The organism is Paenibacillus sp. FSL R7-0273 (assembly GCF_000758625.1).
Taxonomy (GTDB): domain Bacteria; phylum Bacillota; class Bacilli; order Paenibacillales; family Paenibacillaceae; genus Paenibacillus_AQ.
This window is the reverse complement of the sequence record NZ_CP009283.1, coordinates 875,172-932,842: the sequence shown is the minus strand read 5'-3', so window position 1 is coordinate 932,842 and position 57,671 is coordinate 875,172. Positions and strand designations below refer to the sequence as shown.

49 protein-coding genes (2 of these 49 cut by a window edge) are annotated in these 57,671 nt (G+C 53.9%); 16 read left to right on the top strand and 33 right to left on the bottom strand.

What is annotated here, in order from left to right:
- From R70723_RS31865 to R70723_RS04045, 5 genes are all read right to left on the bottom strand, one after another.
- Window positions 1-882: the 5' portion of a sensor histidine kinase gene (locus tag R70723_RS31865; RefSeq protein WP_052421176.1), read on the bottom strand. Its footprint begins 582 nt before the window's first position; only the first 882 of its 1,464 coding nucleotides appear in the window; its start codon is at window positions 880-882; its stop codon lies beyond the left edge, outside the window.
- 18 nt (window positions 883-900) lie between these two features.
- Complete coding sequence (locus tag R70723_RS04060) at window positions 901-1,578, bottom strand: response regulator transcription factor (protein WP_039870012.1); 678 nt, start codon at window positions 1,576-1,578, stop codon at window positions 901-903.
- A gap of 35 nt (window positions 1,579-1,613) precedes the next feature.
- On the bottom strand, window positions 1,614-2,639 hold the full coding sequence (locus R70723_RS04055) for a DUF4097 family beta strand repeat-containing protein (RefSeq protein WP_039870011.1): 1,026 nt from the start codon (window positions 2,637-2,639) through the stop codon (window positions 1,614-1,616).
- Window positions 2,640-2,737: 98 nt separating this feature from the next.
- Entirely contained in the window at window positions 2,738-3,016 is a 279-nt protein-coding gene (locus tag R70723_RS04050) for a hypothetical protein (RefSeq protein WP_039870010.1), read from the bottom strand.
- Window positions 3,017-3,155: 139 nt separating this feature from the next.
- Window positions 3,156-5,885: a galactose-binding domain-containing protein gene (locus tag R70723_RS04045; protein ID WP_039870009.1), complete on the bottom strand. Its 2,730-nt coding sequence runs from the start codon at window positions 5,883-5,885 to the stop codon at window positions 3,156-3,158.
- Window positions 5,886-6,484: 599 nt separating this feature from the next.
- Here R70723_RS04045 and R70723_RS04035 point away from each other — a divergent pair.
- Window positions 6,485-7,420 carry a sensor histidine kinase gene (locus R70723_RS04035; protein WP_047171016.1) on the top strand — a complete coding sequence of 312 codons (936 nt, stop codon included), beginning with the start codon at window positions 6,485-6,487 and terminating at the stop codon, window positions 7,418-7,420.
- A gap of 9 nt (window positions 7,421-7,429) precedes the next feature.
- On the opposite strand, the gene R70723_RS04030 is transcribed toward R70723_RS04035, so the two are convergent.
- The 6 genes from R70723_RS04030 to R70723_RS04005 all read right to left on the bottom strand — a co-directional run bounded on the left by R70723_RS04030 (window position 7,430) and on the right by R70723_RS04005 (window position 10,945).
- Window positions 7,430-7,714 carry an alpha/beta-type small acid-soluble spore protein gene (locus R70723_RS04030; protein ID WP_039870006.1) on the bottom strand — a complete coding sequence of 95 codons (285 nt, stop codon included), beginning with the start codon at window positions 7,712-7,714 and terminating at the stop codon, window positions 7,430-7,432.
- Window positions 7,715-7,745: 31 nt separating this feature from the next.
- Window positions 7,746-8,681 carry an ADP-ribosylglycohydrolase family protein gene (locus tag R70723_RS04025; protein WP_039870005.1) on the bottom strand — a complete coding sequence of 312 codons (936 nt, stop codon included), beginning with the start codon at window positions 8,679-8,681 and terminating at the stop codon, window positions 7,746-7,748.
- Between the two features lie 96 nt (window positions 8,682-8,777).
- A complete protein-coding gene (locus R70723_RS04020; RefSeq protein ID WP_039870004.1) occupies window positions 8,778-9,779 on the bottom strand; it encodes a Gfo/Idh/MocA family protein in 1,002 nt (333 codons plus the stop codon).
- Between the two features lie 83 nt (window positions 9,780-9,862).
- Window positions 9,863-10,213, bottom strand: coding sequence for a hypothetical protein (locus tag R70723_RS04015; protein ID WP_039870003.1), 351 nt, complete (start codon window positions 10,211-10,213; stop codon window positions 9,863-9,865).
- A gap of 4 nt (window positions 10,214-10,217) precedes the next feature.
- A complete protein-coding gene (locus tag R70723_RS04010) occupies window positions 10,218-10,541 on the bottom strand; it encodes a nucleoside triphosphate pyrophosphohydrolase (protein WP_039870000.1) in 324 nt (107 codons plus the stop codon).
- 20 nt (window positions 10,542-10,561) lie between these two features.
- Window positions 10,562-10,945, bottom strand: a complete 384-nt coding sequence (locus R70723_RS04005; RefSeq protein WP_039869998.1) for a (deoxy)nucleoside triphosphate pyrophosphohydrolase — start codon at window positions 10,943-10,945, stop codon at window positions 10,562-10,564.
- A 139-nt stretch (window positions 10,946-11,084) separates the two neighbouring features.
- On the opposite strand from R70723_RS04005, the gene R70723_RS04000 reads away from it, so the two are divergent.
- On the top strand, window positions 11,085-13,241 hold the full coding sequence (locus R70723_RS04000) for a peptidoglycan D,D-transpeptidase FtsI family protein (RefSeq protein WP_305954269.1): 2,157 nt from the start codon (window positions 11,085-11,087) through the stop codon (window positions 13,239-13,241).
- A 149-nt stretch (window positions 13,242-13,390) separates the two neighbouring features.
- Here R70723_RS04000 and R70723_RS03995 read toward each other — a convergent pair whose 3' ends face one another.
- Entirely contained in the window at window positions 13,391-14,107 is a 717-nt protein-coding gene (locus R70723_RS03995; RefSeq protein WP_039869996.1) for a YceI family protein, read from the bottom strand.
- 170 nt (window positions 14,108-14,277) lie between these two features.
- Between R70723_RS03995 and R70723_RS03990 the strand changes: the two genes are divergently transcribed.
- The 3 genes from R70723_RS03990 to R70723_RS03980 all read left to right on the top strand — a co-directional run bounded on the left by R70723_RS03990 (window position 14,278) and on the right by R70723_RS03980 (window position 17,020).
- A complete protein-coding gene (locus R70723_RS03990) occupies window positions 14,278-14,958 on the top strand; it encodes a response regulator transcription factor (protein ID WP_039869993.1) in 681 nt (226 codons plus the stop codon).
- Window positions 14,946-16,355: a HAMP domain-containing sensor histidine kinase gene (locus R70723_RS03985; protein ID WP_039869990.1), complete on the top strand. Its 1,410-nt coding sequence runs from the start codon at window positions 14,946-14,948 to the stop codon at window positions 16,353-16,355. The genes R70723_RS03990 and R70723_RS03985 overlap by 13 nt, the downstream gene beginning before the upstream one ends.
- A 164-nt stretch (window positions 16,356-16,519) precedes the next feature.
- The gene (locus R70723_RS03980; protein WP_039869988.1) at window positions 16,520-17,020 is read left to right on the top strand and encodes a hypothetical protein; all 501 of its coding nucleotides are present in this window, start codon (window positions 16,520-16,522) and stop codon (window positions 17,018-17,020) included.
- 200 nt (window positions 17,021-17,220) lie between these two features.
- On the opposite strand, the gene R70723_RS03975 is transcribed toward R70723_RS03980, so the two are convergent.
- Window positions 17,221-18,033 carry a DUF6612 family protein gene (locus tag R70723_RS03975; protein WP_039869986.1) on the bottom strand — a complete coding sequence of 271 codons (813 nt, stop codon included), beginning with the start codon at window positions 18,031-18,033 and terminating at the stop codon, window positions 17,221-17,223.
- A 178-nt stretch (window positions 18,034-18,211) separates the two neighbouring features.
- Here R70723_RS03975 and R70723_RS03970 point away from each other — a divergent pair, with 178 nt between their 5' ends.
- On the top strand, window positions 18,212-19,669 hold the full coding sequence (locus tag R70723_RS03970; RefSeq protein WP_039869985.1) for an amidase family protein: 1,458 nt from the start codon (window positions 18,212-18,214) through the stop codon (window positions 19,667-19,669).
- Window positions 19,670-19,686: 17 nt separating this feature from the next.
- Here R70723_RS03970 and R70723_RS03965 read toward each other — a convergent pair whose 3' ends face one another.
- Both R70723_RS03965 and R70723_RS03960 read right to left on the bottom strand, forming a co-directional pair.
- The gene (locus R70723_RS03965; protein ID WP_052421175.1) at window positions 19,687-20,007 is read right to left on the bottom strand and encodes a YciI family protein; all 321 of its coding nucleotides are present in this window, start codon (window positions 20,005-20,007) and stop codon (window positions 19,687-19,689) included.
- Between the two features lie 36 nt (window positions 20,008-20,043).
- Window positions 20,044-20,601, bottom strand: coding sequence for an SLOG family protein (locus R70723_RS03960; RefSeq protein ID WP_039869982.1), 558 nt, complete (start codon window positions 20,599-20,601; stop codon window positions 20,044-20,046).
- A 182-nt stretch (window positions 20,602-20,783) separates the two neighbouring features.
- On the opposite strand from R70723_RS03960, the gene R70723_RS03955 reads away from it, so the two are divergent.
- From R70723_RS03955 to R70723_RS03945, 3 genes are read left to right on the top strand one after another with little or no spacing between them, the layout of a single operon-like run.
- Window positions 20,784-22,448, top strand: coding sequence for a spore germination protein (locus R70723_RS03955; protein WP_039869979.1), 1,665 nt, complete (start codon window positions 20,784-20,786; stop codon window positions 22,446-22,448).
- A gap of 28 nt (window positions 22,449-22,476) precedes the next feature.
- Window positions 22,477-23,580: a GerAB/ArcD/ProY family transporter gene (locus R70723_RS03950; protein ID WP_039869977.1), complete on the top strand. Its 1,104-nt coding sequence runs from the start codon at window positions 22,477-22,479 to the stop codon at window positions 23,578-23,580.
- On the top strand, window positions 23,573-24,760 hold the full coding sequence (locus tag R70723_RS03945; protein WP_039869976.1) for a Ger(x)C family spore germination protein: 1,188 nt from the start codon (window positions 23,573-23,575) through the stop codon (window positions 24,758-24,760). Before R70723_RS03950 ends, R70723_RS03945 begins: the two co-directional genes overlap by 8 nt.
- Before the next feature lie 105 nt (window positions 24,761-24,865).
- On the opposite strand, the gene R70723_RS03940 is transcribed toward R70723_RS03945, so the two are convergent.
- The gene (locus tag R70723_RS03940; RefSeq protein ID WP_039869975.1) at window positions 24,866-26,896 is read right to left on the bottom strand and encodes a beta-galactosidase; all 2,031 of its coding nucleotides are present in this window, start codon (window positions 26,894-26,896) and stop codon (window positions 24,866-24,868) included.
- Between the two features lie 120 nt (window positions 26,897-27,016).
- Between R70723_RS03940 and R70723_RS03935 the strand changes: the two genes are divergently transcribed.
- On the top strand, window positions 27,017-27,853 hold the full coding sequence (locus tag R70723_RS03935) for an AraC family transcriptional regulator (protein WP_039869973.1): 837 nt from the start codon (window positions 27,017-27,019) through the stop codon (window positions 27,851-27,853).
- 1,513 nt (window positions 27,854-29,366) lie between these two features.
- Here the strand turns inward: R70723_RS03935 and R70723_RS03930 are convergent.
- Window positions 29,367-30,290, bottom strand: coding sequence for a LysR family transcriptional regulator (locus R70723_RS03930; RefSeq protein WP_047171322.1), 924 nt, complete (start codon window positions 30,288-30,290; stop codon window positions 29,367-29,369).
- Window positions 30,291-30,507: 217 nt separating this feature from the next.
- Here R70723_RS03930 and R70723_RS03925 point away from each other — a divergent pair, with 217 nt between their 5' ends.
- Window positions 30,508-30,729, top strand: a complete 222-nt coding sequence (locus tag R70723_RS03925) for a hypothetical protein (protein WP_039869971.1) — start codon at window positions 30,508-30,510, stop codon at window positions 30,727-30,729.
- A 76-nt stretch (window positions 30,730-30,805) separates the two neighbouring features.
- Here the strand turns inward: R70723_RS03925 and R70723_RS03920 are convergent, their stop codons facing one another.
- The 4 genes from R70723_RS03920 to R70723_RS03905 all read right to left on the bottom strand — a co-directional run bounded on the left by R70723_RS03920 (window position 30,806) and on the right by R70723_RS03905 (window position 36,077).
- Window positions 30,806-32,824: a beta-galactosidase gene (locus R70723_RS03920; protein ID WP_047171015.1), complete on the bottom strand. Its 2,019-nt coding sequence runs from the start codon at window positions 32,822-32,824 to the stop codon at window positions 30,806-30,808.
- 163 nt (window positions 32,825-32,987) lie between these two features.
- Window positions 32,988-34,295, bottom strand: coding sequence for an ABC transporter substrate-binding protein (locus tag R70723_RS03915; protein ID WP_039869969.1), 1,308 nt, complete (start codon window positions 34,293-34,295; stop codon window positions 32,988-32,990).
- A gap of 67 nt (window positions 34,296-34,362) precedes the next feature.
- Window positions 34,363-35,196 (bottom strand): carbohydrate ABC transporter permease, encoded by an 834-nt coding sequence (locus R70723_RS03910; RefSeq protein ID WP_039869967.1) that lies wholly within the window; start codon window positions 35,194-35,196, stop codon window positions 34,363-34,365.
- Window positions 35,196-36,077, bottom strand: a complete 882-nt coding sequence (locus tag R70723_RS03905; RefSeq protein ID WP_039869964.1) for a carbohydrate ABC transporter permease — start codon at window positions 36,075-36,077, stop codon at window positions 35,196-35,198. Before R70723_RS03905 ends, R70723_RS03910 begins: the two co-directional genes overlap by 1 nt.
- 134 nt (window positions 36,078-36,211) lie before the next feature.
- Here R70723_RS03905 and R70723_RS03900 point away from each other — a divergent pair, with 134 nt between their 5' ends.
- The 3 genes from R70723_RS03900 to R70723_RS33890 all read left to right on the top strand — a co-directional run bounded on the left by R70723_RS03900 (window position 36,212) and on the right by R70723_RS33890 (window position 39,905).
- Entirely contained in the window at window positions 36,212-38,035 is a 1,824-nt protein-coding gene (locus R70723_RS03900; protein WP_039869963.1) for a sensor histidine kinase, read from the top strand.
- Window positions 38,032-39,672: a response regulator transcription factor gene (locus R70723_RS03895; protein ID WP_039869960.1), complete on the top strand. Its 1,641-nt coding sequence runs from the start codon at window positions 38,032-38,034 to the stop codon at window positions 39,670-39,672. The genes R70723_RS03900 and R70723_RS03895 overlap by 4 nt, the downstream gene beginning before the upstream one ends.
- 137 nt (window positions 39,673-39,809) lie before the next feature.
- On the top strand, window positions 39,810-39,905 hold the full coding sequence (locus R70723_RS33890) for a YjcZ family sporulation protein (protein ID WP_209443621.1): 96 nt from the start codon (window positions 39,810-39,812) through the stop codon (window positions 39,903-39,905).
- A gap of 76 nt (window positions 39,906-39,981) precedes the next feature.
- Here R70723_RS33890 and R70723_RS03890 read toward each other — a convergent pair whose 3' ends face one another.
- The 3 genes from R70723_RS03890 to yicI all read right to left on the bottom strand — a co-directional run bounded on the left by R70723_RS03890 (window position 39,982) and on the right by yicI (window position 44,130).
- Window positions 39,982-40,287 carry a hypothetical protein gene (locus R70723_RS03890; RefSeq protein ID WP_039869958.1) on the bottom strand — a complete coding sequence of 102 codons (306 nt, stop codon included), beginning with the start codon at window positions 40,285-40,287 and terminating at the stop codon, window positions 39,982-39,984.
- A 65-nt stretch (window positions 40,288-40,352) separates the two neighbouring features.
- Window positions 40,353-41,528, bottom strand: coding sequence for an SGNH/GDSL hydrolase family protein (locus tag R70723_RS03885; RefSeq protein WP_231574820.1), 1,176 nt, complete (start codon window positions 41,526-41,528; stop codon window positions 40,353-40,355).
- 280 nt (window positions 41,529-41,808) lie between these two features.
- Window positions 41,809-44,130 (bottom strand): alpha-xylosidase, encoded by a 2,322-nt coding sequence (yicI, locus tag R70723_RS03880; protein ID WP_039869957.1) that lies wholly within the window; start codon window positions 44,128-44,130, stop codon window positions 41,809-41,811.
- 128 nt (window positions 44,131-44,258) lie between these two features.
- Here yicI and R70723_RS03875 point away from each other — a divergent pair, with 128 nt between their 5' ends.
- Window positions 44,259-45,176 carry an AraC family transcriptional regulator gene (locus R70723_RS03875; RefSeq protein ID WP_039869956.1) on the top strand — a complete coding sequence of 306 codons (918 nt, stop codon included), beginning with the start codon at window positions 44,259-44,261 and terminating at the stop codon, window positions 45,174-45,176.
- Between the two features lie 90 nt (window positions 45,177-45,266).
- Entirely contained in the window at window positions 45,267-45,617 is a 351-nt protein-coding gene (locus R70723_RS03870; RefSeq protein ID WP_039869955.1) for a nuclear transport factor 2 family protein, read from the top strand.
- Window positions 45,618-45,673: 56 nt separating this feature from the next.
- Here R70723_RS03870 and R70723_RS03865 read toward each other — a convergent pair whose 3' ends face one another.
- The 9 genes from R70723_RS03865 to R70723_RS03825 form a co-directional block, all read right to left on the bottom strand.
- Window positions 45,674-46,576, bottom strand: coding sequence for a sensor histidine kinase (locus R70723_RS03865; protein WP_039869953.1), 903 nt, complete (start codon window positions 46,574-46,576; stop codon window positions 45,674-45,676).
- 45 nt (window positions 46,577-46,621) lie between these two features.
- Window positions 46,622-47,359, bottom strand: coding sequence for an ABC-2 transporter permease (locus R70723_RS03860; RefSeq protein WP_039869951.1), 738 nt, complete (start codon window positions 47,357-47,359; stop codon window positions 46,622-46,624).
- Window positions 47,352-48,275: an ABC transporter ATP-binding protein gene (locus tag R70723_RS03855; RefSeq protein ID WP_039869949.1), complete on the bottom strand. Its 924-nt coding sequence runs from the start codon at window positions 48,273-48,275 to the stop codon at window positions 47,352-47,354. Before R70723_RS03855 ends, R70723_RS03860 begins: the two co-directional genes overlap by 8 nt.
- 95 nt (window positions 48,276-48,370) lie before the next feature.
- Window positions 48,371-49,063, bottom strand: a complete 693-nt coding sequence (locus R70723_RS03850; RefSeq protein WP_039869946.1) for a response regulator transcription factor — start codon at window positions 49,061-49,063, stop codon at window positions 48,371-48,373.
- Window positions 49,064-49,268: 205 nt separating this feature from the next.
- The gene (locus tag R70723_RS03845; protein ID WP_039869943.1) at window positions 49,269-51,431 is read right to left on the bottom strand and encodes a class I SAM-dependent methyltransferase; all 2,163 of its coding nucleotides are present in this window, start codon (window positions 51,429-51,431) and stop codon (window positions 49,269-49,271) included.
- Window positions 51,432-51,550: 119 nt separating this feature from the next.
- The gene (locus R70723_RS03840; RefSeq protein WP_063837752.1) at window positions 51,551-53,458 is read right to left on the bottom strand and encodes a cellulase family glycosylhydrolase; all 1,908 of its coding nucleotides are present in this window, start codon (window positions 53,456-53,458) and stop codon (window positions 51,551-51,553) included.
- Window positions 53,459-53,491: 33 nt separating this feature from the next.
- Window positions 53,492-54,496 carry a carbohydrate ABC transporter permease gene (locus tag R70723_RS03835; RefSeq protein WP_039869940.1) on the bottom strand — a complete coding sequence of 335 codons (1,005 nt, stop codon included), beginning with the start codon at window positions 54,494-54,496 and terminating at the stop codon, window positions 53,492-53,494.
- 22 nt (window positions 54,497-54,518) lie between these two features.
- On the bottom strand, window positions 54,519-55,418 hold the full coding sequence (locus R70723_RS03830; protein ID WP_039869937.1) for a carbohydrate ABC transporter permease: 900 nt from the start codon (window positions 55,416-55,418) through the stop codon (window positions 54,519-54,521).
- Window positions 55,415-57,671, bottom strand: the 3' portion of a protein-coding gene (locus R70723_RS03825) for a DUF5696 domain-containing protein (RefSeq protein WP_039869935.1). The gene runs 323 nt beyond the window's last position; only the last 2,257 of its 2,580 coding nucleotides appear in the window; its start codon lies beyond the right edge, outside the window — the gene reads right to left on this strand; it ends in the stop codon at window positions 55,415-55,417. The genes R70723_RS03830 and R70723_RS03825 overlap by 4 nt, the downstream gene beginning before the upstream one ends.

The window sequence follows — 57,671 nt, the reverse complement described above, 5'->3', positions numbered from 1 at the left end:
CCGGCCCGCCTCATCCATCATGAAGCCCAGGGATTCCTCCAGCACCTCCGGCGACTGCTTGCCCCAGCGCTGGATCATATGGGTATGCCCCTCAATGATAGCCAGCGGTGTCTTCAGCTCATGGGAAGCATCTGCCACAAAACGCCGCTGCTGGTCAAAGGACACACTGAGCTTTTGCAGCAGCGCATTAAAGGTCGCCCCTAGCTGGTGCAGCTCATCCTGCGCTGCAGGCAGCGCAAGCCGGTGCGACAGATTGTCTGCCCCGATGCTCTGCACCTCGCCGATCATGCTGCGGATCGGCTTCAAGGCGGAGCGGGCGACCAGCCATCCGGCCAGCGCTGCTGCCCCGGCAGCCAGCAGCAGGCCTAGCAGCAGCAGCCGGCCTACCTCGCGCGAGGCTGCGGCCGCTGCAGAATACCCGCTGTCAGCCAGCCGCAGGGTTACCGTGCCAAATGCCGGCAGCGTCAGGCTGCTTACTGCTTCAAACTGCGCGGCTTCTGCACCATCCGGCATCGCCGTGTCCTTCCCCGCCTCTGCTCCCAATGACGCGCCCTCCTCCGCAAGCACCCGCCCCTTGGCATCCAGCAGCTGCAGCGTCTGGCCTTCATCCAGATCAGCGGCAAAGGAAGACAGGTCCGGCTTCAGCACCGCCGCCGCCCCGCTCCCTCTGCCGAAGCCGGGTCTTAGCAGCGAGGGCAGGAAGGTAACCTCCTTAATCTGCAGCTCGAACTGCTTCAGCTTTTCGGTAAGCAGCTCCTTCTCCTGCTTCTGCGTCCATTGGCTGAAGGTAATATACACAAAGCCGCCAAGCACTGCCGCCACAACCAGGGAAGCCAGGGCGATCGAGGCGCTGACCTTGCGGGAGAATGTCCACCCCTTCATTTGCCGTTCCCCTCCCCGTCACTCCCTTAGAATGTAGCCGCTGCCGCGGACCGTATGGATCAGCTTCTCCCCGTAGCCCTCATCCACCTTCATGCGCAGATAGCGGATATAGACATCCACAACATTGGTTTCTCCCTCATAGGAATAGCCCCAGACCAGATTCAGCAGCGCCTCCCGGTTCATCAGCCGGTTCTTGTTCTGCAGCAGGCAGCGGAGCAGCTCAAATTCACGCTGCGACAGCTCGATATCCTGCCCGGCGCGGGTTACCCTGTGCGAAGCCGCACTGAGCGACAGGTCCTTGGCCTCCAGCAGATCCTCCGGCTCCCGGCTCTGCTGCAGCCGCCGCTGCAGGGAACGCATGCGGGCGAGCAGCTCCTCAATGGCGAACGGCTTGGGCACGTAATCGTCTGCACCGGTATCCAGCCCCCGCACCCGTTCGCTGATGGTATCGCGCGCGGTGATCATAATGATCGGTGTCTGCTTGACGGCGCGGATTCTTTTGCAGACCTCAATTCCGTTAATCCCCGGCAGGTTCAGATCAAGCAGAATAAGATCATAGCTGCCCTGTATGGCCTGCTCTGCACCGGCGAGCCCGTCTCTGGCAACGGTAATGTCATAGCCCTCATAAGCCAGCTCCAGCTCCAGCAGCCGGACCATGGCAGCTTCATCCTCAATAATCAGGACATGCTCCTTCATACTCAAACGGTACTCCACCTTCTCACGCTATAAAATTAATTGCTGATCTTAAGAGACAAGCCTGCCAGCGAGGAAGCCTCAATGCGATACGTTCCGGCGCCGAGGGTTCCGCTGACTCTCCCGCCCTTTACTGTTAACGGGAACTCCGTTTCCGGCTTTCCGAACGTTGCACTGGCCTCTACCTGCACATCCGCCTGCTCAGGCCAGGCCAGACTGACATTACCTGCGGTATTGGACACATCCCAGTGGCCGCCGACTTTTGAAGACTCAATATGAATATTGCCTGCTACACTTTCTGCCTTAATAGACGAGTAAGCATTCTTAACAGTCAGATTGCCGTTTACAGTCCGGATATCCAGCGGTCCCGTAACCTTGTTAGCATCAATGTTTCCGTTCACCACAGAGGCTGCTGCACTTTTTTGGACGCCTGCTATAGTAACAACCCCGTTGTCGGTATGGAGGACCAGATCGCTCCCGCTCTCTTTTACCGTAATGTTTCCGTTATCCGCAGCTAATGTAATGGGCCCGCCCGCCGTCACTTTTGACAAAAGCACGTTTCCATTAGTAAGCTCTGCCTGCAAACCGGCTTTAACAACCTTAGGCAGCGTAACCGTCAGATGAATGCTGATATTATAGCGGCTGCTGGCTGCTTCCCCGTAGGTTTTGATGCTGAGCTCCTTGCCTTTTTGTACCTTAATTCCGCTTCTGGCTGCGATAGCTTCCGCTTCTGTGCGGGATGCATGATCGACCACCACCCTTGTATGTACCTCTATCTGTGTACCGCTGCCCTGCTTCAGTTCAATCGACCCATTCACGCCGGTAATGGCAATCCTCTCTGTGTCAGCGCCCAATTTAATGCCGGTAGTCCCTTTGTCAAAAGAAAATCCGGACCCCGTCGCCTCAGCCTTCACCTGTGCCTTCACCTGCTCCGCCTGCTTTGCTTCAAAATCAGTCTCATTCAGATGCCGGGCAAGCGCCTCTCTGCCAAACCCCGAGCCTGCGTACAGCAGCAGCGCCGCCGCCAAGAATCCTGATGCTGCCACTTTTATAGAGCTTTTCATAAACCTGATTCCTCCCATCCCTTGTGTATGTTCGGCTTAATGGTAAACCACAAAGGATGAGAAAGGCTTTGCAGCCGGATTAGAGTTTGATTAGAAGCTTACGGCCCGAGAATTAAGGTTCCAAAGAACATATAGGCAAAATAGCTAACAAAAGCGGCAGCATTTAGCAGGATAAGAATGATGTCTTTGCGCGAACGCGTCATTTTATAAGCTGATAAGCCAAAGAGTATCCCGGCAGGCGGCAAAATGAATGTACTGAGAATGCCTACTCCGTCAAGCGGGTGGTCATAAAAAATAAAAAACAGATCCGTAATCAACAGAACAGCAGTTACCACCAAGGCCGTTGTAGCAGATTTTCTCTGTAAACGGGCACTCAAGCATGCTCACTCCCTCTCCACTAGCAGTGCAGGCTCTTTTCCCTAATATGTAATAACATACCATCCTCTGGACGAATCCGTCTATTTCAGCCCAAAAAGACCACCCGGAGCCGGATGGCCTTTTCTATAAAATTAGCTCTTACCAGTTGTTCCCCGAACCTGTGGCGGTGAAGCTGGCAGAAGCATTCACAAATTCACCTGCTGGCGCACCAGTAACCGTATTGCTGCTGAACACCGAGCTGCCGGTTGCCGAGCCGTTGATGTATACACCGTAGGTTCCGGAATTCAGGATTGTGTTATTGGCATACGTGACTGCAATATTCGGAGCCGGTTCCTCCACAAAAATCCCCGAGTACGTGCTGTCCTGGATCGTATTTCCGGATACGTTAACCGTGAGGTTCTGTGCCTTACCGCTGTTGTTCAGCCAGTAAGCCCAGATTGCCCCGATCTGATAGCCGTAGTCACGGTGGGCTGAGCCGGTACGCAGCAGCTTGTTCCCCTGAATGGTCAGCGTGCCGGTCATGGACGGAGGATTGAAATTGGTGCCAAAAGAGATCCCGCCGCCTGTCCGCACAGTGTCCGTAAGCAGGTTGCCGATCACCTTGTTGTCCTTGCCGCCGTAAATGGCGATGTTGTTGGCCAATGTCGGAAGCTGCACCGTATTGTAGCTGAACGTGTTATTGGTATTGAGGAACGTGTCGGACCACATAGCCATGCCGTCGTCGCCGCTGTTGCGCACCGAGTTGTTCGTAACGGTAGAGTTTGAAGTGCCCCGGTGCAGGTTGACGCCGTCCGCCCAGACATTGCGGATTCTGGAATTGGATGCGGTAACGTTATCCGTCTGATTCGTGAACCAGAAGCCTACTTTTACATGCTCGATCCACAGATTGCTGATAACCGAGTTCGTACCGTTGCCCTCAACCGCAGTAAGCCCGTTGTAATCGTCGCGGATGATGTCGCTGCCGCTGATTTTGAAATCGGACAGGGTTACATTTCCGCCCCTCAGATAAAAGCCCGCATAATTGCCGGACAGGGTAGAATGCCAGATGCCTGCCCCTTTTACGGACACGCCGCTGTCGAGGTACAGTCTTGTTCCGCTGCCGTCATAGCCGGCGCCCTTGCTGCCGTTGTTCAGATGAAAGGTTCCCGCAGAAATCCATACGCCCTTGTAGGTACCGCCGGAGTTTTTGACAGCAGCAATTGCGTTGTTAAAAGCTGCCGTATCATCTACACCGTCGTTTGCTACAGCACCATATGAGGTAACAGCAACGTAGTTAGATGGCATAGTAAGCGCCGCAGGAACGGCTTCTGTTTCTAGCAAATCTACTGTGACATAAGCGGTTGAGCCAAAATTCAAATTGGACGCATTCCGCTCCAGCTTGATGACCGTTCCGGCCGGATAGGTTTTATCGAGCAGAACAGACACTTCATCGTACATATGTGCAGGTGTGGTCGAAGCCGCATTCGGGTTGTTGGACCAGCGGACCTCTCCCCCCTCTGTCCCCCATTCCCCGTAGTTCCAGCTATATTTGGAGGTGAGATTGATGTCTTTGAAAAGCGTTCCGCCCACGTACATGCTGACCGCCGACTCTAAGCCCGTTCCGGACGCATTATCCGGGATGGCATAGCGGATTGTTATACCCTGCGCAGGCTTGGCGAGCGTGATCTGCACGTACTGCCCTGCTGCGGTCAGCTTGACCGCTTTTCGGCCTGAGGCTTCGGATGCAAGCTCTCCGGCTGTAGTTGACGGGCCGATGAGTGCTCCGGTGTAGGCAGCATTTTCAGCTTCGTAGGTGTCATACGGCATATTTGCTCCAAAAGCTCCCGCCGAAGGCGCTGGTGTAGGAACCGGCGTGGCGGTTGGTACTGGTGTTGCGGTCGGCACTGGTGTCGCTGTCGGTACGGCCGTTGGGGCAGGTGTGGCTGTCGCCGTCGGTGCCGGGGTCGGAGTGACTGTGCCTGAGCCGTATACCTCAAGCTCGGCAGCCTGGCCGCCTGTTGCCCCGCTGTTTGCTGTGAAATTCACTCTGATATATCTGGCTGAAGCTGCTGTAAAGGTAATAGATACCGTATTGTTTGCAGCGGGGTTAAAGGTGTAAGTCTGGGAACCGGCAAGCGTGCTGTAGGAGGTATTATTCGTGCTGCCCTGTACAGACAGGGTCTGCGTTCTGGTCCCCCAGCCGGATGGAAGCTTGAGCTGAACGGTATGAACCGTCTGCGTGCTGCCCAGATCAACGGTCAGCGTGTTAGGGTAGCTGTTAGCTGCCCCCTCGTAATAGCTGGATGCATTTCCGTCCACCGCATTAGCTGCGGGAAAACCGGAGACGGTGTTGTTTGCGGTAACGCTTTTGTTAAGAGCCAGATTGGCTCCCTGGGACAGATCCAGCGACAGATTGTCCAGATTAACGTTGCCGCTGTCCGCTGTATCAAATTTGTAGGTGATTGTGCCGCTGCCTGCACTCAGGGCAACCGTCTCTGAGGCAATGGCCCAGCTGCTCCAGCCGGCTGTGGCCGGAAGCGAAATTTGCTTCAGCTTGGTGCCGTTCACGTACAGGCTTAAGGTTTTGGCTGAGCCCGTGCCGTTGGCATATCTCAAGGCAGCTGTGTAATTACCGGCAGGTGAAACGCTTACATTAAACTTCGCAGAAGCATTTCCTTTGTTGCTGTCCGTGAACCCGCCGGCGAATCCCGTCCCGGTGTACCCGGTATGGTCAAACGCTGACGCCGCTCCCCCGGACAGTACAGCCGACTCCGCTTCATACACTTGTGCCGCCGCCAGTGCTTTTGGAGTGACCGGAAACTGCAGCGCCACAAGCGCCAGTACCAGAAGATAAATCAGAAACTTGCCGGTGCTTAACCTTTTTAACATTATACTTCCCTCCTGTGTGTAACAATCTGAGTGCTGCCTGCGGATCATAGAATATGAACGCGTATTGCGGAAGCACTTTAATATTAAAATGTTTTGGCGGCATTATCCGGACCTTTGGCGGTGGAATCCGGACGTTTGGGGCATTCTTGCCTCTTATTTCGCCCGTTTAGCTAAACGGGCCGGATTCAAGGGCACTTTTGCCTCTTATTTCGCCCGTTTAGCTAAACGTGCCGGATTCAAGGGCACTTTTGCCTCTCATTCTGCCCATTTAGCTAAATGTGCCGGATTCAGAGGCACTTATGCCTCTCCTTTCGCCCATTTAGCCAAATGCGCCGGATTCAAGGGCACTTTTGCCTCTCATTTCGCCCGTTTAGTCAAATGCGCAAGAATCAAAGGCATTTTTGCCTCTCCTTTCGCAACCCTGGAGCAGCTGGATGAAAACTGCAGGCAGTACCTCAGTATCGGCAGTGACCAGCCGGAGAAGGTTGCAGGCATTCTGGAGCTGCACAAAACAATCCATGATGCGGTTGTGAGCGGGTACAGCCGGTTTACCGTGCTTGGCAGAAAAGCGGCAATGATAAGGAAGGGTTGTGGGCTAATTGCTTCTTGCCGCCGGAATAACTGCCGTTATCTTAATAACCGGGCTTGCCTGGTATAATCTGCTGATCCGGCGGCAGCTGCAGAGCATCAACCGGCAGCTGGATAAACGCCTGAGGGAGAATACCCGCCAACCACTCCGGCTTGAGCTGATGAACAAGGAGCTGACACTGCTCGCGAGTCACATGAATAAATGCCTGAAGGCGGAGGAAACGCTCCGTCTTCAAGGCATTCAGGAGGAGCAGGAGCTCCGGGAGCTGATCGCGAACCTCTCTCACGATTTGCGTACTCCGCTGACAGCGATCAGGGGATATCAGCAGCTGATGATGGACGAGGGTCTGACCCCCGGACAGCAGAAAAAGCTGCAGACAGCGCAAAAGCATGCTCAGGCGCTGGGGCAGCTGATTGATCATTTTTTTGAATACTCCTATCTGCTGCAGACTGAGCCTGAGCTGAAGATACAGGAGATAAACCTGAGCAATTACACGGCTGATTTCCTTGCCGCTTCCGTCGCTGTACTGGAGGAGCACCGGCTTGGAGTTGAGCTTGTGGAAGCAGCGCCAGTATTCGTGTATGCAGATAAAGAACCCCTGTCCAGAATTATACATAACCTGATCCGTAACGGTATTCAGCATGCTGACGGAGGCTTGACTGTAAAGGTTACACTGTCTGAGGATGGCAGCAGGGGCGTTTTATCGTTCAGCAATCCGGTTAGCAGCTCCTCTTCTGTTGACGCAGGGCGGCTGTTTGAGCGATTTTACACCGGCGATCAGGCCAGACGCAGCGGCTCAGGACTAGGCTTGTCCATTGTCCGCCTGCTCTCGGAGCAGATGGGCGGCACGGCCGGAGCCGCCTTACAGGACGGGATTCTTGAGATCCGGGTCGAGCTGCCGCTATCCGGCAGAGCAGGTACAGCTGCGCTTGATTCATGCTGTTAAGCCTGCTATTCAGGACTGCCCTTTCTCGGCAAGCTGCTCCTGGGCCAGACGGATCATTTCCCGGACCATGGAGCCGCCGATTCTGCCGCCGATATGTCCGGCCTCTTCGGTTGTCAGGTTACCGTTATTGCCCGGCTGCAGAGGAATCCCAAGCTCCTTGGCTACCTCATATTTAACGTCATCCGGATGATTCGGGTCCACCGGGTAGCCTTCCCGTCTCATAACCTCAGCCTTGAAGCTCTGCATTCCCTGTGCCGCCCCCGGTACTGCATACTTCCGGTTTCTTCTTGCCATCCTGCTTCACTCTCCCTTAGGGTTATTGGTTCTAATTTTCCCTAAGGTTCTTCTTTGTATCCAACAGTCTTAACGAGTAATCGTCGATCAGGCTGCGCATGGCAAGTTTGGACACCCAGCCTTCCGGGATGCCGCTGAGCCCGTAATAGGCCCCGGCAATCTGGCCGTACACGGCCCCTGTCGTATCAGCATCATTGCCCAGATTGACAGCGAGCAGCGCCCCCTCAGCAAAGCTCTCTGAGTGGTGGAACGCCCACAGCGCCGCCTCCAGAGATTCCACAACATAGCCGCTGCCCTGAATTTCCGGCGGCTCCTTATGCTTGTAGGAGCCGCGCTTGATATCCAGGATGTGCGGGGTCAGCTCCTCCTCTTTAAGCCAGCCGCCGAAGGCTCCCGGAGCCAGCATTTCCTGCTTGCTCCAGCCGTGCAGGCCAGCCAGAATATATGCGGCCATCAGGCGGCAGGCGCTAAGACATTCCGCTGCCCCGTGGGTTGTCCTGGAGCTGAGCGCCGCATAGCGGATAGCCTCTGCCGGATTAGCCGCATAATACAGCACAACAGGAGCCAGCCGCATAATCGAGCCGTTCCCGGCAGCCAGCGGATCGGCCGACCCGCTGTAGGCAGCTCCACCGGCTTCATACTTCAGCAGTGCCTCGCGCGTAGCATTGCCGATGTCGAAGCATTCCCCGGTGCTGCTCAGGTGGCCCTCGCGGAACCAACTCAGGTACCGCTGCATCTGGTCAGCGGGATCAAAGCCCTGCTGCTCCAGCAGGCTTTCTGCCAGACAGAGCGCCATAGACGTATCGTCCGTCCATTGCCCCGGCTGCAGTCCGAACACCCCTCCCCCGATCATATCCTCCATAAGCGCAAAGGTTCCGGGAGCCTTGAATTCCACCGTGGTTCCAAGCGCATCTCCGGCGGCCAGCCCGTGCAGGCAGCCTTGATAGCGGTCTTTAATTAATGCCATTAAATCCTCCTCCTTAGGGCTGATGTAATAAAGCGGCCCTCAGAGCTATTAAACACATTCTCTGAGAGCCGCCGCAGATATTATAAGAGCATGAGATTATTGTTCCCCGGGATATTTAAGTCCCCACTCGGCCCGGACCTGATCCAGCAGCTTCATAATGGCAACGGACTCATCCAGCGTCATAACCGGACTTTCCGTCAGTCCGGCCTGCAGGCAGCGGCCCACTTCCTCTGCTTCAAAGCAGTACCCGTCAGAAGTACGGTCATCTTCAAAGACCTCTACCAGCTCGCCGCCGACGTACAGCTCAGCCGACCGCGGATTTACCAGTGTGCCTTTGACGACGATATGCCCGTCCGTACCGAACACATGAGCCTCCTCGGTCAATTTGAGGCGGATTCCGCCGTTCAGCGAGGCGCTTTTGCCGCCCTCGTAGGACAGCAGCAGCGAGAAGTGCTCATCCACACCGGTTTCTCCGATATGGACGGTACTCGACACCGACTCCGGATGCGGGCCCAGAATCATCGAAGCAAAGGATACCGGATAAATACCGACATCCAGCAGTGCGCCGCCGCCCAGCTCGGGGTTCAGCAGCCGCCCTTGCGGATTCCAGTCCGCACGGAAGCCGAGGTCTGCCTTGACCAGCCGCACATCCCCGATCCGTCCTGCTGCAACCCATTCTCTGACCTTGGCATTGGCCGGAATATAGCGGCTCCACATCGCCTCCATCAGGAACAGCTTGTGCTCCCGGGCATAAGCCACAATCTCCTCCAGCTCTGCACTGTTCACCGTGAACGGCTTCTCACACAAGACCGCCTTACCGGCGCGCAGGGCCAGCAGCGCATTCTCTTTATGGAACGGATGCGGAGTTCCGATGTAGATGGCATCCACCTCAGGATCGCTAACCAGCTCTTCATAGGTGGCGTAGGCTACCGGAATGCCGTGGTTCCGGGCAAATTCGTCCGCACTTTCCTGTGTACGCGAGCCGACAGCATAAGCGATACCGTTAGCGGCATGGGCCAGATCGGTTGCGAATTTGTGGGCAATCCAGCCGGTGCTCAGAATACCCCATTTTATCTTGAAAGCGTTATCGTTAGTCATTGTTATTCCCTCCTGCCCAAGAATAGTTTTACTCCTATTGATTCTATCAAACTGCGCTTCATGTGTAAAAGAAAGCTGCCGGCTTACACCATAGCCAGCAGCGTATATATGGCCAGTACAGAAAAGCCTGCTGTTACCAGCAGTGTAGCCGCGTTCCAGACCCGGTGGACCACAGCCAGATTCTCAATATAGCTGCGCAGAAACAGCCTGCGCAGCAGCAGCTGAAGCAGCTTGATCAGACCGAAGCCGAGCCAGCCGAGCAGACTGATCAGAATAATCTCATAGCTCCCTTTTAATGCAAACCGGTCTGCCACTGCACCATCGTAGTGCACAGGCACAAAATCAGGCATCGAACGGTATAGATACATATAGAAGAAGACCGGAACGGTAGCAGCAACAATGCTAAGCGAAAATGTCATCTTGTTCTTGAACATCTGGCTACTCCTCCGCCTGCAGCAGAAAAATACGTTCAGTGAATGCACCGCGGCGCTCCGCTTTCTCTGTGCGTATCTGCTCCAGCTGCTCACGGTCACCGCCATGTACCGCAGCCAGCGCATGGATTACCTCCAGCAGATCAGCAAGCTCCTCCAGCGACTGCTTGTCCTGCTCCGTCTTGAAATATTCTTCAGCCTCTTCGCGCAGCTTCGCCCGCAATGCTTCTATGTATTCTCCATTATCCATAACCCTTGTGGTGCAGGCCTTTCCCTGCGAAGCTATCAGTGCCGGAATCCCGTCCCTGACCAGCTTGTTATATTTAATCACATTAATCAGCCGCCTCTCCTCTATTCTTCCATCAGCCTCTTTACAAAGGGCACATCCGCCGGCGCAAAATCATACTCTGCCAGTTCACTTCGCTCCGCCCAGCTCCAGGCATCATGATCGGTGAGCTCAAAAGTACCGCCCACAAATTCCGCTTTCCAGGCAATCAGCCTGATCTGGACCGTACCGTAGTCATGCTCATGACAGTCAAAGTACTCGTATGGCCTAATCTCTATATTCATCTCTTCCATCAGCTCTCTGACCAGGCACTGCACGGTATCCTCACCCGGCTCCAGCTTGCCGCCCGGGAACTCCCATAGCCCCGCCTGTGCTTTACCCGGCTTTCTCCGGGCAATCAGCAGCTTCCCCTCTTCATTGTGTATAATGGCTGCGGCCACGTCAATCATCGATTTTTGCTCCTTTTTTAAAAAATTCCGGCATCCGCTCCAGATTCCAGATAGTGGCTTAATATGGTAAAATATAATTTGAATATCATTAAAAGGTTCATAGATTTATAGAGCAGATATTTCTGCAGGGAGGCTAGCAGTGAAAGATATTTTCAGGCCAAATGCCATGGAAGACGATCCGAAGCCTAACCAGTCACTCAGTCTGCGCATCAATATCTTTTTCTTCAGCACGTTTATTATATTCTGCATTATTATTGTCCGTCTTGCCATCATTCAATTTGTGGAGGGCTCCACACTCACTGAGGCCGAAGCCAGCCGGGATACCAAAAATGTCCCCCTTGCCTCCATCCGCGGAACCATTTTCGCAAAAGGCGGGGAGAAGCTGGCCTATTCAACCTCGGTGCAGACGCTTTATTTTTCCCTGACAAGTGAATTTACCCAGACTGTAACGGACAAAGAGACCCGGATTACCAGCCGGGCGCCTGAGGCTGCCGCCAAAGCGGATCAGCTCGCTGCTGATCTGGCGGCCAGCTTCGTTAAATACGGGGCTAAGCTGCCCGAAGGGGAAGCCCTGACCAAGGAAGCCATACTCAAGGCAATGGATCTGGATTCCAAGGTGTATTCCGGCTTCATGCCGCGTCCGGTCAAACGGGGTCTGAGCAATGAGGAAATTGCCTACTTCATGGAAAACAAGGACAAGTATCCGAATCTGACGGTTAGCGAAGAGGACGAGCGCCATTATGATCCGGACACCGTTGCTGTACAGACGGTCGGATACATTAAGCCCTTCAAAAAATCAAAGGAAAGCTTTGATATGTATCTGAACATTCAAGCTGCCATGAGAAATGAAGCAGACCCGAGCCTGGCCTACCGGGACGATGAATTTGTAGGGGTCGACGGGCTTGAGCTGCAGTACCAGCGCGAGCTGCGGGGACGCAACGGCTACCTGAGCGTAGCTGTTAATGCCAAGAATATGGCCGAGGGCATCGTGGAGACGGTGCCTCCTGTCAAAGGCAACAACCTGTGGACCACCATCGACAAAACCATTCAGATGAAGACCGAGCAGGCCATCCTGGATCAGATCAAATGGGTCCACAGCAATCCGGTGCAGGGGAAGGTTCATCGGGATGCCTTAACCGGCTATGCGGTGGCTATGGAAGTGGACACAGGAAATGTTGTAGCGATGGCCAGTATGGAGGATTATGATACTAATCTGTGGACCACAGGGACACTTCCTACCGAGGTGTATAACGCAATACAGCTTAATTACCAGAATGGTGCGATAACCCCTATCTCCTCCGGACGATCCGGGCATAATTTCAGCTCCACGGTATTTCTGGGGTCTGTCATCAAGCCGCTGACGGTTTTAATCGGATTAAATGAAGGCTTCATCACCACACACACATCATACACCGACAAAGGCAGCACAACCTTCGGCCGGGCCGGACACGAGACCACTGTCCGCAATTCAGGCGGTCATGCGTACGGTTATTTTAAAACTCCGGCAATGGCTATCGAGAAATCCTCTAACGTCTTTATGATTGATGAGATTGGCAAAAAGCTCTTCGTGAAGTACGGTTCCGAAGGGGTCAAGGTCTGGGATAAATATATGAGAGAGTTCGGGCTGGGTGAAAAGCCGGGCAGCGGGCTTCCAGGGGAGCATAAGGGGCTGATCAATTATTTTAATGAGGCCGATACGGACAGCGGCGGGGGCGGTGCCCAATCTGCACTGGTTTATGCATCATTTGGACAGCAGGGCCAGTATACGGTGCTTCAGCTCGCCCAGTATGCCTCCACTCTGGCCAACCAGGGTGTGCGTATCAAACCGCAGCTTGTCAGCAAAATAACGGATCAGGCCGGAAATACAGTCAAAACCTTCGGCAGGGAGGTCCTGAATGAGGTGAAATTTGATAAGGCCTACTGGCGTGAGGTGATCAAGGGGATGAACACAAGCGTTACTGCATTTAACGATTTCCCCTATGATTTCGCCCGCAAAACGGGTACTTCCCAGCAGCAGTATGGCATAACGGTGAACGGGAAGCGCAGCAGCCATCTGGCCGACAACGGCGTATTCATCGCCTTCGCCCCGCGTGACAAGCCCAAACTGGCGGTTGCTGTAGTCATTCCAGAGGGCGGCTTCGGCTCCAACAGTGCTGCTCCGGTAGCGCGCAAAATTTTTGATGCCTATGACTGGGAGTATGGCCTGGACAGCATTCCGAAGAAAAGCCTTCCGCAGCCGGAGAGCACGGCGGACGTGGAAGCAGGAGACGGGGCCGATCAAGAGCAGACAGATTAGCCGGACCCGCCAATATGGTTATCTGTTAGCCAGCAGATGCACAACTGTTCGCAGGATTCACAGAATTAAACAGAGACAAGCCCATTCCGAAGCGGAACGGGCTTGTCTGTCTTACACTATTTTATTAAAGGGTTCATTTATATTAAACCTTACTTGTTCAGCACAAGCTCCAGACGCACCTCAAGGTCATTCTCCGTTTCCATTACAATGTTATGCGGACTGGTCAGGCCGAAGTCGGCAAAGGTGACCGTTGTCGTTCCTGACAGCATAAGCTGTCCTCCGCTGTATACCACCTGCGAGTCAAAAATAACGTCCTTGTCGATTCCCTTGACGGTAAGCGTTCCCTGCATCTGGACAGGCACTGCTGTACCTTCCGTCCATTCGGCCGGCAGCTCGGAGAAGGAGCTTACCACAAAGGTCGATTGCGGGAACTGGGCTGCATCCAGGAAGTCAGCTGCTTTTACATGCTCGTCCCGTTGTCCGTTGCCGGAATCCAGCGCACTCATCTCAATGGAGCCTTCACCTGTCATTGCGGCTGCATCCTCCAGATTAACATTCCATGTACCTGTAACCGACGGATTCACGAAATTCACTGTTTCCTGGGAGGTTGTAACCGACCAGTATACCTTCGAGGTGTCCGCTACGCTCCATGCCCCGTTCAATTGCTCTGCGGTAACCGCAGCGCCTGCCGCCTCCGGCGCATTCGCAGCAGCTGCACCCGAGTTAGCTGACGTCTGCTCCTGTGCAGGAATAACCGACTCGATCTCCACGTTATTGCCCAAGCTGTTGTTGAAAAGTACAAAGGCTGTGATTGCTCCTGCGGCAACGACACCAGCGGCTGCCCATATCCATGTTTTTTTCTTCATTATTATTGCCTCCATCCCTATATTTTCTCTATGCCTTGTCCGGCTTGAACCCATTCTAGCAAAGCAATATGTCGGGAATAAGTCGAAGCACCCTGCGGTGGAATGTGGTAAAATGATCGTGATTTTAAGTAATTCCGGATTTTCAGTCCGCAAAAAGGAGGGCTATGACTTTGAAATCGATTCTGATTGTTGAAGATGAGGAGGCCATTGCCCGCGTGCTCAGCGCCTATCTGAAAAAAGCGGGCTACCACGTCACCCGTGCCGCCGACGGGCGGACTGCACTGGAAGTGTTCGGGGTTTCGCCCCCTTCCCTTATATTGCTCGACATCATGCTGCCGGAGATGGACGGCTTTGAGCTGCTGGACCAGATCCGCAAAATCAGCAGCTGTCCAGTCATCATGCTGACCGCCAGAGACGGCATCAAGGACCGGCTGGCCGGGCTCGACGGCGGTGCTGACGACTATATGTCCAAGCCGTTCATTCCCGAGGAGGTTGTCGCCCGTGTAAATGCAGTGCTGCGCCGCCCCTCCCAGTGGTCTGACGGAAGCGGCAAACGCCATTTTGGCAGCCTGTTTGTTGACTTCAGCGCGCGCAGCATCTTTCTCAACGGCGCAGAGGTCAATCTGAGTCCGCGTGATATGTCCGTTCTGCTGTTCCTAGCGGAACGGCCGAATCAGATTTGCACAAGAGACCAGCTGATCGAGCAGGTATGGGAGATGGACTATGACGGCAGCGACCGCGCTGTTGACCTGTCGATCAAGCGGCTGAGGCAGGCCCTTTCGCACTGGCCTGCCTCAGAAGGGGAAATCCGCACACTGCGCGGGACGGGGTATCAGCTATGGACCGAATGAAAAAACCGCGGAAACGCACCTCCATCCTTACCTACTGGACGCTCCGCTACATTATTATTATCAGCACCGGGCTGCTGCTGACTGCGCTGCTCACCTTCTGGTGGATCCAGCAGGAGGCGATGAACAACCGGATGCAAACGACCGGCCTGCTGGCCCAGGAAATTGCTGACCGCAGCTTAGCCAGTGACGGAACGATGCAGATCAGCCCGACGCTGGCCAAGCTGGTGGAGGACCGGAAGCGGTTCTTCAAGGTATCACTGGAGATGTGCGTTATTGTTACGGACCCCGCGGGCAAGCTGCTGTTCTCTGATCCACCGCTGACCCAGGAAGAGATGCACTATAAGCTTAACGACACCTTGACCGATGCCCGCAGTCCGGAATTTAAGGCCGCCGTTGCCCAGATTCAGGAAGGCAGCGAGACATTAGGACAGGTTATCGTGCTTCAGTCTAAACGTTCACTGCGGCATATTCCGCAGGAGGAGATTCTTTTCTTCTCCATTATTATCCTGTTCCTCATTATTCTCAGCTGGCTGACCATCTATCTGTTATCCGGCAAGCTGGCCAAGCCCATTCAGCGGGTAGCCGCCGCCGCTTCGCAGATCAGCAACGGGGAATATAACATCATACTGGATACGGGGGCTAAAGAGCGGGAGATCCATGAGCTGCTTGTCTCCTTCCAGGAGATGTCCGGCAAGCTGCAGCAGTTCGAGCAGTCCCGGGCCGTTATGCTGGCCGGGGTATCCCATGAGCTGAAAACACCGGTCACTTCTATTAAAGGACTGGTCCACGCCGTCCGGGAGGGTGTTGTTGAGGGTGACGAGGCAGATGAGTTCCTCGATATCGCCCTGCAGGAAGCGGGCCGGCTGCAGCGCATGGTCGCCGATCTGCTTGATTACAATGCCTTGACCGCTGGCATTGTTGCAGTCCGTCATGACCGGATAGATGCAGTTCCGCTACTGTCAGAAATCGTCTACCAATGGGGGCTGACACAGGCTGAAGAGGTTAAGGAGCCTCTGCTTGAGCTGCCGGACAAGCCGCTCTTTGTGCGGGGCGACCCGCTGCGCATTCAGCAGATTATCGTTAATCTGCTGAACAACAGCGTGCAGGCTGCGCCGGCGGGACAGCCGCTGCAGCTGACAGTCCGGCTTACTGCAATCTCGCAGGAGTACGCGGAGCTTTGCATCGCTGATGACGGACCGGGCATCTCCCCTGATATCAGGGACAGGGTCTTCGAGGCCTTCTTCCGCAGCAGCAGCAAGCAGAGCCAGCTGCGCGGCCTCGGACTCGGCCTGACCTTCAGCCGCCTGCTGGCAGAGGCTATGGGCGGAAGCCTGGTGCTCGGTGAGCCTCCGGCTGAAGGCTGCACCTTTGTGCTGACGCTGCCGCTTCAGCCATAGCACGCCGGGAGCAGAGGCGGAAGCAGCAGTGTAACAGGCAGCTCATCGCCATATTCGCGGGTGGTGGCACCACGCAGGCAAAGCAGTAGTGCCGCAGCCTGTGTGCATGGTATAATCACTAGCGCAAGCTGTAAATTAGATGAACCGTGAACCGGAGGCTGTATATGCTTACTTTTGAACAAAAATTAGCGATCTTTGATTCCTATCCTGAGCTTGAGCGCAGAGATGTCTCACTCGGCCGGGTGAACTACCACTTTGAGGAAAGCCGGCATGATAAAAAGACCGTCGCCTCCCATCTGCACCCGAACGGCAACGGCTTTGTCTATGCCGGTCTGCTGCGGGGCTATGAAACGGACGGCAAGGGCCTGGTGAATATCCGCGACTATTCCGAGGCTGATCTGCGTGAGCTGATCAGTGCCTCCATCTCCTCTTTGTCGATGTACATTCCCGATGCTCCTGCACCAAGCAAACGCAAGAAAAAAGCAGCGGCGTCTGCCGGTGCTGAGACCCTTTGGACAAATGCCGACGGCAACACACTGAGCCTGAAATTTGAAGAGGACCTGTGGTATCTCTACGCCGGGCTGCAGCTCGAAATGGCTTTTGAAACCATTGAGGAGGCTGAGGAGTATCTGGCAGAGGAAGGCTTCCGGCCGGCCGGAAACTAAACCTCCGCTGTGACACCAAAAAACCTGTACACTGCAGCAGATGCTGCGGGTACAGGTTTTTTATTTTGGCTATGGGAGGCGTGGAGCCGGAATGCGCATAATCAACGGTACTTTTACCGTTAATTCCAGCCGCCCGGCCCAGTTCCACATAATCAACGGTACTTTTACCGTTATCCCCCCAGCCTAGACAGTCCCGCCATCTACTCTGCCGCCTGCAGCGCTTCCACGGGAACTGCTATTTCCTTAACGCTGTTATACTGGCTCATGGTGGCCTTCTGCTTCACTTCCCTGTATGCGCCGTCCCCGTCCAGCATCTCTTCGGTCACCAGCTCCTCACTAGTTCCGGTAGGCCAGTAAGTCTCCTTACTCACGCGGTATTCCAGGCTCATGCTTTTGAGCAGCTGAAGCATCTCTGCTGCTACTTCCCTACTACTGTACTGAAGCTCGTAAAAGCTCTCCAGGTCCTTCGTCTCCTCACCGGACAACGCCACATTTAATACGTACTCCTCCCCCGCTTCCGATACGTTCACGTAAGGCAAGATTGTCTTGAGCATCTCCATCCGCCGCACGGGACTGGACTGCACCTGTACTGTAAGCCTTAAATCTTCCAAAAAGGAGTCCGGCATCTTCCGCCACAAGCCTTCCAATAGCATATAATAGCTGTCCTCTTTAAAATACGCCTCTGTCTCCGCAGGCTCCTTATCTCCGATTATCATGGAGCCCGTCTGGTGCATCTGCAGCGGGTCCAAAATATACTCCGTCGTCATCGTGGTATCCGAGGTGAAGCTGGCCTCCCCGCCGTCCGCCGGAATCCCGGTTGCAATCCAGGCCTGCGACTCCTGCACATAGCTGTTCAGCCCGCGTCCCGCTTCAGCGATTCTGTCTATCAGCTCTTCTGCGCCCGGAAGATCGGCTTTTGCTGCCGTTTGCCCCTTGGTTGCTCCATCATTCGTACAGCCCGCCACGCTTAATGCAACAAGCAAGGCCAGTACACCTTTTCCCCATCTAGTCAAAATACAGTCCTCCCGTGTGTTTAGCCAACCTTTATATGGAATTATACACCACTTATAGGTCAGCAGCCATTTAGACTGTCCGTAAAAAAATTCCTGACACCACTCTATCAACCTTCTGCAAACTATGGTTAGATGAAGGAGAAGGCCATTCCAAAGAGAGAAAGAAGCGTGGACCCGCATGAGCTTTGAAATTGTAGAGGCTACTATTCCGGAGATTGGGGCGGCAATTGCCGCCGGAGACATTACTTCCAGACAGCTGGTTCTCCTGTATTACGAGCGCATCGCCGAGCATGACAAAAACGGCCTGACCATTAACTCTGTGCTGGAGATCAATCCGGATGCGCTGTTCATCGCCGAAGCTTTGGACAGGGAACGTGAGCTGCTGGGTCCGCGCGGGCCGATGCACGGAATTCCGGTCCTGCTCAAGGACAATATCAATACAGGGGATAAAATGCATACCAGCGCCGGCTCACTGGCGCTGGCGGATTCCTTTGCCGGGGAGGATGCCTTTATTGTGAAGAGGCTCCGTAAGGCCGGGGCCATTATAATGGGCAAGGCTAACATGACGGAGTTCGCCAATTTTATGACGAACGGTATGCCCTCAGGCTATAGCTCCCGAGGCGGACAGGTGCTGAATCCCTACAATATCTCAACACCGACCGGCGGCTCCAGCGCCGGCTCAGCTGTAGCCGTTGCCTGCAATTTCTGCACAGTATCGGTGGGCACAGAAACATCCGGGTCCATTCTTAATCCCGGTAATCTCGGCTCGATCGTAGGCATCAAGCCGACTGTCGGCCTGCTCAGCCGATCAGGCATTCTGCCGCTGTCCAACACCCAGGACACTGCCGGCCCGATGGGCAGAACCGTACGCGATGCGGTCCTGCTGCTGAATGCCATGCTTGGGCAGGATGACAATGATGCTGCGATGGGCACCGGCACCGGCAGAGTCCATGAGGACTATACCGTCTTTCTCGACCCGGACGGCCTGAAGGGGGCGCGGATCGGAATTCCGCGCGATTATTATTTTGAAGAGCTGACAGAGGAGCAGCTTGCGCTGTTCAATGCTTCTGTTGAGAAGATGCGGGAGCTGGGGGCTGTAATCATAGATCCGGCTGAAATCCGCACCGCGCGGGAGATTAAATATTCCTCTGTTGTATTGAATGAATTCAAGACTTCCCTCAATGCCTATCTTGCCGGGCTTGGCCCTGGCGCTAAGATGCGGACGCTGAAGGATATTATAGACTTCAACCATGCCCATCCGCAGGAGACGCTGCGCTATGGGCAATCGACCCTGATCGATGCCGAATACACCTCATCCGGTACAATGACTGAACCGAATTACCTGCGCGACCGTATCACCGACCTGCGGCTCTGCAAGGAGCTGGGCATTGACGCTACCATGAAGGAATACGAGCTGGATGCGCTGCTGTTCCCTGCTGATTTTGGCGCCAGAATTACTTCAAGATCGGGTTATCCTTCAATTGTTGTTCCATCCGGCTACACCCCGGCCGGAGCCCCGTTCGGAGTGACCTTCTCGGCGCAGGCCTATCAGGAGCCGCTGCTGATCAAGCTGGCCTATGCCTACGAGCAGCATTATAAAGTGCGTAAGCCGCCTTCACTGCGCAGCTTTGTTTAAGCCGGCAGCCAATAAGCTTACTCCGCAGCTATGCCCATATGCCTGTTGCCTGCATGCGACAGGCCCCAGGTACGAAGCTCATAGCTGCGGATCCCCGTGGTAACATAGGGATCCCGCTCGGCAATTCGGACGGCTTCTTCACGCGAGGCCGCCCGGATTATAACCATTCCTCCCGGATAATCGCTGAACGGCCCGCACAGCACCAGCTGTCCGCTGTGCTCCAGCTCCTGCAGATGCCTTACATGCGCACGGATAATCTCCATATCCCTGCGGTCGTGCTCCGTAGGACTGAGCAAGATGACATAACAAATATCCTCCTGCGTCTCCTTTGCTTCCATACTCAACCCCTCCTCTCTTTTTCCGGCTAAAAGGTCCTATTCATAATCGCTCCGGCTTTCCTCATCGGCAATATTCTGAATCTCTTCCGCCAGCATCAGGTGGAATCCGAAGTCGCTCTCCGCATGCAGCTTCAGCGCCCGTTCCTTCACAAATTTCGAGCTGCCTTCAGCCGCTTCCTCGTCATAGAACAGAAGAATCGCATCGCTTTTGCGGAACAGGAGATCATCTCTGGCCCGGAACTGCCAGCTCCCGTCATACGGAGCATTACTGACCGCACCGTAATAATCCGCCCCCGCCACGATCCGCCGGTACTCATTCTGCTTGTCCTCCTTCCACTTTTCTTCCGGATTGGCATGTGCCGTAATAATCCCCAGCTTCAGCTGCGGATACTGCCGCTTCAGCTCCAGCACTACCTCGCAGGCCCAGAGATCCACACCATATTGTCCCGGCGTAATCACCCAGTCCACACCGTCTTCAATGAGCGGAATGAGCCTGTTCTCCAGCGCTTTTCTGATATATGGAATTCCTTGATGCTTATTATCAAAAATCCCGAGCTCATGCGCACGGTAGCCTGTAACCAGTAAAGTTGTCATGTGCTCCTCTTTTCCAAAAATGCTCGTTATATATATTCCTCCTAATTATATACCAATTGCCGCTATGTCTCAGTTACCGTCTGCGGGTCCAACATATTTTTAGCATAAATGACTAAATTGAAGCAGACTTTGGAAAACTTCATATACACAGCTGTCTACTTCAGGAAAGTGAGGTGATCGCATTGCTTGCTACCATCATATCCTATATCCCGGGCTGGGCAATCTTCGGACAGGCAGGCATCGCCCTGCTGTTCCCTCTTGCCGGGCATGGCCTTTACAAGGCCTTGTACTCTCTGGTTGGCAGCGGGAGAGCCGTGGAATCACCGGGAACCAAAAATTCTGATCCGAACAAAGGGCTTCAGGCTGCTGCAGATACCGGAGCTGCCCCGTCCCCGCGATGCTTCAGCGGCGATTACGCTTCCGATCTCAAATTTATTAAAGATTCAATCGGCAGCAACTCCGATCTTCATTTCAAGGAGTTTACCATAAGCGGGCTGCAGAAGCAGGCTGTACTCATCTTCGTAGACGGTATGCAGAATGACCGTCAGCTGAATCTGGAGATCATGCAGTATCTGATGTCCGAAACGGCAACGGACTCGCTGTCAGATCCCGAAAAGGCCTTGTCGGAGCTGCCTTTCATTCATCTCACCGAAGCCAGTGATCTGACCATGTTTAATCAGTCCGTGCTGTTCGGGCATGCCGGGCTGCTTGTTGAAGGAATGCCGCGAGTCCTTCTTATTGAACCGCCTGACAGCATCGATCGTACGCTTGGCGAGCCGGTATCAGAAGCGCTGCTGCGCGGGCCAAGGCTCGGCTTCTCGGAGGTACTGAGTGAGAATACCTCCATCTTACGACGCCAGGGTCTCTGTGATCAGCTGGAGATGCGCTCATACCAGGCGGGATCCAGGATTCGGAGGGATATTGTCCTTGCCTACATGAAGGACATTGTTAATCCGGAGGTGCTCAAGGAAGTTGAGACGCGCATCAGCAAGCTGGATATCGATTTTCTGGCAGAATCAGGCTATATTGAGCAGCTAATTGAGGATAACTATTTAAGCCCGTTTCAGCAGGTGCAGAATACCGAGCGCCCTGACCGGGTGATCAGCGCCCTGCTGGAGGGAAGAATCGCCATACTGCTGGACGGTACACCTTTTGCCCTGATTGTTCCAGTCACCTTCAGCATGCTGCTCCAGTCACCGGAGGATTATTATGAACGCTGGCTGCCCGGCTCCATGATCCGGCTGCTGCGCTTCGCCGCCTCTTTTATGGCGCTGATGGCCCCAGCTCTGTACATCTCTTTCATCTCCTTCCATCCGGGTCTGATTCCGACAGAGCTGGCGCTGTCAATCATCGAGACCCGGCAGGGGGTTCCCTTTCCATCGATTATAGAGGTACTGATTCTGGAAATCTCCATTGAAATCCTGCGCGAGGCCGGCATCCGGCTGCCTAAGCCGGTAGGTCCTGCGATGGGCATTGTCGGCGGTCTGATTATCGGAGACGCCGCTGTTAACGCAGGCATTGTCAGCCCGTTTCTCGTCATTGTTGTTGCAGTAACTGCCATCTCGTCATTCTCCATTCCGATGTACAGTGCCGGTCTTACGCTTCGTATGCTCCGCTTTGTCGGCATGGGCTTTGCTGCGCTTCTGGGAATGTTCGGGACCATATTATTTTTCCTGCTGCTCTGCAGCCATCTCACCAAGCTGAAAAGCTTCGGGGTGCCCTACCTTACTCCAGTGACACCCTACCGGCTGGCAGACTGGAAGGACCTGTTCTTACGGGCACCGCTCAGCCTGATGAAACGCAGACCCATTATGATGAAAACGCAGAACAACAGGCGTAAGTCCTAATCTTGTACCACCGGAAGGAGGCCATATCATGTTTTCCCGTACAGACGACAAAATTACCGCTACACAAGCCGCAGTATTCCTTAATAACACCGTGCTTGGGGCCGGGATTCTAACCCTGCCACGGGGAGTAAGCGAAGCTGTAAAGACGCCTGATTCCTGGCTGTCCGTCCTGCTCGGCGGAGTTATTGTGATGGCGGTTGTCACCTTGATGGTAAAGATCAGTCAGCAGTTTCCGGGCAAAACCATATTTCAGTATGCAGGAAAAATTGTCGGACGGGTACCCGGCGCACTGCTCTGCCTGCTGCTGGTTCTCTACTTTCTGGTGCTGGCGGGCTTTGAAATCCGTTCGCTGGCTGAGGTCACTTTGTTCTTCCTGCTGGAGGGCACGCCGATCTGGGCAATCATTCTGCCTTTTATATGGGCGGGAACCTATCTCGTATACGGCGGAATCAACGCCATCGCCAGGGTTTATCAGATTGCTTTTCCTATCAGCATTATGATTCTGATTATCTGCTATACACTTAGTCTACGGCTATTTGATATCGATAATCTTCGTCCTGTCCTGGGAGAGGGGATTCTCCCTGTCATTCGAGGCCTGAAATCGACAGTGCTGGTCTACAGCGGCTGTGAGGTTGTCATGACACTTGTGGCCTTTATGCAGAGGCCTGAAAAAGCAGTCAAAGCAATGCTGATCGGCATCGGCATTCCGGTCGGATTGTATTTTGTCACAGTCGTCATGGTTATCGGCGGTTTATCCATTGATTCGGTTGTGACGAGCACCTGGCCGACCATCGACCTGATCCGCAGCTTTGAAATCACGGGCTTTCTGTTCGAACGGATGGAGTTTCCCCTGATGGTCATCTGGCTGATGCAAATGTTCTGCAACTTCTGCAGCTTCTTTTTCCAGGCCTCGCTGGGCATTTCGCAAATCTTCCGGCTGAAGGTGCATCCGGTGATTTATATGCTGGTTCCGGTGATTTTTATCTCAGCCATGATTCCCAAATCCGTTAGTGAGGTATTTAGCCTGGGGGATTTCATCGGAAAATCAGGGCTCGTGCTGTTCCTGCTGCTGCCGGTGCTGCTCTCCATCATTTGGCTGATCCGCACGAAAGGACTGAAGCAGCATGTATAAGCGGTTATTGCCGCTTATCCTCTGCCTCTCTCTGCTCACTACTGCCATAACCGGATGCTGGAGCAGCAAGGAGATAGAGGATCTGGCGCTGTACACCGGCCTCGCCCTGGATCTCGGGGAGCTGACCAAGGCGGAGCAGGAGCTGGAAGAAAAAGGGGTTCATTACTCCAAAGAGAATAAGATTACGGCAACGGTCCAGATTGTCCCGGTAAAGACCATAGGCATTAAGGATAAGCAAGGCACCCAGCAGGCTGCACCCTATCATAATGTCTCCGGCACCGGGGATTCCGTGCTTGAAATTTTTCGCCAGTTCTCTATCCGGAACGACCGCCCGATTGTCGGCCATCATCTTAAAGTCATCGTTGTCTCAGCTGAGCTGCTGAAGCGGCAGAGCATCGATCAGCTGATGGATTTTGTATTGCGTGATAATGATATCCGTCCCAGTACATTGGTTTTTATCAGCCAGGGCCGGGCAAAGGATACGATGATCTCAAACAATGATGAGGTGCCCTCCTTCCACATCCGGCAGATGATCCGCAATCAAATACGGACCAGTAAGGTGATGAGTCCGGTGATTTTGTCCCATATGGATGCTCTTATGCATGCTAAGCGCAGCTTCGCGCTGCAAAACCTGGTTACCGCCGATGGTGAAACCGAGTTTGCCGGAGCAGCAGTGATTAAGGGAAGTACAGGACACTGGGTCGGCAATCTGAATCAGGAGGACACGGAATGTCTATCCTGGCTGACTAAAAAAAGCTCCTCCGGTGTGATCAAGGCCTATGACTGGGACAACGAGCCAATGACCTATGAAATGAAAGCAATGAACAGTAAAATCAAAGCCCGGGTAGACGGAGATGAAATTACCTTCAACGTATCTATTGAAACGGAGGGCCGGCTGATTGAAACCTGGAACAGCTCCGGCGTACCTTCCACTGGAGAATATGCAAAAAAAACCAGCGAGATCTTTGAAAAGAAGCTGAAGGAGATGATGGATCATCTTATCGTTAAGCTTCAAAAGGAGTACAAGGCAGATGTGGCCGGCTTTGGGAAGGCGCTCAGCATCCAGCAGCCCAAGACCTGGAGAAAAGTCAAAGATCACTGGGACGAAACGTTCAGCAGCTCCACTATCAAGATCAAATTTGATCTCAGCATTACGGATTTCGGCTCATTTACCGAATAGTACGCTTCTATGAAAAAACGTCAGGCCTCCTTATTTTGGAAGCCTGACGTTCTTTTATGGAAGCTTTACGAATGAGCCCTAAGCAAATTCGCTATTCAAACGGCACTAATTCTTATCGGACAGAATCAGCACACCACGGCCCGGAACCACAGCTGTCCCGCTGTAAGCCTTGCCCGTGAGCAGATCGGTACGTGTTGCTCCGCCGATATCTGCAATGCTTTCTCCTTCATTGTGGTTCAGCAGGAACAGATAGGATACGCCATCCTTCACCCGCTGAACGGATTCGACGCCTTCCGGTGCGCTAACCAGCGGCTCAATGCCGTTCTCCTTGGCCAGATTGGCAAGGAAGCCATGCAGGAAGCCCGCTTCCGGGCTGGATGCCACATAATAAGCTTTGCCTTCGCCGAAGCTGTTAGCAGTCAATACAGGCATTCCTTTGTAGAAATCAGAGCCATAACGTGCCAGCACCTCTGCACCCTCAGAATGGATAAGATCACAGAGCAGATTGCATGTGTATGACCCGCTCAGTGCTCCCCAGTCGCTATTCATTACGATTTCATTGCTCATCTCCGGCAGCAGCGCGTCAATCTCTTCCGCCCAGATGCCAAGCACCTTGCGAAGCTCTCCCGGATACCCGCCCACTGTAACCAGATCGTTCTCATTAACGATTCCGCTGAAGAAGGTGGTTACGAACGTACCTCCTGCCTTAACGAAAGCCTCAACCTTTGCGGCAAAGCCCGGCTTGATCATATACATTACCGGTGCGATAACTACTTTGTACTTGAAGAGGTCTTCTTCAACGCCGATAATATCGGCTTCGATATTCTGCTGATAGAGCGCGTCGTAGTATTTATGGACTTCTTTTACATAATCGAGGGCCACAGTCGGTCCGCTCGACAGGTCAAGCGCCCAGCGGTTCTCCCAGTCATAGAGGATGCCGATCTGTGCCGCGCTGACTGCATCCAGCAGCTCATCCCCGAGCAGCTCCAGCTCCCGGCCGAGCTCCGCACATTCACGGAATACGCGGGTATGCTCATGGCCCACATGCTCAATAACGGCGCCATGATACTTCTCGCACGCACCGATGGAGCGGCGCAGCTGGAAGAACAGCACGGTGTCCGCACCGCGCGCCACAGCCTGATAGCTCCACAGCCGCATCACGCCCGGGCGTTTCACGGAGTTGTACGGCATCCAGTTCTGCTGAGCCGGTGTTTGCTCCATCAGCATGAACGGCTGGCCGTTCTTCAGCCCGCGCATCAGATCATGCGTCATCGCTGTATAGCTGACCGGAGTATCGAGGGCCGGATAGTTGTCCCACGAGATCACGTCCATATGCTTGGCCCACTCAAAATAATCCAGCTCCGGATAGAAGCCCATCAGGTTGGTCGTCACGGGAATGTTGGTGCTGTGCTCCCTGATCGCTTCCTTCTCCAGCTTGTAGCATTCCAGCAGGCTGTGGGACATGAATCTGCGGTAATCCAGCGAAATGCCCTGGAAGTTGGTCCGGTTGCCGTTCCACTCCTCACTAAGCTCATTCGGCACCACAATCTCTTCCCAGTCATAGAAGACATGGCCCCAGAACTTGGTATTCCAGGCTTTGTTCAGCCTGTCCAGCGAGCCGTACCGCTCCTTCAGCCAGACCCGGAAGGCCGCTGCAGATTCCTCGGAATAATCATAGCCGCCATACTCGTTGGAGATATGCCAGATCAGCAGCGCAGGATGGTCCTTATAGCGCTCTGCCAGCTTACCGGCCAGTCTGGCCGAATATTTACGGTATACCTGGCTGTTCGGATTGGAGTTATGGCGTCCGCCGAATTTGCGTTTGCGGCCCTGGACATCGACACGGGTTACCTCCGGATAGCGGTGAGCCATCCACGCAGGATGAGCCCCTGTCCCTGTAGCGAGACAGACATACGTTCCATTTTTATATAGACGGTCCATTAGCTCGTCCAGCTCTGAGAAATCATAGGTATCTTCCGAAGGCTGAATCATCGCCCACGAAAATACGTTAATGGTAGCTACATCAATTCCGGCCAGCTTGAACATCCGTTCATCCTCTGCCCATACCGGAGCATCCCATTGCTCAGGATTATAATCGCCGCCGTACCATATCTTCGGTAATTTATTATTGATCACTTCTCGCACTTCCTTTATAGTATAAATATATACTTAGTTTAACCTTTAAACTTACCGCAATATATATAAAATTTACGTTGAACCATATAATAATATGGCACTACAAAGAGGTGGCCTCAAATGATAACTTCACTCCCGCGCAGAATTGTATTCGCCCGCGAGGGCGGCGAGCATCTGCCGATTACACTGGACAGCATGGGCTATAATCCGGATCAGGAGGCAGTGACACGGCCGGACGGCTATTATGTATATCACTGGCTGCAGACAACCTCCGGTGAAGGGATCATTCACTTCGAGAACAAGAAGCTTACGCTGTCAGAGGGCAGCGGTGTGCTGCTCCTGCCGGGTACCCCGCATAAGTATGAGGCCCTATCCCCGCAGAACTGGTGCACCTATTATCTCACCTTCGGCGGCAGCTCAGCCCGGCATATTCTGGAGTCAGCCGGCATGCATTCGAACTCCTTTTACCGCTGGGAGCACGAGTCGCCGTTGACCGGTATGCTGCAGGAGATGCTGGACCGTCATGATGCGGCTGCCGATATGTTCAGCCTGGGCGTGTCCGCCGATGCCTACCGGTTTATGCTGACGCTTAACAAATACGGGCATCTGCACAACAACACCTCCATCTCCCGCAACATCGACAAGCTGCAGCCGCTTCTTAAATGGATGGATATCCATTACGGCGACCCCTCTATCGGCCTGTATGATCTTGCTGCACAGCTTGATGTGTCCGGCCGTTATCTCAACAGCCTGTTCCTGCAGACCTTCGGGCTCTCCCCGTATGCTTATTTCGTACGCCTGCGGATCCGCAAAAGCAAGGAGCTGCTCGTAAGCAAGCCGGCGATGACAGTCAAGACCATCTCGGGGCTTGTCGGCTTCCGCGATGTCAGCCACTTCGTCGCCACCTTCCGCAAGCAATCCGGCACAACGCCAGATCAGTTCCGGCGGCTGCATTGACGGGGATGTTCCGCGGAGTTGGCGGACTGGCCGGGCGATTGAGCTGATTCGAAGGCAGATATGCCTTTGATTTCGGCTGGGCCGGGGATTGCGCTGATTCAAAGGCAGAAAGGCCTTTGATTTTGGCTGGGCCGGGCAAACGGCTAGTTTTCTTCTCCCTTGGTTGGACTTTTGCTTGAGTAAACAGGCGCACAAATGCCTGGGCTAGCATGCCCAATTCATTCAAGAATAATTAGTTTGATTTTCGCCACCTAATTTGAGTAAAACTCACCTTTTAGAGTAATTAGTTGGAAATATGACACCTAATATGACCGAAAACCTGTTTGAAGGCAAATTAGGCGAAATTAAGTATCCTTTTTCCAACTAATGTCCTCAAGTGTCACTTAGCGGGAGAATTAGGTGACCTAAATCCACTTATTCTGAGAACGCACACATTAAACTGCTGATCCCGACTGAGTTGGGAATTAGTATACTTGTTCGTTTAAGCAAACTCTATGAGTGTCGCGAGTGAGTATTCTGCGTGCGCATTGCGCATGACCTTCACTCATTCGCGCGGACGTAGGCTTCACACTTTCCATCACACCTTAGTTCACACATTAGCTTCAACCGTTCGCCTCTGCAGGAGCATTCTGCATTCGCGCAGATGTAGGCATCACATTCCTATCACACTTTAGCCATCCGTTCGCCTCTGCAGGAGCATTCTGCATTCGCGCGGACGTTGACCTCACACTTCCCATCACACCGTAGTTCACACATTATATTCAACCGTTCGCCTCTCAGGAGCATTCTGCATTCGCGCGGACGTTGACCCCACACCTTCCATCACACCTTAGTTCACACAGTAGCTTCACCCGTTCGCCTCTGCAGGAGCATTCTGCATTCGCGCGGGCGTAGGCTTCACACTTCCCATCACACTTTGGCCTCACCCGTTCGCCTCTGCAGGAGCATTCTGCGTTAACGCGGACGTAGGCTTCACACTTCCTATCACACATTAGCTTCACCCGTTTGCCTCTGCAGGAGCATTCTGCATTCGCGCGGACGTTGACCTCACACTTCCCATCACACCGTAGTTCACACATTATCTTCAACCGTTCGCCTCTCAGGAGCATTCTGCATTCGCGCGGGCGTAGGCTTCACACTTCCCATCACACTTTGGCCTCACCCGTTCGCCTCTGCAGGAGCATTCTGCATTCGCGCAGATGTAGGCATCACATTCCTATCACACAGTAGCTTCAACCGTTCGTCTCTGCAGGAGCATTCTGCATTCGCGCGGACGTTGACCCCACACCTTCCATCACACCTTAGTTCACACAGTAGCTTCACCCGTTCGCCTCTGCAGGAGCATTGCGCATGACCTTCACACGATCACGTTCACGTCTGCGTACGCTACCTGAGCGGTACGCCTAACCAGCCCAGTAAACACAACAAACAGGGCAGCTCCCACCCGCATATCTAACCCCGGGAGGGGGTTGCCCTGTTTCAATCCTTCATTTTCTGCAAAACCAAAGCTCGCTCACTTGCCTGCATCCGCTGCCCTGCTCGCAGAAGCAGAAAGCTCATCGCTGCAGACTGCCTCCGGCAGATGCACCTTGACTACTTCGATGAACTCGCGGAAGGCGCTGGTCATATACAGGTCACGCCGCCGGATGAACACGGTAGGTACCTCTGCATAGCGGTCCGGGAACGGGTGGCAGGAGATCCCCTGCGTGATGTTCATCCGCTTGAAATAGGATACCGGCAGCACCGCATACCCGATCCCGGCCCGGACACAGGCCATCAGGCCTTCCATCGTCCCGAATTCCATCACCTTGCCCAGCTTGAGCCCATCCTCCCGGAGCCACGCTTCCAGCCTCATCCGGTACAGACACTCCGCATTCAGCATCAGCAGCGTCTGGCCTTGAACCGAATGCAGGCCCTCATAGCCCATACTATCCGGAATAATCAGCCCCAGCTGCTCATTAATAACCAGCTCCTGCACAATTTCCGGATGATCAACCGGCCCGTCCAGGAAAGCCCCGTGTACAGTATGCTGGAGTACAGCCTCAATAAGGTCAGCCGGCCGGCAAATCTGCAGCTGCACCTCAACATCTGGATAGCAGCTGCGGTAAGCAGACAGGATGACAGGCAGCCGGACAGCTGCTGTCGTATCCGAGCCGATCATAATGGTGCCTTTGGGAACCGGAGAATCCAGCACCGCCTGCTGCGCTTCCTCCAGCAGTTTAAAGATCCGGACTGTATATTCAAGCAGTGTCTGTCCTGCTGAGGTGAGCGTGATGCCCCGGCTGTGCCGGTAGAAAAGCGGTGTCTTCAGCTCCTGCTCCAGCTGCTGAATCCGCGCAGTCACATTGGATTGCACATAGCTAAGGCTTTGCGCGGCTTTGGAAATGCTGCCTTCCTTAGCCACTGCCTGAAATACTTTAAGCAGACCTATATCCACAACCGCATTTCTCCCTCCGGAAGCAGCCATCAGTTCCAGTGATGCCCTCCATCATTTCCCTTCATTATACAAGATAAGCCGCAAGGAATATGATGGAAATATAAAAGATGACTGCGCTGTCAGCATCAAACGTGCCTATAAAACTTAATTTCTCGCTACCGAACTGAGTTTTAAGGAGATTGTTAGCTGTCCTACAAAACTTTAAGGAGTGAACCAAATGGATAACAAACGCTGGAGCTTTAAGGTGCCCGGAGGCCAGGAAGGCAGCGAAAAGACTATCGATATGAGCCAGATCACAAGTGTATATGAATTGCTCGCCACTATACGCGGTGAAGAAGACGTTCAGCAGCCCGGCACTGAAAGAAGACCGCAGACTGCGCCTCTCCCCTTTTCACGGCGACTCGGCAGCAAAGGCAGAAGACGCCATCCCTCAGCTTGATTCCGGCCATAATCCATAAAGAGCCCAGCCGGGTATAAGCCAGGCTTGGGCTCTTTTACATTAATCGTGGCTGGTGCTACCCTTCCAGCTCCAGAATCTCCACCCCGTAAGGTGCAAGCAGCAGCAGGCCCGAGCGTGCCTCTCCGTTAAACGCGCAGCGGTAATCCCGGTCCAGCGGTACAGCCTGCTCCGTCCGGCTCAGATTCAGCAGGAACAGTAAGCTGCCGTTCTCCCCGCTGCGCACCGAAGCCTGGACTCCGTCCGGCAGACCGGCGAAGCGCCGGAGCCCGTACCTGCCGGCCAGGCCGCCAAGCAGCCCGGACCAGTAACGTTCCTCGACCTGGGTGCCAAAGTAGTAAACCTCACCTTTACCGAACCGGTTAACAGTGATAGCCGGTGTACCGGCATAGAAATCATCATTATACCAGGCGATCGGCTCGGCGGTCACCGGTGTCAGCAGATCGCACCACTGGCTACAGGCAAAGGTGTCACTCTCCTGATCTCTGATTACATGAGCATCACCGCCGACCGGATCATACTCGTGCACCCAGACTCCGGCGGCGCGGCTCAGAAGACCGGGCAGCGGCTGCATGACGCACACATTATCCAGGTTCTTCACGCCTGTCCGGTTCGTCAGGATCAGGGTGCCGCCGGCAATCGCGAATTCCTCCAGCTGTGCCGCCAGCTCTTCACCAAGCAGATACAGGCTTGGCGCGATGACCAGCTTATAGCCCTCCAGCGGCTCGCCCGCCCGGACCACATCGCAGCCGATGCCCAACTTGGTCAGGGCGCGGTGAATCAGCTTGATGTTCTCATAGTAATCGAACCCTTCAGCCTGCGGCTGAATATCCAGTGCTGCCTTCTGCTCGTGAGAATGCAGGATTGCTACTTCATGCTTCAGTACCGTTCCCTTGAGCTTTCCGCTTAGCTGATTCACCTCACTGCACAGCTGTGCAAATTCGGTGAACCTGCGCCCCGGCACATTGCTGTGGTCAATCAGCCCGTGCCAGTACTGCTCGGCCCCCGCAACCGCGCTTCTCCAGCGGAAATGAACAACCGTATCTGCCCCTCTGGCAATGCTCTGCCACGCATAAGCGCGGATAAATCCGGGATGCGGCGTTCGCCACATCGGCATCCAGCACCCCGGAGGTCCGCTAAGCTGCTCCATAATCCAGAAATTACTCCGCTTGATCCCGCGGGTCACATCCAGCGACAGCGCCCCGCTGTATGGAGTCGTCGCCTGCTTATCCGGTGAGGTGTTCGGATAATAATCAAAGGAGGCCACATCCAGATCTGCACCGACCGCATACAGATCCAGGCGCTGCGGATAGCTGTGGAAGTTGTGTGTAACGAAATGCCCTGGACATTCAGCGCGCAGCACCTCAAGCTGGGTCTGCTGGAACTTCACTACCGCATCCCACTGGAAGCGCTGGAAATCCAGCAGCAGCGAGGGATTCTGGAACTTTGATCCGCCATACGGTACCGTCAGCTCCTTCCAGTCACTGTATTCCCCGCTCCACACCACCGTTCCCCACTCGGCGTTCACCCGGTCCAGGGTGCCGTACTTGTCCTGAACCCAGCTGCGGAACGCTGTATTGCAGGCATCGCAATGGCAGTCGATCATCCCGAACTCATTGTCAGTCTGCCAGCCGATTACAGCCGGATGTCCGCTGTAATGCCGGGCCAGCTTCTCAACGATGCGCGTGCCGTACATTCGCAGTGAAGTGCTGTTGTAACAGCGATGCCCACGCACACCCGGATGATAAACCTGCCCGTCAGCAAATACCGGCAGTACATCCGGATACGCCGTTGTCAGCCAGCGCGGCGGCGTTGCTGTAGGCGTTCCGATAACTACCTGCATACCATAGCTGTGGAGCAGATCAATCGCCCGGTCAAGCCATGCAAACTCAAAGCGTCCTTCCGTCGGCTCAAGCCTGCTCCAGGCAAATTCAGCCACCCTGACCACCCGCACGCCCGTTTCCTTCATTAACCGCATATCCTCTTCCCACAGGGACTCATCCCAATGCTCAGGGTAATAGTCAACACCGATCTGAACGTTGCTGTAATCACTCTTTTCCTTACCGTATCCGTTCATTCCCAATCCCTCCCTCACATGTCCTGCATAGTTCCATCATACCAAAAAGGCGTCCCCGCCTCACATCACTGATGCGAAAGACGGGAACGCCCCGGCAAATCCACTTACTTCATCCAACTTTAGCGGTCCTTTAAAGGACTCTATATTTTATTACAATAAACCTTTACTTCTTCAGCTTGTCCCAAGCGGCCTGCATAGCTGTTTCCCAGCCTGCCTGATCAACCTTGCCTGCGATCAGCTGCTGGATTACGCTTGCGAATTCCTGGGTTACACCATCAGGGAACTTGGAGGACTGCAGTCCGTAAACTTTGCCTTCCTGAACGTATTTGAATACGTCGGAACCAAGGTCGCCGATATCTTCAGGTGTAGCTTCGATAGTGGACAGGGCAGGGATGAATTTCCATTTTTTTGTGATATATTCTTTACCCATGTCGGAGGTTACGAGCCAGTTCAAGAACGTTTTAGCTTCTTCCTTGGATGCGGAATCCTTGTTCACAACCAGGTTAGCCGGGATCCCTACAGTCATCTTGTCGTTCTTCTCGGCATCATCGTTGATCGGCATAGGGAACATACCGATGTTCATGTCCGGAGTGATGTTATCGACCAGCGTCTGTGCCCAGTTACCTTCCTGCATCATAGCGATTTCGCCGTTAGCGAACATAGCCAGGTGGGTGTTAGCGTCAGTAGTCAGCGGGTTCTTTTGACCATATTCCACAGTCAGGTTCAGCAGGTCGCTCCAGTCCTTAAATACCTGGTTGCCGACGATTGAAGCTGTTCCGCCGTTCAGACCGGCGATGAACTCATCTACATTATCCTGCTGTGCAAAAGCTACGCTGATCCCCTGGTTACCCAGCAGCCACCACTCCTGATAAGCGTTACCGAATGGAATAACGTCGATAGCCTGCAGCTTTTTAGCCGCTTCTTCCAGCTCAGTGATGGTTTTTGGTGTTTCAGCAATGCCTGCTTTTTCGAACAGGTCCTTGTTGTAGACATAACCGATACCTTCAAGGTTCATTGGCATCCCGTAGGTTTTGCCGTCCTTGGTCATTGGCTCAGCAGCCAGCGGAATCAGATCCTTAACCCATGCCTGGTCGGACAGGTCTTCGAGCTTATCACCCCACAGCTCCATTTCTGCATAACCGCCGTTTGAGAAAATATCAGGCGCATCACCGGAAGCGAATTTCGTCTTCAGGGCTGCCGCATAGTCTGCACCACCGCCGACGGTCTGGATGTCCAGCTTGATGTTCGGATACTCTTTTTCAAATTCAACCTTCAGCTCGTTCAGGCCTTCCACGATTTCCGTTTTGAACTGGAAGATTTTAACCGTTTTCACATCTCCGGATGCGGAGTTGCCAGCGCTTCCATTTTGTGCGTTATTTGAAGCGGTATTGTTATTGCCGCCGCAGGCCGCGAGCACAACAGACATCAGCATTACACTGGACATCATTACAGCAGTACGTTTCTTATTCATTCTATTTTCCCCCTTGATAAAATTAAATGCTGGATACAATCTATGGAACGAAGGATTCGGGAAGGGATTAACCCTTCACCGAACCCGCCGCGATTCCCTCAACAATGTAACGCTGCATGAACAGGTAGAACACAACAATTGGGGCTACACCCAGTGTCAGCGCCGGAAGCGCCATATCCCACTGCTTCGTATACTGGCCGAAGAACGAGAACGTTGCCAGCGGAATGGTCCGCAGCTCAGGTGCCTGCAGAATCAGGGACGGAAGCAGATAGTCATTCCAGATGCCCAGGGCATTTAGTACGATAATCGTCATCAGCATCGGCTTGAGCAATGGAAGCACGATCCGGAAGAACACAGTCAGCGGATTGCAGCCGTCAACCGTTGCCGCCTCTTCGATCTCCAGCGGTACGGATTTAATGAACCCGTGGAACAGAAAGATTGCCATCGGAATACTGAGACCCAATTGGGCCATCACCAGACCGGGAATAGAATTATTGACACCCAGGAAGTTAACCACCTGAAGGATCGGAATCATAATAGTCTGGAACGGTACAACCATCGCCGCTACGAACAGCAGCAGCAGGAACCGGTTGAATTTCGAATCTGCACGGACCATCCGGTAGGCCGCCATTGCAGCGAACAGGGCGATCAGGATTACACAGATCACTGTAATGATAATCGAGTTCCGGAAGGCTTCCGAGAAACGGGCCAGCTTCCAGGCCTGCGAGTAGTTGGACCAGACGAATTCGGACGGCCAGGCCGCCGCATTACTGAGAATTTCCCCGAACGATTTCACCGAGTTAGCCAGCAGGAAATAGAACGGTGACAGGAACAGCAGGCCAAGGAGAATCATAATGATTTCCAGGCCGTAATTCCACTTGCCTTTGCCTTCGGTTTTCATTACGCTTCAACCTCCTTGCTCTTCGTAATCCGCACCTGAATGACTGTGATGATGGCAACGATCAGGAAGAACAGCAATGCTTTTGCCGTACCCAGTCCATATCGGTTGTTCAGGAAGGCTTCGTTATAGATGTTCATCGCTACAGACTCAGTAGATTTGAACGGTCCGCCCTTGGTCAGAGACAGGTTGAGGTCGAACATTTTGAAGGACCAGGAAATGGCCAGGAACAGTCCGACTGTTACAGCAGGCATAATCAGCGGAACAATGATGTTGCGCAGCACCTGGTTACGTGAGGCGCCATCGATTTGCGCTGCTTCCAGCACCTCTTTGGATACGTTGTTGAGCGAAGCAATGTAGATAACCATCAGGTAACCGGAGGACTGCCAGACGAATACAATGACAATAGCCCAGAAGCCGGTTGTTGCATCGCCGAGCCATGGAAGATTGAAGAAGGACCAGCCGGTCAGATCGCCCATAGTCGCGAAGCCCTTGATGAAGATAAACTGCCATATAAATCCAAGCAACAGGCCGCCGATTACGTTAGGCATAAAAAAGATGGTCCGGAGCATGTTGCGTGTCTTTAGCGCCTTGGTCAGGAAATAGGCCAGGAAAAAGCCTACTACGTTGGTCAGCACAACCCCCAGCAGCGTAAACCGCACGGTAAACCAGAAGGATGACCAGAAATCCGAATCATTTGTAAAAATCATTTTAAAATTGTCAAAGCCTACCCAGGCCACATTCCCGGATACGCCGTTCCAGTCGGTGAATGAATAGTACATCCCCATCACAAACGGGATAATCATCACGATCGTAAAGAACAATAATGCCGGGCCAACGAAGAAAAGCTGTTGACCGAGATGGGACAACTTATTGCCGCGCATATATTGGCCCCCCCTTTCTTTTACTCACTTACTTGTTTATGATCTATTCATATTATCCGTTTTTTTGCGGACCGCTTACACCTACGCAAGTGATCTTTCAGGTGTAAAATATTGATCGGATGTGACAATAATCGATGAAATGGAACAATATCCGCACCAAACTGATCGTTTTTTTACTTCTCCCGACCCTTGTCTGTATTATGGCAACGATGTACATCAGCTATTCTTACACGACCCAGTCGTTGCGTACACGGGCTGTCGACGAGAACAAAAATCTGCTCTATCAGGGCTACAAAAACATCGACAGCCTGATTCAGGAGATCAACCGGCTGTCGCTGAGCGTGTATTCCGACTCTGATTTTTACCGCCTGCTGGAAGCCGGTTATGATGACCTCTCCTCCGATATCGCCATTTATAATTCGCTCAGCTACATCTCCACTTCACTGCCCAATATCTCACAGGTGTACTTATACGGCGTCAAGGACGGCAAAGCCACGCTGATTACCGACAACACTACGCCTAAGCGCTGGCAGGGAAGTCCTCCCTATCAGGAATCCCATCTGACGGACAGCTCCCCGGTCAAGGTGCAGAGCACACATATCAGCAATGTGTACGGGCTGAGCCTTCCGCTGACCCAGTTTGTTCCCGAGCCGGTATTTACATTCCACCGCAGGATTGAACGCATACCTTCCTCGGAAGCACTCGGTTATCTTTCGGTTGACGTCAAGCTGGCTGCGCTGACTGAAATTGTTGAGCAGCTGTACGAGCAGGACCAGGAGAACCTGTATCTGGTCGATGGCGATGGAACCGTCGTCTACGGACGGGATGAAGCCGAGCCCGGCAAAGCGCTGAAGGCAGACTGGTACAGCGGCCAGATTGAGGCAAATGCTGAACCCCAGGGGTATTTTGAGGAAGGCGGCTCTGTCTTTATTTATCAGAAAATCGAGAGCACCGGCCTGAGCTGGACGCTGATCAAGCAGATTCCGGTCTCCTATCTGTTCCGTGAGGCCAAGGAAGCCGCAGGCATCAACATTATGCTGCTGTTCCTGCTAATGAGCATGATTATTGCCCTGACAGTCCTGATCTCCTTCCGGATCACGGCCCCGATCAAGCAGCTGACCCGGTATATGAACCAGGTGCGGACCGGTAATCTGGAGGTGGATATCCGTCCGGCGGGGAATGATGAGATCGGTGTGCTGACCGAGCATTTCCGCAGCATGATGGACACGATCAACAATCTTATTTTGCGGGAATACCGGCTGGAGCTGTCCAACAAAACCAATGAGCTGAGGGCGCTGCAGTCGCAGATTAATCCGCATTTTTTGAACAATACGCTGCAGATTATCGGTACACTGGCGCTTGAGATGAAGGTGCCGCAGATTTACTCCCTGCTCTCCGCGCTGGCCAAGATGATGCGGTACAGCATGCATAACGATGAAAAGATCGTCACGGTCAAGGATGAGCTGGAGCATGTCAAAGCCTATATTGAGCTGCAGCGCGAGCGTTTTGAAAATAAGTTCACTTTCCGCTACGATATGGATGAGCCGCTGCTCGGTGCACTGATGCCGAAGATGATCCTGCAGCCGATAGTAGAGAATTACTTCAAGCACGGCTTCAATCTGTCGCGGACGGATGGATGGATTGAGATTTCAGCGAACCCGCTGGACGGGGGACGGATGGAATTTATCATTCAGAACAACGGTACAGCCATCCCTTCAGCCAAGCTGGAGCGGCTGCGCCTGGAGCTTACCCGGCCCGATCCGCTTGACGTTTCTCTGCTAAAAAACAGTGAAGAAAGACGTGATGCGCCCGGCGCAGGCATCGGTCTCGGCAATGTGCTGGCCCGCCTGCGGCTCGTCTGCGGGGAGGACGCTTCGCTTACTGTGGACAATCTGCCTGAAGGCGGGGTAATGGTCAGACTGGAAATTGACATACAAACGGAGAGTGAACGCATATGAAGGCGCTGATTGTAGATGATGAGGCAAGAGTCAGGAAGGCGGTCCGTCTGCTGGTGGACTGGGACGCCCATCAGATCGGAGAAATTATGGAGGCCGGCAGCGGCAATGAAGCGATAGAACTGATCCGTGAGCACAAGCCCGGGCTCGTCATTATGGATATGATGATGGAATCCGGCAGCGGCATTGAGCTGATGACCTGGGTCAATGAATTTGCCGGGAGCACGAAGTTTATTGTTGTCAGCGGGCATAATGATTTTGACTTTGTACGCGAGACAGTCCGGCACGGGGGGATTGACTATATTCTCAAGCCTATTGAGCCGGAGGCCATCAATACGGCTGTCGCCAAGGCGGTTGCCGCCTGGCGATCCGAGGCGGAAGAACGCAGCCAGCAGCAGCGGCAGAGCATCCGTCTGAACGAGATCAAGCCGATCTACGGCGAGCGGCTGCTATCGGCGCTGATTGATGATCCTGTGACCGCTGAGACTACGCTGCGCCGGCTGGTTGCCGAGGGCGTTATTCCCGGCAGTGCAGGAGCTGCGCGCCTGCTGCTGGTGCAGACGGATGCCGGCAATAACCCGCTGCTGCGGCGCTTCGGCGGAGACAGCGAGCTGCTCTATTATGCCATCGTTAACATCTGCAACGAATTTCTGCAGCCGCAAGGCAAAGGCACTGCCTTCCGCTACTGGGGCGGTCCGCCGGAAATCGCCATCCTGCTGTGGGATGTTCAGGAATCCGTCACAGAGCTGATCGGCAAAATCAATCAGGGCCTGTTCCATACCCTGCAGCTGCGGATGCACTTCGGCATCAGCCCGGCCGGCAGCCTGCCCGGCAAGCTTGCTGCGCAGCGCACAGAAGCTGCCGAAGCCCTGCTGCGCCGCAATCTGCTGCGGCATGAGGATTATTGCCACTTCAGTGTATTTTCGGAAGAATACCGGCAGGATGTCGGCGCGGCCGGAGCAAAGCCGATCTTCGCCGATGTTCAGGAGGACTGGAAAATGGCCGTTATCAGCGGCAATCCTGCCGCCCTGTCCGACGCCGCCCAGCATTGGACCGAGGAGCTCAGCCGCAGCGGTGTCATCACTCCGGAGATGCTCGGCTCCTGGAAGGCGGATGCCCTGCTCTTCCGCTCCAGGCTTGTCCGTGAAGCACTGGGCAGCCGGGCCGACGGTGCTCTGGCAGAGCTGGAGCTGGCCGACCGCGATAATCCTGCTCCTTACGCCGGAGGCTACTCCTTCTCCCTGTTCGCCTGGCGCGACTGGTCCCTCGCTCTGATGCAGAGCCTGTCCCGGGTGCTGTCAGCCGGACAGGTCAAGGAACGCAATCCGCTTACAGAGATCGTTAAATATATCGACCAGAACTACCAGTCCGACCTCTCGCTGCAGGAGGTTGCCGGCAAATTCTTTGTCAGCCGTGAGTATATCTCCCGCAAGTTCAAGCAGGAATATGGCATTAATTTTACCGACTATATCGGCACTGTGCGGATTGAAAAGGCCAAGCTGCTGCTGCAGAATCCGAACCTGAAGCTGTCGCAGATTTCAGAAATGGTCGGCTTTCATGATGTGAAGTATTTCAGCAAGGTGTTCAAAAAGCAGACCGGAGTTACGCCAAAGGACTACCGGGTACAGGTTATCCTCTGATGACCGGCAGGCGGGAGTCAGCCCAGCTCACTATTTGCTTCTCCAATTGTGAATCAAGCAGGTCAAATGTCTATGCACAGAAGGCGGGTGATGCATAAGATGGGTTTGTAAGATGATCTTGCGGAGGAGGTAATACGATGAGCGGTTGTGCAAATGTAGGCGGTCTGTTCACTTCCACTACTACTATCCTGGTACTTTACATTCTGCTGGTAATTATCCTCAGAACATTCTAGTAACCAAGAGCTAAGCAGCAAGAAGCCAGGCAGCCGCAAACGGCTGCTTGGCTCGGCTAGTATTGAATTAGCGAAATTAAGTGTACAGAAGTGTAATAACCAGCAGCTCATACAGCACAAGGGTAAGAATGGCCTCGTCACTGCTGCCGAAAAAAGCCCGCTGTCCCCCATGCTGCTGTACCCCCAGATAAAACAATCCCCGGTCACAGCCCAGAATTCTCCCTGTAACAATCTGTCCGTCCATCGTCTGCACCTGTACAAGCTGATTGACATGCTGTCTGCATACATTGTGCAAATGATGTCTGACTGATTTCAGATTCTGCACATATTGATTATCCGCCTGATACAGCACTCTCTGCTGCATCCCCGCCTGAATCCCCATTGTAAGCACACTACCTTCCTCATCTAAAGTACTCCATAGTATGCCTAATATGCTTCAAGGGTTCTTTAATTGTCCTGTCCGTACCAGGCTAAAAAGGCTTCAGCCACCGCCTTGCCGGCGTGACCGTTCGGATGCGGATCAAACTCGTTACTCATGTATTCCGGACGGATCCGGTGCTCCTGCGGTGCAGGCTCTGCCAATACAGCGGCTATATCGAATACCCGGTCTACGTAGGCGGGAGAATTATTGCGGATCACTGCATTCACCTCGCGCCAGTAGGTCTCCCGCTCTTCAGCAAAGTTGAACGGGGGCACGGTGCTGAGTATAACTTTGGCTGCCGGATTGGCTGCCTTGATCGTGCTGACTATCGCCGCCAGATCACCGAGCAGCTCATCTGCGGTCCGTTTGCCGATATCCAGATCATTGACGCCCAGCACCATCAATACTTCGTCGCCCTGCTTCGCCTTGTTCAGCCATGGCCCGTCTGCAGCCACATCATAGGCCCTGCCCCAGCCTGAGCCGATGTTCCACAGGCCGTAATCTGTTCCCAGCCCTTCGGCAATGCGCGCCGCCCAGTAGGTATATGCGTCCTTCTCCGTACGCACACCCTGGGTAATGGAGTCCCCCAGAAAGACAAGCTTCTTGGCTACCTGTTTCTTATAGCCAATATAGCTCGGGGCTACCAGCAGCTTATCTGATTCGGTGAATCCCTCAGCCGTTTCACTGCCCGCCAGGCTGCCCGGAGCATCGAATCCGCTGACCAGCATCCCCTCAACGTTGTACGGGAAGGACTTGCCCGGTGCCGGCGTCTTAATCGTCCAGGTGAACGCCAGATAGTGACCCTCCGGCAGCTCAAGCTGAACCTCATCGCTCCAGAAGCACTCACCGGGAGCAACCTGCCGGGAGCCTGCTCCGTTGAATGTAACCGCCACCTGCGTCCCGGGCGTAACTGTGCCATTGGGCACAAGTCCTCCGTCAGCGATATAGGCGGCTTCGATCTCCCACTCTCCGCCCGGCTCACTGCCCTTGGCTTCCTGCCCCAGATCCCAGGTGGAGTCCACGCTATTACTGTGCCAGAGCTTCAGCGTCAGGCTGCCGTTCTCCCGCAGGCGCACATAAGTCCGGTATGTATGAGTGAACGGCTCCGCCGCATTCATAATATAATTCGCAGCAGTAGATACTGCTGTTGCCGATGAGTAGGCGGTCTGGCTGAGCACCCCATCGTTATCTTTAATGTTCATAATCATTGCTCCTATTCTGTTATGCTACAGATCCAGTAACCTCTAACCGGGCCCCAATATTTAGTTGGATTTTCGCCACCTAATTCCCTCACTTCTCATCTTTTGTGGCAGCGGTTTTAGTGAAACAGGTCACAAATTTCCCATTTAATAAGATTAAGATTTAACCAGATGAAATAACACTCCGTTGCGGGATTGAGCCCTTACAGGTTCCGCTCTCCAAAAAAACTCCCTAATAAACCGGGAACAATCTGTCCCCGGTCATTAGAGAGCTGGTATTAGCTTATTTCAGTGTAATCGTGAAGGAGACAGACTTCGCTCCGGCAGCCACGTTCACAGTGGTTTCATCCGCCTGCTCAGCACCTTCTACGGATGCGATGGCACCCAGGTCCTTGACAGCCAGCGAGAACGCTTTGCCGCTGCCTTCAGCCGTTACAGTTACCTTGCTGCCCTGGCGTTCAGCCTTCACAGTCAGCTCAGGCGCACCCTTGATATCGCGGACAACCGTAGTTGTAGCAGCTCCGTCTTCCAGTGAGTACAAGCCGAACTTCACGCCGTCTGCAAAATCATAATCCGGACGGGTATCTTCACTGCCTGTAGCAAGCAGCGAGTTCTGGCGGACGAACAGCGGCAGGCTGAAGAAGTCATGCTTCTCTTTGCGCCATGCTCCGCCTGTTACGGTTTCGCCGCTCAGCAGGTGCGTCCAGCGGCCGGCCGGCAGATAGTATTTCACTTCACCGTTCTCCTGGAAGATCGGAGCAACCAGCAGCTTGTCACCAAGCATGTACTGGCGGTCCAGCACTTCACAGGTCGGATCTTCAGGGAACTCCATCACCATGGCCCGCATCGAAGCCCAGCCCTCTTCATGCGCCTGTCCGGCAACATCATACAGATAAGGCATCAGGCTGCATTTGAGCTTGGTGAAGAAACGGGTAACATCCACTGCTTCGTCATCGTAAGCCCAAGGTACACGGTACGAGGTGCTGCCGTGCAGACGGCTGTGGCTGGAGAGCAGGCCGAAGGCCAGCCAGCGCTTGAATACATGCGCCGGAGCCGTATTCTCGAAGCCGCCGATATCATGGCTCCAGAAGCCGAAGCCGGATAGGCCGAGGGACAGGCCGCCGCGCAGGCTTTCTGCCATCGACTCGTAGTCTGCATAGCAGTCGCCGCCCCAGTGTACCGGGAACATCTGTCCGCCGGCTGTAGCCGAACGCGCGAACACTGCTGCTTCATTTTTGCCAAGCTTTTCTTCCAGTACATCAAAGACAACCTTGTTGTACATTTGGGTGTAATAGTTGTGCATCTTCTGCGGGTCAGAGCCGTCGAAGTATACAACATCCGTAGGGATGCGCTCGCCGAAGTCTGTTTTGAAGCTGTCCACGCCCATGTCCACCAGGTCACGCAGGTAACCAGCATACCATTCGCACGCTGCAGGGTTGGTGAAGTCCACCAGGCCCATGCCGGCCTGCCACAGGTCAGTCTGGTATACGTCGCCGTTTGCTTTTTTGATCAGATAGCCGTTCTTCTTGCCTTCTTCAAACAGCGGGGAACGCTGTCCGATATAGGAGTTGATCCATACACAGATCTTCAGGCCTTTCTCCTTCAGGCGTTTCAGCATGCCGACAGGGTCCGGGAATACGCGCGGGTCCCACTGGAAGTCGGTCCACTGGTATTCACGCATCCAGAAGCAGTCAAAATGGAATACATGCAGCGGAAGATCACGCTCTGCCATACCTTCTACGAAGGAGTTAACCGTTGCTTCATCGTAGTCAGTGGTGAACGAAGTCGTCAGCCACAGGCCAAAGGTCCATGCCGGCGGAAGCGCAGGCTTACCGGTCAGGGAGGTATATTTGCTGATAACCTCTTTGATCGAAGGTCCTTCAATTACGAAATATTCAAGGCTCTCTCCAGCTACGCTGAACTGGGCCTTTTTCACTTTTTCCGAAGCGATTTCATACGAAACGAGTTCCGGGTGGTTAACGAATACGCCGTAGCCTTTGCTGGTCACATAGAATGGAATGTTCTTGTAGGCCTGCTCCGAGCTGGTACCGCCATCCTTGTTCCAGAGATCAACAACCTGTCCGTTCTTCACAAATGGAGTAAAGCGCTCGCCCAGCCCGTATACATATTCGCCTACGCCGATATCCAGCTCTTCACGCATGAACGTGTTGCCGTCCTGATCGGTAATGTAAGCCATCGATTTGAAACCGCTGCCGGTAATGCGCTCTTCACCGCGGTAGAAGTCCACGGACCAATGCGTGCCTTTGTTGATGACAACACGGAGTCCGCCGCTGATCAGCACGGTTTGTGCTTCGGTTTCTTCGATTTGTACGTGATCGCCCGTTCCCTTGGTCAGCTCAAAAGCCGGTCCGCGGTCAATAACGCCGTCATTGTGAATGATCTTCACGCCTACCACGCCTGGAAGCGGGGAATGGAATTTAACAGTAAGGAGCGTGGAGTTCAGTGTTGCTGCACGTCCTGTGATTGGAGTTGTTTGTGTAATTGCAGTCAGACCCTCAGCAGTCTTTTCCACTACATAGTTCTGTACTGCGCCGTTGATATTGATTCCTTCGCGAACCAGCCAAAGGCCGTCTGTAAATTTCATGTGTGTGCTTGCCACCCTTCAATTTGGTGTTTATAGTTGCATTATAACGATAACAAAACAACAAAACTACTATAATATAGCTTATTTATAACACTATTTTGATGTTTACCTGCCAAGGAGGCATAATAATGGACCGCACATCAGAGCGATTGCTAAAAGAAGACCGCGCACACGGCGATGTCATGTTTCCGCTGGCCGCCTACTGGATCGAGCTTCCGGCCGGAACCCACATTCTTGATACCCACTGGCATGAGGAGGCAGAGTTTTTTATGCTGCTTGAGGGGGAAATCCTGTTCCAGGTGGATACCGATTATTCCCCGCTCCGCGCGGGCGAAGCTGTGTTCATCGAGTCAGGGGATATTCATGCCGCCCATGTCCTGAAGGAAGGCCCTTGCCGCTTCTGCGCGCTGGTATTTCATCCGGATCTGCTGGCCAGTGCCCAGTACGATACGATTCAGCAGACGGTTATTCTGCCGCTTCAGGAGAAGCGCCAGAGCTTTCCCCGCCATATTACACCGGCTATCCCCTGGCAGCAGGAGCTCCTGCTGCAGCTGGAGCGGATGATGGACGCATATGCTAATAAAATGCCCGGATTTGAGGCCTTTATGAAAGGAACCCTGCTGATTATGCTGTCACAGATTGCCGCACCGGACCGTTCCGTGAACCATAGCCTGTCGCCGGGTGCGGATAACGCCAAGGTTAACCGGCTTAAAAAGGTTATCCTGTATATTCAGGAGAACTATAAGGAGCCCATCCGCACCAGTGACCTGTCGGGGCTGATTCCGATGAGCGAAGGCCAGTTCTGCCGTTTCTTCAAGGCCATGACCCGTAAAACGCCGGTGGATTATATTAACTCCTACCGCATCCGCCAGGCGGCTTCCCTGCTGCAGCAGACTGAACGTAAAATCTCCGACATCGCACTGGAGGTCGGCTTTGATAACGTAAGCTATTTCATTAAAGTGTTCCGCAAAGCAATGAACTGCTCGCCTTCGGAGTTCCGTAAAGAGGCGGTGCAGATCGCGGGTGTGGGACAGCTGCATCCGTAAGAAAGCTGCTTACCGCTTCCCCGATACGGTTAAGTACCTGTAAGGACGGGTCCGCCCGTCCGGTAAATTTACTTACAGGAGGCAGATCCCATGAACCAGCATGTCACTATGCCGAGTGAAGTACAGGAATATTACAATACGATCAACCAATATCAGCCGGAGGCTTTTATCGATTTGTTCGCTGAAGAAGCCGTAGTCAGGGATAACGGAAAGCAGATTCAGGGCAAAGAGGCCATCCAGGCCTGGGGCGAAGCAGAGCTGTTCTCCGCCAAGGTCCGCTTCACCATTAATGAAATCGAGGAGTCCGGAGACAGGATCGCTGTAACTGCAGAGATGGAGGGCGAATTTAACCGGAACCGGGTGCCCGCCCCGCAGCTGTTCAGACATGACTTCAGGATTCGTAAGGGTAAAATCAGTTCGCTGGATGTTACGCTAAAATAAACACTGGTCCTGCATCTGAGGACAGTAAAGGGAGCCGCAGCTGCGGCTCCCTTCTATTATTCCCCAAATGTAAGAATCAGCTGAAACTCTCCATGGTTAAGTTCGGCCTCAAGGCTGCCTCCCTGCTTCTCCACCAGCTGCTTCACAATCGCAAGGCCCAGTCCGAGCTGGCCGCTTGAGCGTGAAGGATCAGTGGTGTAGGTCCGTTCGAACAGCCGGGGCAGATCCTGCCTGCGGATATGCTCCGTATCGTTCGCGAACACCATTTTCACCTTATCTGCTTCTGTAAACAGAGAGATTGCGAGCCGGCTTTTACCGTAGCGCAGCACGTTCTGCAGCACATTGGAAAAGATGCGGATCATTGCTTTTTCATCCAGCGGAATCATCCTCACCGACTCCTCCAGATTGAGCTGAACTTCAATGTTCTTCCGCACAAGATCTGTGTGGAACGCCAGAATCACTTCTGTGAGCAGGCTGTACAGATATTGCGGCTGCCTATCCAAAGGATAATCTCCGGAATCTATACTCGACAATTCATAGAAGGATTCCACAATATTATTCATTACGTCCAGCTTGCGCAGGATAATCGCCAGATACTCCTCCCGCTCCGCCGCCGGTACAGCAGGATCCCTCAGCAGATGGGCATAGCCCTGCAGTGAGGTTAGCGGGGTCCGTAAATCATGTGAAAGGTTTGCAATCTCCTCCTTAACAGCGCGCTCCCTTGAGCGATGAAGGACCTGCTCCTTCCTGCGCTGCTCCAGCTGCCCGTTGACAGCTGCCACCAGCTGCTCCATTTCACGGCCGGGCAGCGGCAGCTTTAGATGAAGGTGGTGTACAGAAGGAGAGTCTGCATCTGCAAGCTGCCGTCTAACCTGAATGATGCTGTGCCGCTGCAGCAGATACGCTATCAGCAGGAAGACAGCAGCCAGCGCTAACAGAATGGCAATAGCCGGGTGCATGCCTCCTCCTCCCTCCTTAGACCAGCGTGCAGATGACTGCTATGGTCAGAATTCTTCTTTATTAAATAGATACAGGCCCAGCGCGCAAAAAATCAGTGTATAAGCTGCTCCTGACACCCAGGGCTCCCAGGCGGGATAAGTCATTTCTTTATAAAGGTTGAATAAATAGTAGACAGGGTTATGGCTGTAAAGCCATGCTGCCCAGGCAAATTTGCCTTTAAGGGCACCCAGAATATAATGGGGCAGGAAATAGATCAGCAAATAAGCGATCATAATCTGCGTATTCTTCTTCATCACCGCTGCCAGACAATAGTAGGTAGTGATACCGGCGATCATTACGGGCAGCACGCTGAGCAGGCTTTTGCTGTACTCCGCCAGTGCATGCTCATGGCTGCGGTTCAGCAGAGCCGCTCCAAACAAAACCGACACCCCCGTCAGGGCAAGTGCGAACAACAGAAATCCGGCCATTGTAACCATGAGCTTAGCGGCATAAATCTGATGTCTGCTGTAGCCGTACGCTGCTGTATTCTTAAGCACCTGCTTATGTTCGCCCATCAGAATCAGCGGGAAGGTAAAGAGCAGCAGAAATATTAGCGGCATCATAGCTTGAATATTACGGTAGAAGAAACGCTCATTACCGTATTGAAATCCGGGATCGAACTGCTGGAAGCCATACAGGGTTATTGCTGCTGCAGCCATCAGCAGAATATAGAGCAAGCCTGTGTAATAATAATTCCATGTCCGTACAAAGCGGTACTGCTCGCTTTTCATCAAATTAAGCATGCTTCTCGCCTCCCAGCAGACCCAGATAATAGGCTTCCAGATCTTCTCCTGTGGCAGCAATCGAACGCACGCCGACCCCGTGGCTATACAGCGCCCGGTTCAACTGTTCTGTCTTGTCTGTACCGCCGGACAGCCGGATCCGGTTGTCAGGCAGAATCCGGTACGGGATGTCCGGAAAATGCTGCTCAAGTACTGTAGCTGCTTTGCCGCTGTTATCTACAACCAGCTCGACAGCTCTCTGTGTCTTGTGCAAGAGCTCCTCAGCCGTCAGCTGCTCCACGATCCGCCCCCGGTCCATAAAAATATAACGTGTAGCCACGCTTTGCAGCTCAGACAGCACATGACTTGAGATCAGGATCGTTACCTTCTTCTCTTCATTTAAAGTCCGCAGCAGCTCCCTGATTTCAGCCTTCCCCTCAGGGTCAAGCCCGTTGGTCGGCTCATCCAGAATCAGCAGGTTCGGATGCGACATCAGGGCCAGCGCCAATCCCAGACGCTGCTTCATCCCGAGAGAGAACGCTTTGAATTTCTTCTTACCCGTATCCAGCAGGTTTACGTCCCTAAGGGCCTGCACGATAGCTTCTTTACCTGCAATACCCCGCTGCTGGCGGAAATACTCCAGGTTCTGCCTGGCTGTAAAATCCGGAAAAAAAGCCGGTTCTTCAATCATCGCCCCGATTCTACGGCGCTGCTGCCTTACTCCGGCGGGATCCTTTTTTCCATAAAGGGTAATTGTGCCTGAGGTCGGAAACACCTGCCCGGTTACACATTTGAACAGGGTGGTTTTACCTGCGCCGTTCTTGCCGATGACTGCAGCAATATCGCCTGCCGCAATACTTAATTGAATATCCTGAAGCGCGGGTACATCCTTATACGTTTTGCCGAGTGACTCTATCTCCAGTATACAATGCATCATCACTAAGACTCCCTTGCACTTTGATAATTTCATTGTATCCAGTCCACTTTTAATAAGCTTTAAGTGAAATCTTAAGAAAGGATAAAGAAGCTCCTCTACACAAGCTTGAACCCGATTCCCCAGACGGTGCGGATATACTCCTCTTCCGTTACCGCGGCGAATTTGGCCCGCAGATTGCTGATATGTACGTTAATCGTGTTGTCATCTCCGAGATAGGTGCCTTGCCAGATATTCCGGTACAGCTCGCTTTTGGAAAAGATATGGTCAGGCCTTGACAGGAGCAGCGCCAGAATCTCAAATTCATATTTTGTCAAAGCAAGCGGCTCATTGTTCAGCACAACCTCATGCCGGCCCTTGTCCATAAACAGACCGCGCAGCTGTGCTGTCTCCCCGCCCCGCTCCTGTACGGGTGCATATTGCAGACGGCGGAGCTGTGCGTGCACTCTGGCCATGACCTCTTCCTGGTCAAAAGGTTTGGTAATATAGTCATCTGCCCCATGGCGCAGCAGGCTTACTTTATCCTCAAGCGTGCTTTTTGCAGAAATGACGATGATTGGAACAGTGGACTGCCCGCGGATACGTCCAATCAGCGCCTCTCCTGCCATACCGGGCAGCATCAGATCCATCAGCACCAGCTGATAGGCTTCAAGTGACAGCCTGAGCTCCGCCTCACTGCCCGAAAATGCCGGAATTGCGGTTAATCCTTCAGCAGCAAGGATATGACACAGCAGCCGGTTAATATCGGCATCGTCTTCTACGACAAGCACTTTTATATTACTAGGGTTCATGTCTGTTTCCTCCAGCCTGATTATTGCTCTTACCATTACTTCAAGTTCGATTACAGCGGGTGCTATTTGCATTTGAACGCTCTGCTCTATTAATCTTAACGTATTATCCATTTAACTGGTAGACCGGACAATCAACAGGCCTGAAACTGCACCGGCATTATGCCAATACAGTCTCAGGCCTGATTGTTGCTCTAAACTACCGGTTTCAGTCTGCCGCCTGCCCCTTGCGGATCACAATAAAGCAGGTGCTGTCCGGCAGCGGCACCCCGTTTCCGTCTTCATCCATCACATTAACCCGGCCGCGCAGCGCCTCGGTGTAGCCCTCCTGCAAATAGTGGCGGAACACCTCAAGCTGCGCCCGGCCGCTTAAATGCTCGCGGATAAAAGCCTCATACTGCGACGGAGTGAAGTAACCGAACTGCTCCTGAACCTCATGCACGTAAGCCTCGGCTCCCCAGGTGTACGTGTATAAGAATTCCATCGCATCGTTCACCGGCATCTGTACTTCCTGCTCTGAAAGTACCTGGTACTGAATCTCCCGTCCGGCAAAATCCTCCGCATAACGCTTCAGCCACTCCAGCCCGTTCTCCTCCAGGAAGCGGATTCTCCGCTGCTGCGTTTCCGGCTCGGTCATAATCCCGTCACGGATAATGATTACTCCGCCTTCAGCCAGCACCTCAAAAGCACTCGTTAACGCTGCAGCAACGGTCCGGTGGTTAAACTTCCGGCCATCCATCGGCACATAGGAGTATAGCTCATGCAGAATTGACGAGAAAATAACCGTGTCCACCCTGCCCGCATCCACGTACTCCTTCAGATTCAGCGCATCTCCCTGCAGCACCTCCCAGTGCCGTCCTTCCCGGGCCTTCCGCTGCTGCAAGGCTTCAATTACATTGCTCGAGATATCAATGCCGACCGGTGTAACCCCGGGCATCCGCTCTTCGATCAGATCAAGCAGCACACCGCCGCCCGGTCCGATGTCCAGCACGGTGCTGCCGGTAATATAATCAAGAATGACGGATTTATAATCTGCAGTATCATTCATCTGGCTCAGATAGCTGTCCTCATTATGGAACCGGTCGAAGGCGTCGCGCCGCAGCTCAAACAGGTCGAACAGCATCAGCACCGCCCGCTCATACAGAACCGACTTCTCAGCTTCCATACAGAATTCGATCAGCTTTTCTGCGGCAGGCGAGAACTCGAAGTCGAAAAATACCGTATCCGGCAGATGCCCCTGCCGCCGAAGCTTATGCACCAGATGCGGATTGCCCGGGGCAAGCTTGCCCTCCGCAATATCCCTCCAGCTCAGGCCGGACAGATATTTTTCAATAATCCGCTTCTTATATACATTAATTTTCTTGGTTCCCTTGTAATCGTAATAGATGCTGTTCATCACGGCTTCAAAGCTGAGATGACCTAGGCCATTGCCGTTGCCATTGCTGCTGTTGCCGCCGCTGCTGCTGCGGGCAGCCAGCGCCAGCACCTTAAGGAACTGCTCCAATGAGAAGGTCTGCAGTGCGGATTCCGCATACCAGAAGGTAGCCGGCTGCAGCTCTTCAAGCCTTTCTGCGGGCAGCCCTTCCTGCTCCAGACGGCTCCATTCCGCTGCAAAATCCTCCCCGCGGAGAATCGGGCCGGACCGCATGCGCCGCAGCCGCTCCTTCATCGGCAGCGGCTCAGCCGGCTCGCCGGATGTGACGGCAGCGATCAGCTCCATGATCTCGCTGCGCACGTCCTGCCACAGCACCGGCGAAACGGCGCCGATAATGCAGTGGTTCAGCGCAAACAGCAGCCGTTCCAGCTCATCTGCGGTCAGCAGCCCCTCCTCCATAATTACCGCCAGAGGGCGGTTGACCTCCGGCGGTACCTCGCCGCGGATCTGCTGGCCGAGCAGGCCGTGCGTCTCGATCAGGCGGTGCACAATGACCAGCGTTTCCGCGTCCGGCACACCAGCCGCTCTGAGAGCAGAGGCCTGCGGCCTTCCGGCGACCTCAAACGTCTCCTCTGCAGTATGCTGCCAGTACAGCTGGGCAGAGCCTATATTATGGGCAAAGCAGTTGAGGCCCTCCTCCTGCCACCTCCGGCGCTGGCGCGGGGTCCCGCCTTTGGCTGTCTCTGACCAGATCAGTGTCTCCTCGGCCAGCTCCTTAATCCAGTAAGACAGCTGCAGGCTGTCAAGCAGCCTGAGGCTCCGTTCCACATAGTCCAGCACGGGATTGCGCTGATCCAGCTCCTGCAGCGATTCCACCCGCTCCAGGTTAACGATCGGCATCTCGGCAGACACAATAAGATTAAGCCATGCCGGACCGGCCGAAGGCTGCAGCCGGCCTTCGCGGTAAGCTTCAATGGCTTGCAATGATTTCAGCATGGGAGGCCTCCTATGTAATATAAGTTAGTACTTACTATACCATAGCCCCGCTTCACACCGTTTGAATCAGGCGCAGCCAAAAGGTCTTACTCCGTCCCCGTAACAGAACCCCTGCCGTATCATCTGCCGCGCTTCCGTTTTCCTCTTCTGCCCCAATAGATTCCGGCCGCTGCCAGGACAGTCAATCCTGTTATGAGCACTATGATTACCGTCAGTCTGCTGCCGCTTCCCGGCACAGCTTCGGCCTCCTCTGCGGCAGGTGACAGTACGGGAACGGCTGACGCCTCCGGTTCAGCAGAAAGCTGCGGAGCCGGAGACGGCTGTATTGCCTCCTCTGCCAATGCATCCCCGGCAGATACCCCAACAATCGAGAAGCCCTCCTTGGTTATCGTATAAGGAACGGTTTCGCCGCTGCGGAAATGCATCCGCAGCTGCAGCTCCCCGTCCTTCACCCCGCTCCAGAAGTCATCCGTGAACTTGATTTCACCGGTCTTGTAATCCGGGAAGAAATGGCGGATATATTCCTTGAACGGTGTCCACTCATCCGGACCGGCATTGCCGCCGCCGGTATAGACTGCTTCCAGGGTAGCCAGACTGTCCCCGTTGAACAGGACCGGCAGGGAATAGATTCCTTGCGGCCCCTGCGAACTTCGCAGAACAGGAGTATCGTAATGGATCAGCTTGATGGGCCAGTCAGCTCCGGCACTAAATTTCGCGGTCAATACCGCATTCACCCCGTACTCCTCCGTGAGCAGGCTCTCAAGCAGCGCGGGGGTGAGAATCAGCTTTTCTCCCTCAAGCCTGTAGTCCGTGCCCTCTGTAAGCACCTTGTCACCGGCCAGCAGCTCCCTGAAGGTGTTGCCGTTCATGTTCAATTCCAGCGCGGTATCCTGCAGCGGCGAGCCTTTTCTAATGTAAAGCGAATCACTTTGCGCATTGGAGGAACGCCCCTTCCAGCCCTGCACCATCACCTGATGCAGCTCCTCATCCACCCATTTGAAGGTGCGCCTGTCGAAGTGCTGCCCGTTGTCCCAGAGCAGCAGCGGCATTTTTTTCTCCCGGGCATAGTAGCCGATATATTCAAAAAACTTCAGAATCTCGCCATGCTGCACCGTCTCCAGTGATTTATCGAACCCCAGCAGGCCGTATTCGCCGACGATGACCGGAATGCCCTTCGAGGTAAAGATGTCGTATGCCCGGTCGAAGGCCTGAATCAAATCCTGCCTGGCGGTATCATCAAAGGTTATCGCGCCGGCTGTGTTCACACTGAACGCATAATATCCGTAGTAATGGAATGTTGCAATCAGCCGCTTGTCCTTGAGCTTACTTATGGTCTTGGACAGCTCCTGCAGCCTGGCCTCGGTCGGGGCGGCTGTCAGGGTAGAGAGTACCAGCGGACGCTTGCCGTTGTTGCCGCCGGAGCTGCGGACGATGCTGTGGAAGGAGACGTTCAGCTCATCCAGCATCGTGAAATATTCAGGCTCATCCTTACTCCAGTCGTCGGAATAGCGCGGCTCATTGACGCTCTCGAACATCAGGGTATCCGGATACGCCTTGAAATGGCCGGCAATCTGCTTCCAGGCGGCGTTGAATCTGGCCATCACCTCATCATGCTCCGCCGCCATGTCCATAATCCAGTTGGAATCGTGGTGGAGGTTGATCATCACATGCATTTTCGCCTCCAGCGACCAGTCAACTACCTCCTGAATGCGCGCCATGAAGGCCGGATCGATGGCATAGTCCGGGGCATCCCCCATCCGGTGCCTCCAGGTAATGGGAAGCCGGATTGTTTTGTAGCCCTCGGCGGCAAGCTGGTCAATAAAGGCCTTGGTCACCGGCGGGTTGCCCCAGGAGGTCTCCTCACCGCTGGCCTCAAAGGTATTGCCCAGATTCCAGCCGGGACCCAGTGCTTCCACATAAGCCTGCAGCGGTGTCCCGGCTTCCTTGGCCTGAGCAGGCAGAGCCGGCCAGGCCAGGGCAGCCGCCAGCAGCAGGATAATCAGGCTGAACGGATGTTTTCTTTTCATTGTAAGCACCCTTTCCTAGGCAGCGAAGCAGCACTATCCGATAATGCCGCTCCGCTCCACACTCTCCACAAAATACCGCTGCACAACCATATACAGCAGAATCAGCGGAATAATAGCCAGCAGAATGCCGGTATCAATAATCATGGCTACGTGGTTTGGATCAGCCTTAACCGCAGACCCGCCCCCGCCTGCCCCCAGCATACCCGGAATTAGGGCATTAGCCTGAGCCGCCAGCGAGCTGACCTTGGTAGGCATCAGCGCCAGCTCACTCATAAAGAGCGAAGTGAAAAAGGTATCATTATACTGCCACACGAAGCAGAACAGGATGACGGTAATCATCGGCGAGACCGCATTGGGCAGCATGATCTGCAGGAACGTTTTTACTCCGCCCGCGCCGTCGATCAGGGCTGCTTCTTCAATCTCCTTCGGCATCCCCTTGAAAAACTGGCGGAAGATATAAATGAAGAGGCCGGCCTTCAGCCCGATCGCGGTTGCCGAGGTAATGATGGAAGGCCAGTACGTATTAAGCAGGTTAAGCCCGGACTTGCCGGTAATCAGATGAATGATTCCCAGAATGTCGAAGCTTCTGAAATGCAGGTACATCGGCACCATCAGCGTACTGGTCGGCACGAGCAGTGTCAGAATGACCAGTGCGAACAGAAGGTTGCTTCCCGGGAAGTTAAATCTGGCAAAACCGTACCCCGCCAGGGCGCAGGAGGCCGTGGTCAGCAGGGTCGTCACGACAACGAACAGCAGCGTATTGCCGAGCAGCGGGAAGTAATCCAGGATCTGCATTGCCATTCGGATATTATCCATCGTGAAATGAACCGGAATCATATAAATCGTCGGGTTGTAAATATCCGTCTTATCCTTGAAGGCAATGGAGAATTTCATCAGCAGCGGATAAATAATGATGAAGGATATACCTGTTACAAGCGCATAACGGAACAATGCGTACAGGATATCGACTGCCCTGCCTCTTACCTTCTGGATTCTGTAATGCTGGGCTTCTTTACGGACAGCTTGCGGGGACTGCATGCCGTATCCTCCTTTGCATAAATCAGTTGTAATGCACCCGTTTGGACAGCACGTAGCCCACTATGACCAGGATGATGCTGATAATCAGCGTATAGATCCAGGACATCGCCGCACTCAGCCCGAAGTTCTGGGTGGTGAACGCCGTGGTGAAGATCATTTTTGTTACTGCACTGCCTGAAAAAGAGTCGATGATCGTATAGATCACATTGGTCAGGATCAGCGGGCTCACGAGCGGGAAGGTGATTTTCCAGAAGGATTCATAGGCAGTCGCCCCTTCAATCTTCGCCACCTCATACATCGCTCCGGGCACGGACTGCAGCGCGGCAAGGAAAATCAGAATCTGCACGCCGGAGCTCGTTATAATCTCATAGATCCGCAGAATCGCATCGACAATGTAGTCCACGAACGACAGCGGCAAACCGATATCACTCAGAATCATCACCATGGACATAACGTTGTACTGGGAGCCCGATTGCCCCAATTCATTCACGGCGGTCGCATCGCCAACCAGATTGATCAGCCCCGAGGCTTCTGCTGCCGATATCGCATTGGAGGCCAGGATAACCGGCAGGAAAAAGATGGCCCGGGCGACGATTCTCCCTCTGAACTTCTGGTTCAGCAGCGTTGCCGAGAACAGGCTGAAGAACAGGATCATCGGCACATTCAGCACCATATCCCAGACCGATTCGGTCAGGACGCGGTTGAAGGTTGCATCGACAAACAAAGCATTGTTGAAATTGGCCCAGCCCACGCCTTCCAGCGTAAAGCCCGAAGGATCAACGGTTAATTTACTGAAGCTGAATTGGATGGACCGGAGCAGCGGGGCTGCGAACAGGAATATAAATCCGAGCAGCCACGGCGCTATAAAAGCAATTCCCAGCAAAGAGCGCTTATGCTGCAGGCTCAGCTTGTTTCCGTTCATGACGGTTCACCTTCAATCACATATTGTCCTGCACCGACAGCGGTTCCCCGCACGGAGACATCCTGCCCGGTGTAGTTGACATAGATAGATATGCCGTTGCTGTACTGCACCTCTACAACACCCTCCTGATGGCGTGTATGGTTTACAATCTGCGCATGCTGTACCGGGGAAAGCACCTCATTCACTTCCTTGTACATGGAAACCGCCTGATCATACCAGTCCTGATAGGAGGTCGCATACATGCTGTCAAAATGCGTGAATTTCAGCTTCGAGGACGGCTCATAGGACCACGAAAAGTAGGGTGCTGACCCCAGCTCAATGGAGCGGAGCAGCTGCGTGTGCATATCCTGCTCGTCACTCAGATTAACCGGTGCGCCGGTATAGCTGATGAAGCCATGGACCACCATCTGATAAAAGGGCACGTCTTCATCCGTAAGCGCAAAGCCGCTTGAGGATACTGGAACATTAATCAGATGATCGGCATAAGGCCAGGCATAGGCGTTGCCGCCTGAAACCATGGTCTGCCCGACATCCTGGCTGATTCTGTCCAGCTGCTCCTTCACGATGGCCTTGGCCGTTTCCCGCTGGATTACCCGGCTGGCCCGGAAATCAGAGCTCAGCACATTGCCGAGATCCCGCAGAGACACGCCTTCCATTTCAAAGCCGGCATACTTATCCATAAAAGCGTCCACATAATAGGGCAGCTTGGCTGGTGATAACAAATAGTAGCTGCCAAGTGTCATATCCATCCGGTTCAGCGCCCGGTTGTAAGGATACAGCTCCGCTTCCTCCCGTGTGACAAACCTTGCAGCGTCAGAGGAAGGTGTAAAGCCGCTGTCATTGTGATAGATCTGCTGAAAAGCCACATCCGGGAACAGTGTCCCGCCTGCCTGTGCCAGCTGATCCCGCAGCGCGGTCAGCTCCGGCTTGCTGCCAAGCACGCTTTCGGTCTTCAGCTTATCCGGCGTGGAGTGATTCACGCCTTTGCCGGACCAGCCGGTGTACCGCATCAGCAGCCGTCCGATGCCGTCCTGCTTCAATTCCCCGGCAATCAGTGCTGCCTGCCGGAAGGAGGTCATGGAAATCTCTGAGCGGTAAGGCACGCCGAGCAGTGACTTCTGCTTGTCGACAGCACCCAGCATATCTAGGTAGAACGGAATGCTCTGCTCCTCCGCCAGAGGCGTGAGCGCCTTCTCCGCAACCAGCTTATCCCGGTACAGCTCAGCCATCCCGGAATAGCCGGCTTTATCCTGGTTCAGGAAGCTGTAGCGGACCTGGATATCGCCCTTGTAGATTTCTTCGCTAAGCAGCTGTATTTCCTGGATGGTTGAACCCGTATACAGCTCAAGCTCATCCTCGCCCCGCAGGGAATAGCTGCTGTGAATGAAATTGTAGGAATTCTTTTTGCCGCTGATGTCAGCGGCGATACTCGCGATGGCATCGCCCTTCTCAATGACAGCGAACCACGCGCCATCCCCCGCCTTCATGCCGAAGACCGGCATCCGGGCATTCTGGCTGACCTGCCCGCGCCGGTAGCTGTTGTCATTGGGGTCCGGCCCGTACACGCGCTGCACATACTGCTCTTCCTTCACTTTGCCGTTGTTCAGACGGATCAGGCTGCCTGAGCCGTCAGGAACCAGCATATAGCCGTCTGTCAGCTGGTCAGCAGCGCCGAACATATTAAGCAGCTCCAGACTGCGGATCTGATATTGCCCGCTCTCCTTGACCTGGCCCACAGGTACCTTTACAACCAGCGAGCCTTCCTCAAGCCTGTATTCCAGCGGAATAACGAAATTGGGCTTGGAGGTTCCCGATCCCCCGCCGATTCCGTTCTCCGCATTGTCCTGCGCCAGATCCTCAGCAGAATAGCCCGCCAGCGCAAAGGCAGCGGTCATTTTCTTGAGCACCAGCGGCTTGGAAACCTGAGCATCGATCCGCTCCATGATCTCGGGGCTGCCGTCCTTCGGATAGTAGCGGGTTGCAACATACTTGGCGGTCGCTGCATCCAGCTTGGAGAGCACCGCCTCCTCCAGCCGGGCCTGACTGATATATTGGGGCAGCGCATCAATGCCTGCGGACGTATCCCCGATGGTATACGTAATCCGCAGCCCGTTCTTCAGGCTCTCGGCCGTGAACTGCTTGCTGCTGATGCTCTGGGCAAAGTTGGTGTAGGATTCAAGTGTCCCTACAGCGTCACGGAACAGCACGGTCAGCTGCGAGGACAGCAGCTCCTTCTCAAAACCCGAGGCCAGT

Bases quoted from the DNA above. Each gene is read 5' to 3' on its own strand.
- R70723_RS04055 (WP_039870011.1), bottom strand. From the start codon at position 2,639: ATGAAAAGCTCTATAAAAGTGGCAGCATCAGGATTCTTGGCGGCGGCG.
- R70723_RS03860 (WP_039869951.1), bottom strand. From the start codon at position 47,359: ATGCTTAATTTGATGAAAAGCGAGCAGTACCGCTTTGTACGGACATGG.
- R70723_RS04025 (WP_039870005.1), bottom strand. From the start codon at position 8,681: ATGGCATTAATTAAAGACCGCTATCAAGGCTGCCTGCACGGGCTGGCC.
- R70723_RS03895 (WP_039869960.1), top strand. From the start codon at position 38,032: ATGAAGGCGCTGATTGTAGATGATGAGGCAAGAGTCAGGAAGGCGGTC.
- R70723_RS03980 (WP_039869988.1), top strand. From the start codon at position 16,520: ATGCTTACTTTTGAACAAAAATTAGCGATCTTTGATTCCTATCCTGAG.
- R70723_RS03920 (WP_047171015.1), bottom strand. From the start codon at position 32,824: ATGAACGGATACGGTAAGGAAAAGAGTGATTACAGCAACGTTCAGATC.
- R70723_RS03855 (WP_039869949.1), bottom strand. From the start codon at position 48,275: ATGATGCATTGTATACTGGAGATAGAGTCACTCGGCAAAACGTATAAG.
- R70723_RS03995 (WP_039869996.1), bottom strand. From the start codon at position 14,107: ATGAAGAAAAAAACATGGATATGGGCAGCCGCTGGTGTCGTTGCCGCA.
- R70723_RS03875 (WP_039869956.1), top strand. From the start codon at position 44,259: ATGGACCGCACATCAGAGCGATTGCTAAAAGAAGACCGCGCACACGGC.
- R70723_RS04045 (WP_039870009.1), bottom strand. From the start codon at position 5,885: ATGTTAAAAAGGTTAAGCACCGGCAAGTTTCTGATTTATCTTCTGGTA.
- R70723_RS04020 (WP_039870004.1), bottom strand. From the start codon at position 9,779: ATGACTAACGATAACGCTTTCAAGATAAAATGGGGTATTCTGAGCACC.
- R70723_RS03905 (WP_039869964.1), bottom strand. From the start codon at position 36,077: ATGCGCGGCAATAAGTTGTCCCATCTCGGTCAACAGCTTTTCTTCGTT.
- R70723_RS04030 (WP_039870006.1), bottom strand. From the start codon at position 7,714: ATGGCAAGAAGAAACCGGAAGTATGCAGTACCGGGGGCGGCACAGGGA.
- R70723_RS03900 (WP_039869963.1), top strand. From the start codon at position 36,212: ATGAAATGGAACAATATCCGCACCAAACTGATCGTTTTTTTACTTCTC.
- R70723_RS03945 (WP_039869976.1), top strand. From the start codon at position 23,573: ATGTATAAGCGGTTATTGCCGCTTATCCTCTGCCTCTCTCTGCTCACT.
- R70723_RS03960 (WP_039869982.1), bottom strand. From the start codon at position 20,601: ATGACAACTTTACTGGTTACAGGCTACCGTGCGCATGAGCTCGGGATT.
- R70723_RS03885 (WP_231574820.1), bottom strand. From the start codon at position 41,528: ATGAACATTAAAGATAACGATGGGGTGCTCAGCCAGACCGCCTACTCA.
- R70723_RS03925 (WP_039869971.1), top strand. From the start codon at position 30,508: ATGGATAACAAACGCTGGAGCTTTAAGGTGCCCGGAGGCCAGGAAGGC.
- R70723_RS04015 (WP_039870003.1), bottom strand. From the start codon at position 10,213: ATGTTCAAGAACAAGATGACATTTTCGCTTAGCATTGTTGCTGCTACC.
- R70723_RS03935 (WP_039869973.1), top strand. From the start codon at position 27,017: ATGATAACTTCACTCCCGCGCAGAATTGTATTCGCCCGCGAGGGCGGC.
- R70723_RS04005 (WP_039869998.1), bottom strand. From the start codon at position 10,945: ATGATTGACGTGGCCGCAGCCATTATACACAATGAAGAGGGGAAGCTG.
- R70723_RS03840 (WP_063837752.1), bottom strand. From the start codon at position 53,458: ATGAAAAGAAAACATCCGTTCAGCCTGATTATCCTGCTGCTGGCGGCT.
- R70723_RS33890 (WP_209443621.1), top strand. From the start codon at position 39,810: ATGAGCGGTTGTGCAAATGTAGGCGGTCTGTTCACTTCCACTACTACT.
- R70723_RS04060 (WP_039870012.1), bottom strand. From the start codon at position 1,578: ATGAAGGAGCATGTCCTGATTATTGAGGATGAAGCTGCCATGGTCCGG.
- R70723_RS03830 (WP_039869937.1), bottom strand. From the start codon at position 55,418: ATGAACGGAAACAAGCTGAGCCTGCAGCATAAGCGCTCTTTGCTGGGA.
- R70723_RS03965 (WP_052421175.1), bottom strand. From the start codon at position 20,007: ATGGAAGCAAAGGAGACGCAGGAGGATATTTGTTATGTCATCTTGCTC.
- R70723_RS03865 (WP_039869953.1), bottom strand. From the start codon at position 46,576: ATGCACCCGGCTATTGCCATTCTGTTAGCGCTGGCTGCTGTCTTCCTG.
- R70723_RS03850 (WP_039869946.1), bottom strand. From the start codon at position 49,063: ATGAACCCTAGTAATATAAAAGTGCTTGTCGTAGAAGACGATGCCGAT.
- yicI (WP_039869957.1), bottom strand. From the start codon at position 44,130: ATGAAATTTACAGACGGCCTTTGGCTGGTTCGCGAAGGAATCAATATC.
- R70723_RS03985 (WP_039869990.1), top strand. From the start codon at position 14,946: ATGGACCGAATGAAAAAACCGCGGAAACGCACCTCCATCCTTACCTAC.
- R70723_RS03910 (WP_039869967.1), bottom strand. From the start codon at position 35,196: ATGAAAACCGAAGGCAAAGGCAAGTGGAATTACGGCCTGGAAATCATT.
- R70723_RS03845 (WP_039869943.1), bottom strand. From the start codon at position 51,431: ATGCTGAAATCATTGCAAGCCATTGAAGCTTACCGCGAAGGCCGGCTG.
- R70723_RS03950 (WP_039869977.1), top strand. From the start codon at position 22,477: ATGTTTTCCCGTACAGACGACAAAATTACCGCTACACAAGCCGCAGTA.
- R70723_RS03970 (WP_039869985.1), top strand. From the start codon at position 18,212: ATGAGCTTTGAAATTGTAGAGGCTACTATTCCGGAGATTGGGGCGGCA.
- R70723_RS03870 (WP_039869955.1), top strand. From the start codon at position 45,267: ATGAACCAGCATGTCACTATGCCGAGTGAAGTACAGGAATATTACAAT.
- R70723_RS03915 (WP_039869969.1), bottom strand. From the start codon at position 34,295: ATGAATAAGAAACGTACTGCTGTAATGATGTCCAGTGTAATGCTGATG.
- R70723_RS03890 (WP_039869958.1), bottom strand. From the start codon at position 40,287: ATGGGGATTCAGGCGGGGATGCAGCAGAGAGTGCTGTATCAGGCGGAT.
- R70723_RS03835 (WP_039869940.1), bottom strand. From the start codon at position 54,496: ATGCAGTCCCCGCAAGCTGTCCGTAAAGAAGCCCAGCATTACAGAATC.